Here is a 57,024-nt window from a genome sequence, read left to right as displayed (position 1 = left end):
AAGCAGCCCCATTCAGTGAGCATGCGGTGTATCAGGTACTCCTCTGAGGCTGGTTTTGGGGCTGCTGCGCAGCCCAACGCGGGGCAAGCCCGCTCGCCACAATAAACCCGCTCGCCACAACAACCCGGTTCACCACACTAAACAGGCTTGCCGCAGTAGCCACTCCACCGCCAATTTTTCAGCGCCCGGTACGAATGGTGTTCCACACCCGCGTCCGAATCCGGTCGATGTTCAGCGGCATGGCTTCCAGCGCGAACAGCTTGCCCATCATCTCGGGGCTCGGGTAGACCTTGGTGTCGGCCTTGATCGCCGGGTCCACCAGGCTGTCGGCCGCCTGGTTGCCGTTGGCGTAGTGCACGTAGTTGGTGATGCTGGCCATCACTTCCGGGCGCAACAGGTAGTTCATGAACGCATAGCCGGCTTTTTCGTCGGGTGCATCGGCGGGCATCGCGACCATGTCGAACCAGATGGCGGCGCCTTCCTTGGGAATGTTGTAGCCGATGTTCACGCCGTTCTTGGCTTCCTTGGCGCGGCTTTCGGCTTGCAGGATGTCGCCGGAGAAACCGACGGCCACGCAGATATCGCCATTGGCCAGGTCAGCGGTGTATTTCGAGGAGTGGAAGTACGCCACGTAAGGCCGCACTTTCATCAGCAGGTCTTCGGCCTTCTTGTAGTCTTCGGCCTTCTTGCTATGGTGCGGCAAGCCCAGGTAATTCAGCGCGGCGGGCAACAATTCCGGGCCGTTATCGAGGATCGCCACTCCGCACTTCTGCAACTTGGCCATGTTCTCGGGCTTGAAGATCAAGTCCCAGGAATCCACTGGCGCGTTATCGCCCAGCACCGCCTTGACCTTGTCGATGTTGTAGCCGATGCCGGTACTGCCCCACAGGTACGGGAAGCCGTGGGCATTGCCCGGGTCGTTGTTTTCCAGAGCCTTGAGCAGCACCGGGTTGAGGTTCTTCCAGTTCGGCAACTGGCTCTTGTCGAGCTTCTTCAGCGCGCCGCCCTGGATCTGGCGGGCCATGAAGTGGTTGGACGGAAACACCACGTCGTAGCCGGATTTACCGGTCATCAACTTGCCATCCAGGGTCTCGTTGCTGTCGTAGACGTCGTAGGTAAAACCGATGCCGGTTTCTTTCTGGAAGTTCTTGGTGGTGTCCGGCGCGATGTAGTCCGACCAGTTGTAGATTTTCACCGTCTCGGCGGCCTGGCTGATAGAGGCCACCAACATCAAGGGCAACAGGGCAATGGCTTTCATGGTTCGATTTCCTGGCGGTTTTAGGGCTGTTTTTATGGCAGGCGATCAAGGATCAAAGCGTTACAGAATCAATACGTAGGTCTTGCGCACGGTTTCCTGGATATCCCAGATACCGGTGCTGTTGGCTGGCAACATCAGTGCGTCGCCGGCTTCTATGTGAATGATTTCTCCGTCGTCCGGGGTGAAGGTGCAGCGGCCCTGGATAAAGTGGCAAAACTCCTGGGATTTGATCTGCCGACGCCAGCGGCCCGGCGTACACGCCCAGATGCCGGTTTCGACGCCGTCGTTGCGCTCCACGCTCAGGGTCGAGGCCACGGCGATGGGCTCGCCCAACGGCACGGCCACCGGTGAGGCGTCGGGCAAGTGGGCATTCAGCGTGTCTTTGAATTGAGTGATGCTCATGGGTTTTCCCGTGTGAGTGAAACGACTTAGTGCATGAAACCTTCCATGAACTCGGCCATGCCGGTCGCCAGCTTGCGGCGCCAGGGCGCGGTGTTGGGATTGGCCAACACCTGGTCTTCATGGACAAAACTGCGAATGATCGCGTTGTACCCCAGCCAGCGGCAGGGTTCCGGTTCCCAGGCCTTGAGCGCGTCCAGGCCGCGCTCGCGGATCACCCAGGGTTGCTGGACCAGCGGTGTGTCGCGGCCCAGGATCAAGTCGGCCAAGGTGCGGCCGCCCAGGTTCGTCGCACCGACGCCCTCCCCGCCATAGCCGCCGGACAGCGCGATGCCGGTCTTGTGATCACAGAGCATGTGCGGGCGGAACCGGCGCGACATGCCGAGGTTGCCGCCCCAGGAGTGTGTGATCCGCACGTTCTTGAGCTGTGGGAAGAGTTCGCCGAACAGGTAGCGACGCAGCTCGACCTCGCTGTCGGTCAAATCGAAGTTGTGCCGCAACTTGCCGGCGAACTGATAACCGCCACGGGCGCCGAACACCAGGCGGTTGTCCGCCGAACGCTGGCCATAAGTGACCTGGCGGCTGCTCTCACCAAATGCCTGGCCATGGTTCAGGCCGATTTGATCCCAGGTGCTGGCAGGCAGCGGCTCGGTGGCAACGATCAGGCTCTGTACCGGCAATTGGTACTGGCCCAGAGGCGGCAACGTCGTGGCGTACCCCTCGACAGCCGGCACCACCCAGGCGGCGCGCACACTGGCCTTGGCGGTGCGCAGGCTGCCGGACTGCCAGTGGGTGACCGGGCTGTTTTCGTAGATCGCGACGCCCATGCCCTCCACTACCCGCGCAAGGCCGCGCACCAGCTTGGCCGGGTTGATCGTGGCGACATGCGGTGCATAAATACCGCCATAGGGCTTGGCGATGCGAATCTGCTCGGCCAATTGCTGAGGGCCGAGCCAGCGATAGTCGGCCTCCGTCAGGCCCTGGGCATGCAATTTATCCAGGTAGCGGCGCAGGCTGCCTTCCTGCTCGGGGTAGCGCGCGGCACAGTACAACGCACCGCCCTTGCGGTAGTCGCAGTCGATGCCTTCATGGGCCAGCACCTGGGCCACTTCGTCGGGAATGGCGTGCAACAGGTCAAACGAGGCGCGCCGTTGTTCGGGCGCCAGGCCTGCCAGCAGGCGGTCTTCACCCAGCAGGTTGCCCATCAGCCAGCCGCCATTGCGGCCGGAGGCACCGAAGCCGGCGGTTTGCGCCTCGATGATCGCGATTTTCAGTTCAGGCGCCTGGCGTTTCAGGTAATAGGCGGTCCACAGGCCGGTGTAACCGGCGCCGATAATGGCGACATTGACGTCCAGGTCATGCTCAAGGGAGGGCCGCGCGGTCAGCGGGTCGTCCAGCTGGTCCATCCATAAACTGATATTGCGCCATGCCGGCATGCCAAGCTCCCCTACCTCGTTTCGATAGGCTGGATCCTAGAGCGCGGCGTTATTGGCTGTCTTGCGCGCGTGCACGCAGGGAAATTTGTTTGACGTAGGCCTTGGGCGATTGGCCGGTGTGCTGGCGAAACGCGCTGTAGAACGCCGACAGCGAATTGAAACCGGCCGCAAACGCCAGGTCATCGACCTTGATCGGCGGCACCGCGCTGTCCAGGGCTGCGAGCAAATGCTGGAGCCGCGCCTGGTTGACGTAGCGGTAGAAGCTTTGCCCCAGCACCTGGTTCAGCAGGTAGGAAATCTGATTGCGGCTGTAGCCACACTCCTTGGCAACCCGCTGCAGGTCCAGCTCCGGGTCCAGGTAGGGTTGCTTGCGCTCGAAGTATTGCTGCAGGTCATTGGCCATGTGCCCCAATTGCTGGGGCGACAGGCCCAGGCGGCTGACCGTGGGTCGCGTCGCCTGCGTCGGCTGTTCATGCACCAGCGACGCGTATTCATTGACCCGCCAGATCAACCCGTCCCGCACCGTGATGGCCTCGCTGGTCCGAAACGACACCAGCCCCTGGCTGCCCCGCAGCGTGATGCGATACTGGATAAACGCGGTGTCGCCATCGGCGCGAATGCGATCGGAGTGTTCAATCGCCTCGTCCGCTTCGCGGGGCATGCTGGCCTGCAGGTACTCACGCAACTCGGCATAGCCGACCACCCGGTTCTGGAAGAAGTCGTGGTACTGGATATCCGCGTGGTAATAGGACATCACCCCGTCCAGGTCCCGATGTCGCCAGCACAGGTGGTGGCGCAGCACCAGTTCACGCGTGGCGTGGGAACACTGGCTGTCATCGTCGGGGCTGAGGTCGGGCATGAAGGGCTCTGCGGCGGGTAAACCCTGGAGATTGCCGAATTTTGGCGGCGCGTTCAATGGACGGTGGCAACTTCTGACTAATGGCCTTTTGCCTAATTTCCTGTAAGCCGTGATCCATATCAAACGAATCGAAAACAACCGCCGAACGGGGCTAAAAAAGTCTCCTTGGGCTTACGAACGAATGCTATTTTGAAGTTCTCCGACGCCACGACCAGTGAAGGTCATGGCTCCCTGCCGCGAGCTAAAGGAAGCGCTCAATGTACAAGGTGGGCAATATGAACAAAGTGACGTTCCCGAACGCCTGCCAGTTGATGCGCTGGCATTTTCATCCGATGGGCTTCGAGGCGAGCATGGACGCGCCCGGCAGCATGATCGCCCGCCTGTTCGACCGTGTCAGCGGCGAAACCTTGATCGCCATTGCCGGCATCCCGTGTGCCACGGTGATGAACGCCGCGGACGTGGAGCGCATCATCGAGGCGGTGGAGGATGAACTCGAGTCATTCGTGCCGCCGCTGTCGTTGCGGGCCTGACAGCCCATCCATCAATCAGTGGGTCAATAATCTGGGTAGGCATCGCCGGCAAGCCGGCCCCTACACAAGGGTTCGTTGGTCGTCGAAGAAGGCTTTCCTGCCATCCACCCGCTCCGAGGCCTTCGGCACATTCACTGCCGGACCTTCCGGTTTCTCCACATACCAATAGCAGTGGCTCACCGCTCGGGTAATACCGACATAAGCCAGGCGCAGCACTTCGTCCTTTTGCGCGGTGTCATAGGGCTCGCTGTCACCGTCCTTGCCCAGGCCCGCCATCCGATAGACCTGGTTCTTGTAGGGCGAGCTGGTCACGTGCTGGCAATCCCCAAGCAGGAATACCGCATCCGCCTGCAGGCCCTTGGCGCTGTGATAGGTCAGCTGTTTCAACCGGCGCGCCTGGATTGGCAAACTAGAATCCACATTAACTACAGACTGAATATGCTCTTGAATCAATAGCTTATCGCTACTTTTTCGATACAACATCAATACTGAATCGCCCTGCTGATAGTGCTCCAGCAGCTTGCGACCCAAGGCGGCGTCGTCACGTTCGAGTACGGTGACCGGCACCAACGCCTTGGGTGTGCCAGCCGCCTTGGCTTTCTTGCCAGGGATCGCCGGTGCGGCCCGCACAATGTGTTCGGCAGCATCAATGATGTGCTGATGGCTGCGGTAGTTCTCACCCAGCATCACCCGCGTGGTACTCGGCGACGGGAACTCCTGGTTGAATGCCATGAAGTACTTCGGCGAACTGCCGCGCCAGCCGTAGATCGACTGCCAGTCATCGCCCACGCACAACAACGACGAGCGTTGCGCCCCCCGCCCGACATGCATTGCCGGGCCGCGACTGCGGATCTCGCGCAGGCTGGCGCGGAGCCACGAGACGATCTGCGGCGACACATCCTGGAACTCGTCGATCATCAGGTGCGACATCGGGCGCAACAGCGGATCACTGAGCAGCTTGAGGTTTTCCGGGGTATTTTCGCCGAACAGCGAAAACATCCGGTTGTAGGTCATGATCGGCGGGGATTGATCGAGCAGATGGTCTTCCAGGGCTTTCCAGAAAATGCTCAGGGCCTCGAAGAAGAAGCGATCGGGATCGTCCTTGGCAAACGTCATGTTGCCGACGGCGGTCGGCACGTCGAGTCCCAGGTTCTCGATAAACCCCGCGGCCATGACAAAGCTGTCCAGCAACGGTGCCGAGGCCAGCTCACCCTTGACCTTGTAATCAAAGCCGGGCCCGGCACTGGCGTCACCGGCGAGACTACTCAAAAGACGCTTGGATGAGTCGTAACTATCCAACCATATCAATGGCTTATGACAGAAAGCTTGAAATAGGGTGCGCTTTACCGCCCACTCTGCACGCACCGACAGCTTTGCATTCGGCCGGCTGATCTGCGCGTTCTCCCGCGCGTCGAAGCCCAGCACTACCCAGGCATCCAGCTCCGGGATATAGCCATGGCAGTGAAACTGCGCACCATTGATTTCGAAGGTCTGGCGGCTGGGCTCAATGCCCTTGATCGGCCACGCGCCGGCACGGAACCACAGGTCCTCGATCACATCACAGAGCTCTTCATCACGCTTGGCGGCCAGTTCGGTCACCGCCATGCGCTTCTGCACATCCGGATGGTCACGCTCCAATTCCTTGAGTTGCAGGCCTTGTCGGGCCAGCGGCGTTATCAGCTCGCGAAATCGCGCGTGGCGGCCATGCAACTGGTGATAGCAGGCATTCATCTGCTGGCGCTGGGCATCACCGATACGCAGGTCGAACGGGTTGCTGTCAGCCTCTTCGAAACCCGCGCTGAGGTTCTCGAACGCCTGCAGGCGTTCAAAACCCGGCAGGCTGCGCACCATCGGCAGGATGCGCGAATGAAAGGTGCGCACCACGGCCTGGGCTTCTTTAAAACCAAGGGGTTGGCCCCAGAGGTTGAGGATTTCCATGAGCTTGTTGATGAAGTCTTTGCGCGACTCGCGGGTGAACGTCACGACGGTCATCGAGCTGAGTTCAAAGCCCAGGTAATGGGTGAGCAGCAGAATCCGCAGCACCAGCGAGGTCGATTTGCCCGCGCCGGCGCCGGCAATCACCGAGGTTGACGGCGTATCGCTGAAGATCATCTTCCATTGCGCCACGCTCGGCTGGGCATGGGCCGGCAGGAGTCGGGCAACGTCGGCCTTGATACGCTTCTTGATATCGGCCGTGAGCGGCAGGCGCCAATCGTCGAACAGGCTGTCATCCACGCCCGGCGCGCGGTGCTCGTCCGGGCGGAAGTCGCGGATCAGCAGGACTTGGCGGCCTTCCTCAAGGCCGTCCGCCTTGCCCTCGCGATAGCCGTACTCCACCCCTGCTTCATGGCCGCTGCGAAAACCGTCGGCCTGGCCGTGCAACCAGGAAAACCGGTGCTGGGCACGCAATCGGGTCAGGCCATGGCCAAACAGGCGAGCGGCGAGGCGTTTCAACAGGGGCATTTCTGCCAGGGGGCGCAGTTCAGGGGGCAGATCAGGCTTGTGTTGCGGCACGCGGACTCCTGCGATGAGCTGAGTTTCAACAAGTTCGCCATGGTCGCCGGAATTGCCGTTCAGTTCCACCAATTGCTTTGCCGTCATGCAGTTAGGCGATGAACTGAAAGTACAAGCGCCGGCTACCAATCTAATCGACTGATAGGAATCAGGCATTTTTTACGCTTTTTATCGATTATGCCCTGCTGGATCATAGGCGCCATCAACAGGAGACGATCATGCTTGAACTTCGACCTTTTACCACCTTGGGCGGCGCCCACCACGGCTGGCTCGATGCCCATCATCATTTTTCATTTGCTGAATACCATGATCCAAAACGCATGCACTGGGGCAACCTGCGGGTGTGGAACGACGACATCATCGCCCCGGGCACCGGCTTCCCGCAGCACCCGCACCGTGACATGGAAATCATCACTTATGTGCGCGAAGGTGCCATCAGCCACGCCGACAACCTGGGCAACAAAGGCCGCACCGAGGCCGGTGACGTTCAGGTGATGAGTGCCGGCACCGGGATCGCCCACAGTGAATACAACCTGGAAGCGACACCCACCAAGATCTTCCAGATCTGGATTATCCCGAACGAGGCCGGTTTGCCGCCGTCGTGGGGCGCCAAGCCGTTCCCCAAGGGTGATCGAGAAGGATTTGTCACGCTGGCCAGCGGCAAGGCCGGAGACAGCGAAAGCCTGCGCATTCGCGCCGATGCACGCCTGGTAGCGGCCAATCTGAAGGCTGGGGAAACTGCGCAATACCGCCTGGACCACGGGCGTCGGGCGTATCTGGTGCCGGCGACGGGCGTGATTGAAGTCAATGGCTTGCGTGCGCAAGCGCGAGACGGGGTTGCCGTGGAAGATGAGCAGATGTTGCACGTGACGGCAATTGAAGACAGCGAGATCGTGTTAGTCGACCTCGCTTGAGCCGTGGCTTGCCGGCGATGGCGGTCTTGCGAGCGCTATCACCGGCGAGCCGGCGCCTATAGCGGGTTATTCGCTGATGGCGCCGTCAACCAACACTTGTGCCTCTTCTACCAGCTGCTTGAGGTGATCTTCGCCGATAAAGCTCTCGGCGTAGATCTTGTAGATGTCCTCGGTGCCGGACGGACGCGCGGCGAACCAGCCGTTTTCGGTCATCACTTTCAAGCCGCCAATCGCCTGGTTGTTGCCCGGCGCATGGCTGAGGATCTGCTGGATGCTTTCGCCGGCCAGTTCGGTGGAGGTCACCTGCTCCGGCGACAGCTTGCCCAACAGGGCCTTTTGCGCCGGCGTCGCCTTGGCGTCGACGCGAATGGCGAAGGGTTCGCCCAGCGCATCCGTCAAGCCACGGTAGATCTGGCTCGGGTCCTGGCCTTTGCGCGAGGTCATTTCTGCCGCCAGCAGCGCCGGGATCAAACCGTCCTTGTCGGTGCTCCACACCGTGCCGTCCTTGCGCAGGAACGAGGCACCAGCGCTTTCTTCACCGCCAAAGCCCAGCGAACCCTCGAACAGCCCATCGGCAAACCACTTGAAGCCCACCGGCACTTCGTACAGGCGCCGACCGATGCGGGCCGCCACGCGGTCAATCAGGCCGCTGCTGACCACGGTCTTGCCCACGGCCGCGTCGGCACGCCAGTCGGGACGGTTCTGGAACAGGTAGTCGATCGACACCGCGAGGTAGTTGTTGGGCGCCAACAAGCCGCCGGACGGGGTCACGATGCCGTGGCGGTCGTGGTCCGGGTCGCAGGCGAAGGCAACGTCGAAGCGCTCCTTGAGGCCGATCAGGCCTTGCATGGCGTAGCTGGAGGACGGGTCCATGCGGATCTGGCCATCCCAGTCGACGCTCATGAAGCGGAACGTCGAATCGACTTCGGTGTTCACCACGTCCAGGTTCAGGCGGTAATGCTCGGCAATCGCCGACCAGTAGCGCACCCCTGCTCCGCCCAGCGGGTCTACGCCCAGGCGCAGGCCGGCGCTGCGGATGGCGTCCATGTCGATCACATTGACCAGGTCCGCCACGTAGCTATTGAGGTAATCATGGCGATGGGTGGTGTCCGCCTTGAGGGCCTGCGCGTGGGTGATGCGCTTGACGCCAGCCAGCTTGTTCGCCAGCAGTTCGTTGGCCTTGGCTTCGATCCACTTGGTGACGTGGGTATCAGCCGGGCCACCATTGGGCGGGTTGTACTTGTAGCCGCCACTTTGCGGCGGGTTGTGTGACGGCGTGATCACGATGCCGTCGGCCAGGCCGCTGGTACGACCGCGGTTGTAGCAGATGATGGCGTGGGAAATCGCCGGCGTTGGTGTGTATTCATCACCTTCGGCCAGCATCACGTGCACGCCATTGGCGGCCAGCACTTCCAGGGCACTGGCGCCGGCTGGCGTCGACAGTGCATGAGTATCCAGGCCGACAAACAGCGGGCCGTTGATGCCCTGGGCTTCGCGATACAGGCAGATGGCCTGGCTGATGGCGAGCACGTGCCATTCGTTGAAGCTCAAGTCGAACGAGCAGCCCCGGTGCCCGGAGGTACCAAAGGCCACGCGCTGGGTGGAGATTGCTGCATCAGGCTGGCCGGTGTAATAGGCCGTGACCAGTCGCGGGATATCCACCAGCAACTGGGCTGGCGCCGGCTTGCCCGCAAAAGGACTGATTGTCATGCATGAACCTCGGAAAGAAGGAATCGGAAAAGTCGCAGTTTACTGAGTGTTCGACTGCTGCGCGACGGTATCGATCCTACAGCATCAAGAGAAAATTCACGTATTCACCCCATCTGTGCCTGCCGCAGCGCGTCGCTCAATGCAGCCAGGGCAATATCCAAGTTGGTTTGCCCCTCAAAGGTATGGCTGATGCGCAGGTGCTGGCGATGCAGGCCGCTGACACTGAACAGTTCACCCGGGGCCATCACCACGTGTTCAGTCAGCAGGCGCTGGAACACCTGGCGCATGTCGACCGGCCGGGTGCAGCCCAGCCAGAACGTCGCCCCGGCGGCGGGCGCGCGGTAAGTCACCTGGTCTCCCAGGTGCTGGTCCAGGCGCTGGCCCATTTCGGCCGCCTGCTCGCGCAATTGCTGGCGCAGTGCGCGCAAGTGCTGGTCGATCCGGCCGCTCTGGTACAGGCGCGCAATGGCACGCTGGCGGATCGACGACAAGCGAAATGAACGCAGCAGAAACTGACGCTGCAATTCACTGCTCATGCGCCGGGACAGCAGATAGCCAAAGGGGGCTTCCGCGCCCAGGACCTTCTCGAACGAAGAAAACACGATCAACCGTTCGGGGTTCACCAACTCCCGCAGGGGCGCTTGCGCCCCCTTGAAACCCAGCTCGCCGAAGGTGTCGTTCTCCAGCAGCCAGCAGCCGTATTGCTCCAGCAACTGCGCCACGCCCAGGCGTTCGCTGATCGACATCGCCACCCCCGAGGGCAAGCTGACCGCCGAGGACAGCAACACCAGGTGCACGGGCTCATCACGTAACAGTTGATCGAGGGTCGCCATGTCCAGGTGTCCGTCGGGCGTCCAGGGCAGCTCGATGAGGTGCACCCCGGCATCCTGGAATAGACGCAGGATCAGCCAATCACACGGGGACTCCACAATCACCGTGGTGCCCCGCAGGCCCAGCACCTCGATCAGAATGTCCAACACCCCGCGCAAATCGGCACCGATATATACCTCGTCGGCGTGCCAGCAGCGCGTGGGCGACGTGGTGTAGCGCGCCGCCAACGCCGCGCGCAACTCCCACACGCCGCACGGCTGCGACCACGGCTGCAGCGGGTGCGGATAGTGACGCACCAACTCGCGCTCCAATCGCAACAAGCTGCTATCCAGGGATGCCAGCAACGCCGGCTCGTCGCCGCTGAGCACCAGCATGCCGGGGCGACGGGCCGCCGCGTAGAGCCGATCGAGCAAATCGCCGCCCGCCCAGGCCGACGGGCTCACCGACAGCGGCCAGGCGTAATAGCCCGATTTCGCCACCGAATAGACCCTGCCCTCCTTCTCCAACAGCGAATACGCGTATTGGATCGTCGAGATCGATACGTTCAGGCGCCCGGCCAGTTGGCGCAAGGACGGCAGTTTTACCCGGGCATCGGTACTGACCTGGTTGATCAGGCTGATCATGTAGCGATAGACCGCCTGATACGCGAAGTCAGCCTGCCGCTCGCCGCGCAGGCTCATTGACCGGACAATTGCAGGGCCTGCGCAGGGTTGCGGGCCGTTGCGCGGGCGCCGCGCGGTTTACTGCCCGTAATGACCATCGGCCGTTTCTGGTACAGGTGCAGCAACAGCGGCAGCGGCAAGCCACTGGTGTCCACCACCCACTGCTGCAGCATGTCGGCGCAGGGCTTGCCCTGCAGCAGTTTGTGCAGCTCAGGCAGGGCCACCAACATGCCGGGATGGCACTGGCGCAAATAGCTTTCGAGCCTTTCGCCATGATGGACAAACGGCGAGAACAACAGGCAAGTCAGCTGGGTTTCATCCAGGCCGAAAAACTGGTTGGCCTGGGTGGCCGACAAGGTGCGGCCATCACCGGTGCAAGCCTCGGCGAACATCGCCTCGCTCAGGTGCAGGCGGCGCATGAACGGCGCCACCTGCTGGATAAAGCCTTCGACGCCCATTTCGTAGTCCAGCGTGCGCAGGCACTCGGCCTGCAACCCACGCAGGTGAGCCATCAGCAAGGGATGGGAAAAGGCCGGATGGCTGAAATGAAAGCCCAGGGCGTCAGGGGTGTGGGCCATGAACTCGGTGAGCAAGGACGACGACCGGGGGTCGACGTCATCGAGCAGGTCGGCAATGCCGATGTACGCCAAGTGGCGGTGGCCGGCGAGACTGGGCGTGATGCGCGGCGCATGTTCTTCGCCGTACAGGTCGTCGTAGTAAGCGGTGCTCCATTCTTCCATGCGCGCGAACAAGCCGTTGAGCGACTGCGGCCAGGCTTTGGGGGCGGCGACACCGGTGCCCAGCGCGGTTTTCTTCAGCCAGGCAAGCAAGTGGCTCTGTTTGCGTGGCGAATCGCCACTGACCAGCGCATGCACACCGCCGCGCCAGGTGCTGGCCCGCTGGTAGAAATCCCCCAAGGCCAGGTAGGTGTCATTGCTCAGCGCCGCGCGACAGTCTCCGGCGGTCATGTGCCCCACCATCACCCGATTGCGCTGGCTGATTTCGCGCCCGGCGGCATTGGCCGGGCGAAGGTGGTTGAAGGGGTGAACGTCGTGGTTTTCCACCATCAACAACTCCACGCGCGGGTCGTCGTGGAGAAACAGGCGGCTGTAGCCTCGATTGAGGGTGTCGAGCCTGCTCTCGGTCATGCCGGGGTAGCGCAGGGTCGCGACCCGCAAGTGAAAGGTACGCGGGGCCCGGCCGGCAATACTCAGTTGCGCAGCGCGCAGCAGCGCCAGGGTGTAGCTGCTGACCTCGCCGCCGCCGTGGGCGATCAGCACCTTGTAATCCCCCACCTGTTCCATGCCACCCGCCGCGACCACGATGCGCTGGATCAACAATTGAAGTGCAGTACGTTCAGCGCGATTAAAGTGTCCGATCAAGCGTTGCAGAACTTGCTGGTAAACATACGTCATGGCTTGTTCGTGAATAGTGCTCATCATTCTACTACCTGAGTTGAAATATCAGTTTCAAGCAACTGCTGACAGTGTTTGCTTGAGCTATTGCGCAGATAAGAAGTTCGCCCGCCGCCAGGTGCACCGATGAATAGACACTAGCACCGCGCAACAATACGACACGGATCTCCTCGGGCATGGCTCACGCCTGGAAAACGCACAGACAGCCTTTATTACTGGGCCGAAGCGCGCCGAGGCGGCCATCCTAGGACTATTCCGACGCCCTCCTACGCACCTTTATCCAACAACTTGAAGAAACATCCGACAAATTGATTCAAGCAACTTCTGGCTGTCCACACTGTGAACTTGCCCTGCAAGTAAGTGCTCGCCCTGCACCACGTCTCGGCTGCGCGATGAGTTCGAAGCCCTCGCGGATGACGCATCAAATAGTCAATCATTGCTCAGTCCTTGAGATGAAAGTGAAGGGCAATTATCAGCGCTGGAATAATGATTAATAGATACAGAAGCTGGCCGAAAACCAGTGCAGATAGACAACGCCGCAGGCGTTAATGACGCGCACACAACAACGCCGCGCTGGAATTCAACGCGGCGTCAGGGGGAAAGCCAGGAATCAGGGGCTCAAATGCAGGGAGGTCAACTTGAAGCCTGCGCGGCTTCAGCCCTGTCAAATGGCGCATTTGCCCCATGCGCCAGTGGTCAGGAACACTCGTTTGCGAATATTCCTACGCCTTAAACAGCTTCAACCTGCAGTGCCACACGCTCGCGGCACGGGCATTCGTCCATGTAGCGGTGTGCTTCCACGAACTGATTGAATGGAAACACCGTGGTTTTCAGCGGTACCAGCACGCGGTCAGCAGTCAGCTGGTTGATATCCCGCAAGGCGCGCTGCAAGGCGACCTGGTCCTGGATGATGCCCAGCTCAGGCTTGCCGGTGAAGTTACCGATGCAGTGCACAAAGAACTGAATGTTCTTCTGGAACGCCGCGCAGGCCGGGAATGGCGTCTGGTTGCCACCTTGCAGGCCATAGAGCACCAGGCTGCCACGTGGCGCCAGCACATCACCGAGCAGCGACATCTGCGGGCCGCCCAAGCCATCGAACACCACGTCCACGCCGCGGTTGTCGGTGAACTTGTTGATCTGCATCAGCAGGTCCTGTTCTTCAGTGACGATGACCTTCTCCGCACCGAGGGACAGCAGGTATTCGCGCTCTTCGCTGTCCTTGGTGGCGGCAATCACCCGCACACCCAGGGCTTTACCCAGTTGCACAAAGGAAGGGCCAGCGCAGTGGCTGGCGTCCGTCACCAGGGCAAACTGCCCGGGCTTGACGCGTGCCAGGTCCACATACGCAAAGTAGGCGATCAGCAGCGGCGTGTAGTGCACGCTGGCTTCTATGGGGCTCAAGACATCCGGGTAGCGGGTCAGGGCCGAACGGGGCAGGACGATCTGTTCGCCATACACCGGGTAATCATTGGGGCTCTCGGCCGGAAAACTGGCGACTTTATCGCCGACGGCCAAGTCATCCACGCCATCGCCTACGGCAACCACGACACCGGCCATCTCATGACCAAGGCCGGACGGCAGGCGTGCATGGGAAGACGCCAGGTTCTGGCGCCACAGAATGTCATACCAGCTGATGCCAATCGCTTCGACACGCACCTGCACTTCGCCCGGTGCGGGCTGCGCGGCTGCATGCTCTTCGCATTTGAGCACCTCGGCCGGACCAAACTTGTGAAAACGGATCGTGCGGGACATCGCAAACCTCGTCAAAGTAACCTCTAATGCCATGAACTCTATCTGGGCTTTCCAGGTAAGACCACCGGTCGCCGTTAATAGTCGACATGTCTGTTATTGATTCCGCAACTGAGGAATTGACCTCAAGTATCGTAGGAAAACTCAATTATCCTGTGCAGAGTACCAGCCTTTCCCCGTAAGATTCATGCCGGTCATTGTTCCTATGTGGCCGCTCTCGTCAAGTTTGCTGACTCTTCCAGGACACAAGATGAACCGTAACGACCTGCGTCGTGTCGACCTTAACCTCTTGATCGTATTCGAAACCTTGATGCATGAGCGCAGTGTGACCCGCGCTGCCGAGAAATTGTTCCTGGGCCAGCCCGCGATCAGCGCGGCATTGTCGCGCCTGCGTGGGCTGTTCGATGACCCGCTGTTCGTACGCACTGGCCGCAGCATGGAACCGTCGGCCCGCGCGGTCGAAATCTTCGCCCTGCTCTCCCCGGCCCTGGACTCGATTTCCACCGCCGTCAGCCGCGCCGCCGAGTTCGACCCGGCGACCAGCACCGCCGTTTTCCGTATTGGCCTGTCCGATGACGTCGAATTCGCACTGCTGCCCCAACTGCTCAAGCGCCTGCGCGCCGAAGCCCCCGGCATCGTGCTGGTGGTGCGCCGCGTCAACTATATTCTGATGCCCGGCCTGCTCGCTTCCGGCGAAATCTCGATTGGCGTCAGCTACACCGCCGACCTGCCGGCCAACGCCAAGCGCAAAGTCCTGCGCCGCAGCCTGCCGAAACTGTTGCGCGCCGACAGTGTGCCGGGCTCCCTGAGCCTGGACGACTTCTGCGCCCGCCCCCACGCGCTGGTGTCGTTTGCCGGCGACTTGAGCGGGTTCATCGACGAAGAACTGGAAAAGCTCGACCGCAAGCGCCACGTAGTGCTCGCCGTGCCGCAGTTCAACGGCCTGGGCACCTTGCTCTCGGGCACCGACATCGTCGCCATCGTCCCCGATTACGCCGCCGAAGCCCTGACCGCCGCCGGCGGCCTGCGCGCCGAAGAGCCGCCGTTGCCGGTGCGCTCGTTTGAACTGCACATGGCGTGGCGAGGGTCGCAGGATAATGATCCGGGGGAGCGGTGGTTGCGGTCGCGGATTCAGATGTTCTTTGGCGACCCTGAGAGTCTTTAGGCGTCGTCTGGCAGGCTGTTCGACTGATCATTTCTGCCTTTCCACCAACCATGGAGCTCCATTCACTTCCAGTGTATTGCTACATTGAGGGCATATTTGAGGGCATGCTATGGATGGTTTGAAAAGGATGCCCCCAGCCTGAGGCCATGTGGGCTATTGATGAGGATGAATGGACTGAAGGAGATATGAGCCCTCAGCCCTACCCCGTATTAATGACCGAGTCGTGTCGGCATTGAAGCCGATCAGATAAGCCTCATGGCCCACCCCCACCAAAGCAAGGTTAATGCTTTCCCCGGAACAGTCTTACTCGTAGATCCTTCAGCGAAAGCCGCATCGCCGAACCGAGCATTCAGGACATGACGCAACTGACGCGCCAGTTCATGGACGCGATCCGGCCCTACACCGGCAAACCCTGGGCATTACTGGGTTGCAGCCTGGGGTGCAAGATCGCCCTCGAAGTGACGCGGACCTTGGCCAGCGAGGGTCGCCACGCGCAGTTGCTGTTCCTGATGGCATTCCCGGCGCCGAGTTTGCCGATCCAGCGCAAAGTGTCCGACTACAGCGAGGAAGATTTCGCCCTCGAAGTCCGACACCTGGGCGGCACGCGACAGTGCCTTGTCGGAAGGCTACCGCGTATTAACCGATACGACCCTGGCGGTGCCGATGGTGATGATTGCCGCCAGCGATGATCACCTGGTCACGGTGGAAGCCGCGCGCCGCTGGAAACGGCACGCAGCAGCCGGTTTCGACTGGCGCCTGGTGGACGGCGGGCACTTTTTCCTGCATCAGCAACGCACGCGGCTATTGGGCTGGCTTTGTGAAGCCCTGCAACACCCGCTGCGCTGTATAGTGCGCAACGACGTGGTCGTACCGGGCTACGGTGCACAGTGGCAAGCCGAAATCGAGGCCGTCATGGCCCATGGCGTACCCTTTGTATTGATCTACCTGGAACCTGGGGACGACGAAGCCCACGCCGACCGCAAGCTGCGCAGCCGATGGTTGAAGACGCACAAGCAGGCCTTTGGCCATTTGCGTATCAGCTTGATCAGCGTGCTTGCCGATGAGGCGCGTCGTGCGCATTTCGATGCCATGGGCAAGATTGGCGAACAAGCCTCTGGCATTCGTTATGAAACCGCGGCGACGCAGGCCGAGGGCGAGGCGCTGGCACAACGGCGTATCTCCCAATACGGCGCTGCCTAGCTCAACGCGACCGGGTTCCGGCGACGGAACCCTCAATCGCTAAAGCGTTGAAAAATCCAAGGCAATTGCTCGGGTTGGTAGCCGTTGATCTTTTCTCCCACTGATATAAGCGCATTGTTGACGCTGCGTGGGTTAGTGCCCATTCCAGGTAGTTTTTCCGCCGTAACTCGGCAGGCCTGCGCTTTGCTGAGTCCCTGGTCATGGTGAAGATCCCAGGCGAATAGCCCTCGAATCAACGGCGCAACGCTGGTGAGTGTCTTAAACAATTTATGCGCCTGTACAGGCTCGAATAAGTCGACAAAATCCGTGGTCGGGGACGGTTCGTCGAGCAAGCGTTGCAGTCTGGCGTAATCGCCTTTTGCACGGGCATCCGCTAAACGCCGTGCCCGAATCATTCCTCTGCCGGAATAAGCGGCGTTCACGATTTCCCTTCTGGATGGCGCTGGAGTTTCGGAGTCAAACACCACAATTACACTATCGGTGACCCGTTTGCCGTTGATGATCACTTCATCCACGTCAGTGGTGAAGCTCCTGACACTGCGATTGGAAATGGGGATTGGAGACTGCCCGGGCCGGTTATAGAATGTATGGACCTCAATAATCCGTGGCGGCTCATGGTCCTCGCCCATTCGAGCCTGTATGCCATGGTGCGAGAACTTTCCGCTGTTGATCCCCAGCTTTGCGCGCCCGGCAGAAGAATTGACGAACACCCACCACTGCCACATGTCTTCAAGGTCGTTCTCCACGGCTAGGTCGGCAAGTCGGAAGCCCCGGGTGAACTGCAACCTTGACCACGCTTCATCAATCTGGCTTTCGAAGCGATTCATCGTGTCCCGCAACAACTGAGCCTGGTGTTCGTCATCAGCCTCATCAGCCGGGTCGTACTGCCACTGAAACGCGTCCAAAAGGACCGCAGCCCCCCTTATGCCTTCGATGGGCTCATCCATCACTTGGCCGGGTATATCGATGGCCTGGGCTATTTGATCATGCAATTGAACAAGCATCAGGTGTGCATCCCCGGTTACCAAGCGCTCTTTGCGCTTAGCGAGCTCAATCCAGAACAGTTTGTCCCACCTGTCCTTTGTCTCGACTTCGTCATCCGTGTATTCGTCTGTTCGCATAAATCACACCATGCTGGGTGCTACCCAGGTTGGGATGGCCGATAAGCAGCAGAGTGAATAACCTGCAACCGGCTAGCTCACTCAGACTTCAAATCCGGGGTTTACAAGGGGCTTGCATACAGAAGGAGCGGCCCAAGCCACGCCTTCTCCTCCCACCATCAACATGACGCGAGTCGAATACAGAGGTCCCTATGTTTGGTTTTTTCTCAGGCATCCAGAAAGAAATAAATCGCGGCTTTTACGGCCAGCTTGCCCGGCGTGACCAAGACGCTTTCTTGCAACATCTCTATGACAAAGGCTACTCAGTCCCGGAGATCAGCAAAGAAATGGCGGTCACGGCACCCAACATTTACAACCGCATCACCGCGCATCGCGGGCGCGGCCCACAAACCAATTGAGCCTGCCTGGCCGACCAGGTGAAACCACGGGCTTGCGCCTCGAAAGCAAGCCCGTATCCCCGCGCACTTGCGCCTTAACGCCTCAATCAGGCCCGGCAAATGATTGGGCGCAGCCAAGCATCGCGGTTTCTGGTGCGCAACCACAGGTGGACCTGCGCGTGATCCGCTTGTTGTGGCTCGGCATCGACGGCAATCAGGCAGTTCGCGGCATCAATCGATTTACCCATCAAAATATCGCGTTTGATCAGGACCGTGTCACCATCCCCCGGTAGTTCGTAGCAACCGTCGAGGGTCGACACGAACCACTGGCGCTGGAACCGGGTGATGCCCAGAGGCTCACCGGGTACTTGTGCAATGGTGCGGGTCACATCACCCGCAACGCTGACGACCGAACCGCCCGCCGCAATCGCCCACAATTCCCCTCGCGGACCTTCGACACCGGCAATCATATTGATGAACGCGCCGGCCTCCGTCGGCCAGGGTCCATCAATTCGCTGCCAGGTCCCGTCCACCGACCGACGCAGGATCAGGCCCGCATACCCCAGCGCGTATATTGCGTCTTGCGTCTGGACAATGTTGTTGACACCACCCAGCGTTCCGACAACGTGATCGTCGTGTTCAAGGCGAGCAACATCGCCCGATGTCCAACGATACAACCGGCGGCTGAACGTACCGATCAACAAGCCATCGTTCGCCCAACACAGGCATTCAGCAAGCTCGACGTTCTGGCCACCCGTGGCCACATAACCCAGTGTGCGGGAGTACCACTCATCGCGCGCGTTGAGCTGTGGATGAGGCGTAACCTGCCGCCATCCAGCCACCTGTCCAAGGTCGGTGTTGGTGATCAGCTCATCTTCGCTAGTGATCGCCCAGACTTGGCCGTCGCTATCACTGACGATGGCCTGGATGGCATCTGGCACCCAAACCTGTGGTTGCAGGCGTAAATGCTCACCGTCCAGTTCCCCCCTGATAATCCAGGACGATGTATGACCGCTTTCGTCCGACACGTGCACGGCAAACCAGGGCACCCCGGCGGCCATTGTCAGGTCGGCAAGCTGGTAGCGCCGGACGCCATGGGCGGGTGTTGATGGGTTTATGTTGTCGCTCATGTCACAGGCACCGGTTGTTGGGTCACTGTAGAAGGTACGTCGTAGAACAAAGGCAACTCCCTGTCCATGGGCCAGCCGGCCGCCGTGTAGAACTCACGCGCCTCAATCAGGAGCACCATGGCGACAGCGCGGCCGACACTTTTGCGTTCATTCCACGTCATGAACCCTGCCTGCGCCAAGGCAAAACCTTTGACGTTGAAACGTTTGAATTCATCCGAGTTGGCAAGGCCACTGTTCCTGACGGCCACATCCACACCCAGATCCGCGGTGGCATAGACATGGGTCATCCACTCAAGCACATGCTCCAGGTACTCGCCAGTCGTTGGGTTTTTCGCGGGCAGTGTCGGATCGCCGCGCAGCCGTTTGCGTGTGTGTTTCTGGGCGTCCGTCACAAATTTATGCTGCGATCCTCTGTTCTGTGAATCCTGCATAAACGTCGCGTAGCTCTGGTCAAGGCTGAAAGACTGCCCCCTGTGCAGTGACCCTCGCAGTGCCTTGTCGGGGATCAAGTGATCGGCATCGTAGCCACGGTAGATATTCAACACCTGGGCGTTGGCTGCGGACTTGACCTGGGAAATGATTTTGTAGCCGCCCGCCAAGGTGGGCATGCGTAGCAGTTCACGCATCGCTTGCTTGGTGCTGGCATCGAGCGCGTCGGTGCGCCAGTCGAGCCCATTGATTTTATTGGCCAACGCGACCGTGGCTTCGATTTCCGCACGCAGCACGTCTGCCTGTAGCGGGTAGGCCGCTTCAATGACGCTGGGCCGCAGGTCCGATACGCTGTACGCCGGGTTGGACAGGATTCTGGAAATCACCTCGCGCGCTTCACGCTCACTCAGTGTGTGCCCATCAGTACGCGGGTAGGTAATGCCCGCGACGTCGAATGAGTCAACGAACGTGTGCTGTTGCGCTTGGTGCGCAGCGACGAACGCTGCCTGGGCAACTGCGTCCGAGGGGTCGCGCAATGCGGCCTCATAGGCGTTTCGCATCAGGGTCATGGCGGCAAAACTGCTATTCATCGGCAGTGCCCTCCGCGCGCGGGTTCGACGTATTGCCACGTACCAGATCATCGATGTGCTTGCCGAATGTCGAGGGCCTACCGTGTCCACGCGCTTGCATCCACGCCAATAAATGATCGACTGTCGGCTCAAGCAGCGAGCGGGTGCGTATGCCGTGGTCTTGCACTATCACTTGCAAGCGAGGGCTTTGCTCATCGAGCACTGCCTCCATCTCTGCCGACGCCCAATTGCGCGTGTGCTGGTGCAGGCCATCGGGGTCCAGCGCAAACCAACCTGGGTAGCTGCCCGGCTTGCCTGTTATCACCTCGACACCAATTTCAACCTGCCGGACAGCCGGTTTACCCGGCCAAGTCAGGGGGTAAATCCGGCGTACAGTCTGAAACTGTCCATCTCGCAGTGAAGAGGCCAACATCAGTTTGGACATCAGGTCGTAAAGTTGCCGCTGCCTCGGGGTAAGCGCGGCCAACTTGGGGCTGTCGCCCTCCAGGCTGATGTCCAGAGGCACCAGTGCTCCGTGGGCACCGCTGCGGCCGCCGTCCGAAACCGGGCGGGCTTGCGCGCCAGGCGCGGGATCATCGTCGTGCTGCTCGGCCTCAGCGGGTGAAGGCAAACCGGCAGGCGCGCCCCACGTATTCAGCTCGACGGCGGGCTGCAGGGAAAACAGCGCGACCTCAGCGCCTTGCGCATCGACCGTTGGTGCATGGGGGCCCGCAACCGGCTGCGCGCCGCACTGATCATCAAACTGCGCCGCCCAGGTGTGCACGAACGCAAGGTAGTCCGCCTCCCCTGCATCCGGCAATTGGGACAGGTGGGTCAGCGCATCGTCGAAGGCCATCAACAACGCATTGGCGCTGATTGTGTTCAGCCAAGGGTTGTTCAGCACCTTATCTGCCTGGCGCCGTCCGGACTCGGTCAGGAACAGGCGCCCCTGCGCATCCAATGCAGCCCAACCATTGTCGTTCGGTGCTGACTCGGGCTCGTCCTGCCCCTCGCGCATCTCATACAGTTTTTGCAACGTGCTCATGGTGCTCGACGGCATCCAGCCAAATCGCCTGAACGCCTCTTGCAGGACCAGGTTAGTGCCCAGGCTTTGAGCAGGTGCCAGCAGCAAGTCCTCATGCTCGAGCAGGCAAGGTGTCGGTGAAACCACCGCGTCGCTCAGTTGGTCGATCAAGGTGTGAACGCTCTCTGTGCGGTCACTGCCCCACGCGCGCCAGGCTTCGCTGCCGCGCCGCACCATCAAGCGAGCCGGCACGAGGGTATCGTTCACTTTCAGGTTTATCGCGACACCCAACCGTTTACCGGGTAACCCCGGGGAGTCACCATGGCCCGCCAGTACCCTGAGCAAGGGCCCCTTGACCCGTCCGCCCCCGACAATACCGTGACGCATGTAGACCGAGCCGATGAGGTTGTCCAGCACCCGCTGGGCAATGGCTCCATATGCCAAGCCCATATTCAAGGCCCGGCAAGCGCTGCCAGCTCGCTCGTCGGCGGTAGCGCCCTCGACCTGTACACACTGACCCTCCTCAAATGATCGGGCCATTTCGGGGGTGGTCAATGCATGAAACCTTACCCGACGCACCCTCTGGATATGCATGAACCACGGTGCTTCCTTGAGTACCTGGATCATGTGCCAGGCGATCGCTTCGCCTTGGGCATCATCGTCCGTCCCCAACACCAGCTCAGTGCATTGCAGTAAACGGCTGCCGGTATTGCGTAGGGACGCCGCCAGGTCACTGCCCTCGCGCTCGCTCAATTGCCAGTGCGGTTTGAGCCCATCACGCCAACTGATCGCACCGGGGCCCGGGAGGTCACGAATATGACCGCCACAGCCGAACACCTGAGTACCGCCAGGTACCAGTTCTTGAATGATTTTCGCCTTGTGCAAGGATTCGACAACCATCAGCGTGGCGGGACCGAGCTTGCACGCTGGCACCCGCGGGGCGCAGGTGAGCCGCTCATGCTCTGGCTCACGCACACCGGCCAAGCATCGTCCTACCACAGCCGAAGGCAAATCATTGTTCGGGTCCATCGCCTGCTGGGAAAAAAACAGATCGGAATGGCCAAACATAATGAAGCTTTTCTGCGCACGACTGATCGCTACGTTGAGCAGGCGCCCATCGTCACGATCGATAAACACCCGCTCACGATGATTGGTATCGGTTCGACGGCTGGCGCGGCTTTCCCGATTCACGGCACTGAACAACACCACAGGTTTCTCCGCCCCTTGAAGGGTATGAACCGTGCCGATGGTCAAACGCTCACTCAGGTCAGCGTCATCAGGGTCGAGTTCTTCGCGCACCCGACGCTTTATCGCTTCGACCTGGCCTCGAAATGGCGTGACGACCGCGACAAGTTTTTCCAACCCTATCGGCTGCTCCGGGTGGCCTTCGACCCTGGCGGCCCACTTCGCCAGGCGCGGTCCGTGCTCTTTAAGCCAGTCCACGATGGCCTTGGCTTCTCCAGGGTTGGACCATGAGTCGCCTTTGCAGGGCTCATCGTTCGGGCCACCCGTCTGATAGAACCCGAGCGGCGGTAGCGGGAACGTTGCCTTCATGCGTTTGCGCAACTGCATTTCAGCTTCGCCCTCGAGCAAGGGTAACTCGGCATCCGCGAACAGCCCTGCCAGCGGGTTGGGCACTTTGGGTTCCAACTCTTTGCCGAGCAACCCGCCCTCGGCATCACGGTCGTGATCGTGGTACAGCAAATCGATACACACATTGATGATCGACTCTGCACAACGGTAGTGCTCCCGCAGGAGCAGCCCGTCCCGTAGCCATCCGTCCGGCATGGCCTCGGCAAACGATGCCCCGGTTGCGGCAAGCTTCATGATTGAACCCGTGGCGGAGTCCGCGCCACGCACGAGCAAGGCGCCCAAAGACGACGGATCGGCCCAACGGTCCTGCACCTGGCGCGCATCGACCTCGGGTGTTACCGAAGACACGGGGGAGAGCTGCTTCATATCGCCGACCACCACGGATTTTTTAGCCAGGCTAAGCACCGGCACACCCAGCTCCGGCGCAGCTTGCCCCGCCTCATCGATAATCAGTAAATCCAGGAACGCGAACAGCGGCCTACGGCCCTCTCCCAGTAACCGTGGGGCGCTGTGCAAGGTGGCGACAATGCACGGAAACAGCATGGCTGCGTGCCTGAGTGCGTTCTTTCGGCTGCCAGGCTCGGGGGTTGCGATAGCACTGGCCAGCCAACGCGTCTCCCAGTAACGCGCGGCCAACTGGAAAATAATCGGCCGCCACACCACATCCAGCAATTTCTGCTGCTGCGCCTGGCGCGCCTCGGGGGTTGCGGCCACACGCAAATCCGCGAGGATGTCGATGGCCCAGGAAGATGCCCATGCCTCACTGGGAAAGCGCGCAGCCAGTTCACCGGGCTCGATCAACGCGTCGATGTCAGCCTGGCGCTCGATTGCTGAGGCCAACCCACTGCGCAATACCTGGGTCAGCGTGTTCAAGTGCTCGCAGATGGTCGACGCCGTAGGCGTTGTCGAAGCACTCTTCTGCATGAGATAGATAAAACGCGTGGCATCACTGACCTGATGTTTCTGCTCAACGCTAAACAACGCATTGAACAACTCTGGCAGCTCGCGGAAGGCATCTTCAAAGTGCCGCGCCAAAGCAAGGGCTGCCGCAACACCGTCTTCGTACGATTGCTTGAGGCTGGAGGACCCGACTCCCAAGATGCGCAACTGCTTTTGCCGGATCTCAAGCGTGGTGAACTTGCTGCGATGGGTTTTCCCCTTGGCCTTGGACGGTGCGCTGGCGGTGAAACCCAATAGTGGCTTGCCCGTAGGGTCCAACCAACGACGTGCCAGGGCATGCTTCCTGCCTACGGCACCATTGAACGTGCCCATCACATTCTCGACACTCTGGTTGGTCGCCCCGCACACAAACGTGACGGGGCAATGTTCGCGGTTATCGTAAGCCGCCAACACCCATTGGTTGGCGATCATCGCACGCAGCATGGCCGTCTTCCCGGTGCCCGGCGGCCCACTGACCGCAACCACCCCGACCTGCTCACCCAACCGGCCGAGGGCGTGCAATGCGCGGCGCTGCGATTCGTTCAAGGGGTCTGCGCCGCGATTGACGTCTGGCTTGTCGAGGTGTGTGGCCTTATCGACCATGGCCACGTGCCGGATCGTCACCTGCGGCGCTGCCATGCCGCCTGCCTGGACAGCCGAACGGTGTCGTCCGGCGCCTATGAGCTGCTCCAGTGCGCCGATGGACGGCGCATTGGGGATCGCTTCATACACGTTGGCGAGCGCACGTGTTGCATAGCCAGGCTGTCGCGGCACCGCAACCCATTGCCCCGTGATCGGCGCCATTCCCGTCTCAACCCCATCCGCTTGAACGCGGGCGAACAAGGCAAAACAAGCGTCGACATAACCGCTCAAATTGGCGCTTTGGCTCAACGTCGCGAGAAATAGCTTAAGCTCGTCGCGATAGCAATCGAAGTGGCCAATGGCCGGCGGCAGGTCGTTGGCCGCCATCAATGGCTGCGGTTCAAGCCATTGGCGGACCACACGCGGCCGGCAATCGTTGGGGTCGCGTGGCAGGCATATTTGGTTTTTGTCGTTCAGGTCGAAAGGAAACCAGAACGCGATATTCAGCCGGTCGGGCTTGAGGCGGACTTTTTTCGCGCCCGGCGCAGGCTTTTTATCCGGGTCGGGCCACGTGACCTGGACCTCATCGTTTGATGAAGTGGTTTGATGAAACACCAGCGCCATGGGAATGCGCGGATCGTCATCCGGCTCGTCCGCCTCCTGCTCACCCTCTGCGTCGCTATCTGACGCCTCAAGCGCCTGCGCTTGCTGTTTACGCCGAGCCTCTGCGGCACGCTCGGTGAGAATGCCCAGCGCCAGCGCCGGGCGCGTGCCGAAACCAAGATTGAAGTCGGGCCAGGCCAGTCTCGCGTAATTTTTCAACGGAATGCGAACATCGGTGGCTTGCAGGCCACCCAAGTCATCGGCGATCAGCGCTCTGTGCCAGTAGTCCAACACATTCGCGGGCAGACTCGCGACGAGTCCTGCCTGAGGGTGCACCTCCAGCGGGCGCAGAACCTGTTCCTTGGAAACCGGTACAGCAGCAAAATCCTTCCGCAACCGCTTGCTCAAGTCCATGAGACGCCTAAACATTTATTACACCCTATAAATCCGAACGGCATACGAAGAATGGCTCGTAGCGGCCAACAATGATGGCCCATCGCCTTGGTCGCTGCAATTCAAGCCGGGCACGTATAGTTAACGAGTGACCTGTTCAATTCTATACAACTGGCGTTTAGGTCAAACGCACCGTCAACCACCCGAGACTTTCCCCATCATGCACGGACGCCCCCTCCTCATAGTCCTATTCCTCACCGGTACTGCCATGGCCGCAGAACCCTCCCGCTACACCTACGACGAAGCCCCCACCGATGGCTTCATGTACGCCGTGCGCTATCAGCAAGCCAAACTGGCCTGTGGTTCGCTGCCCGAAGATCTCGAGGCGGACTATGCTAAAGCGATGCGGCTGACTGGCGAGGCCAGCCCTGCGTTTAAAGCTAGCTATGCACAGCGCTTGGCAATCCGGCCAAAGTGGAGCAAACCGGCGTCGCCTGAAGAACAGGCGCTTGCGTGCGAACAAAGCCAGCACACCTTGCGCGTAACGGTGCAGCTCGCCCGGCAATGGTTTCCCGGTGGCTGGTAGCCACGTGTTTTAACCCATTGATCGGCCCATTGAACGGCATAGGTATCTACACAACGATTGGACCTGACCAATCCAGCGGCGCAGAGCCGTAGGCCCAACGTCCATAGATGCACAGACGTCGGGACCTGAGCAGCTATCATCAAGAACCATGCTTGCAGCACGTTGCTTGAACTCGCGGGTGTAGGTCTATCGCTCTTGCATGGAACCTCCTGATTGGGCGAATCATATTGCCCTTAAGAGGTGTCCGGGATCATTAGGCCAGTTCAAGCACAGAACCGATACGAATTCCTGTGGTACTACGCGCTCAAGCCACCGTGTTACACCACCTGCTGGACCTGATCCGCTTCAGGCTCTAGCGCATCCACAGTAGCGACATGGTTGGTGATGCCGAAAGGAATGTGCACGGATGGAGCAACTGCGCTAGTCGATTTAAGGTGCCCTGATTGGTCATCGAAAAAGATGTGTGGTTTCAATACACCTAAAATTTTTCCTTTCTCGATACCACCTAAGAAGAATGCGTCATTGGCCATGACCCCCCAACTCTTGAGTGTATTCATCGCTCGCTCATGAGACGGAGCATTGCGGGCTGTGACGATCGAGACGCGTATGCGGTTTTCGTATTCAGGATTGAGCTTTTTGTGCTTCTCCTCGACCGACTGGATTTTGGATATCCGCACCATGAATTCCTTCAGCGGCCCAGGGTTATGGGGCTGCATGACATTCTTCACTTCGTGCGCATGGAATTCAGACAATCCAGAGGCCTGCATGATTGTTTCGGACTCATCGCCAGCGAGCACGCCGTCAAAGTCGAATGCGATGCGTAGGGCTTTATCAGTCTCGTCGTCTTCAAATTTTGAATCGAGAACCTGGCCAGCCGGGTACCCGGCCCTGATAGCCGCTTCCACGTCTTTTTTGTCACCCGACAAAAATAAAGCGATATTCAGTGCTGGTATGTATTCATAAGGAGATTTTCCCTGCATAAAAATCGCCCTTGTCATCCCAAGCCCATAGTGCTCGATAGTCTTCAGTACGCGCAGCCCAGTGTCGGGATCATTGCGCGAAAGAAGTATCACCTCGACGAGCGGATCCGTAGGATCGACGCTCAGGTCATTCACTGACAGTAAACGCTTGATGAAGGGGAACGCTATCCCCTTAGGAAGCGGGACGTGCAGATTGTTTTGCTGAAACTTGCGGTATTCCTCCTCCCCCTGACTCTGAAACACTGCGTCCGATGCCAGCAAATCAAACACAGCGCTGGAAGCGACGCCGATCACTAGGCGATTTTCTAACTCGTAGGGCATTGGAACCTCTCTTGATGCCTCTAAACGCAAATATTGATGGGCATCGAACATGCCGATCGATTTCAGGGCGCATCGAGAAGCACACATCGCGCGCCTCCTCCCACGCACAGTCAGGCATATCAATCTTCAAATCAATCTGCCGGTTGCTTTCATTATGGGAGGATGACTTTGAACCTTGCTGATTGGCGCCAAGTCAGCCGTCACCTGATCGCCGGATGTCGGCCCCAAGCTATTCTCCAGAGCGAAATTGGCATAATATGCCAACATCAAAAGTATCTGTTTGCATAGAACTGGAGCTAGTTATGGCGACGCGAAACGTAGTGCTCACCCCTCACCAGGACCAGGTTATCCATGACTTGGTGCAGTCCGGCCGTTATCAGAATGCCAGCGAAGTGATGCGAGAAGGTTTACGTTTATTGGAGCAGCGCGTTGCCGAAGACACCGCCAAAATTGAGGCACTGCGTCAGGCGACCTCGATCGGCATCATGGATCTTGAGCACGGGCGCTTTACTCAGGTGAACGAGGGTGATCTGGAGCACTACCTCGAGAGCTTGAGCCTGGAGGCAACCCTCCCTGCGAGAGAGAAACACTGAGCATGCCGCAGTATCGGATCTCCAACCCGGCTCGTGCCGACATTGTCGACATCCTTAGGCTCTCCCAGACGCAGTTCGGCGATCAAGCACGCCAGCGCTACCAGGCGCTGATCCTCGCGGCGCTGCAAGCGCTTGCCCACACGCCTTATCGCATTGGCAGCCACGACCGCGATGAACTTGCACCGGGCCTTCGCAGCTATCACCTCATCTATTCACGCCAGCAGGCCAAACAAACCCATGGAACGGTCAAAAGCCCACGCCATATCGTGTTCTATCGTGTGACAAACGACGACGTGATCGAGGTCGTCAGACTCCTTCATGACGCCATGGAAGTGCAGTTGCACTTGCCTAACGACTGATGAGCGACCTGGCCCAACGGCTTAACTGGCCAGGAATAGCGAAGTCCGTCGGAGATCGCCATTCGCGATCACTCGCACACTCGGTGCGAATGGGGGCAAAAATGGAGGCAAACAAAAGCTTTATCGACCTGAAAACACTATTCTAGAGCCAAGTCAAAATGTTTTTGGGGGATTCTGATAGCTTGTAATGGAGGGTTTAGCGGAGCGCTGAACAACCACATATTGCCTGCCATTGGTAGAAGGCAAAGACTGGGTGTTCGTCTCGCCGGTCTATCCGGGACCTCCCATAAACCCGACCTCCATGCTCACGTCCTTTCAGCGTATCTGGCCAGAGTACGACATCACTGCCCACGGCTTTCGCGCCACCTACCGGACCTCTACCTCGACGAGCATTTGCATAGATCCGTCGTTTCACCAAATGCCAGGTGCGATCGAGGCAGTTTATGCGCGCAACTCCTAGTGCAGAGCCAGAAGGCGGCTCGACAATGGGCTGATTAGACCCATTGCGGCAAAATAATGGTGGACGCCCCAACCGCCCCGCATAACGGCGTAGACCCTCAGTTATAAATATCGATAGAACCCAGCACGACAGCGGCTACAAACATCACCAGGCAGGTACCGATGCACCAGAAAATGGAGGCGCGCTGGTTGTCGCCGTAGTCCACATCCAGGAGGCCGCACAGCAGATAAGTAGAGGCTACCAGTGGGCTGAGAAGGTGCACCGGCTGACCGATCAGGCTCGCAATCGCCATCTCCTGAGCTCCGATGCCGTAATGGCTGGCGGTCTCGGCCAGGATCGGCAGAATGCCGAAGTAGAAGGCGTCGTTGGTCAGGACATAGGTGAAGGGCATGCTGATGAAGGCGGTGAACACCGACATGAAATGCCCGGCGGAATCCGGGATGACCATGATCAGGCTTTCGGAGATAGCTTTGACCATGCCGGTACCGGACATGATGCCGACAAAAATACCTGCCGCAAAAATCAGCGAGGTGACGGCCATGACGTTGTCGGCGTGCTTGCCGATCACCGCTTTCTGCGCCTTGAGCGTGGGAAAGTTGACCATCAGGCCCAGGGCAAAGGCGATGGTGAACAGCACCGGCAGTGGCATCAGGTTAAGCATCATCAGCGCGATCAGGGTGATGGTCAGCGCGGCGTTGAACAGAAAGCGCCAGTCACCCAGGCGAAACTCTGTGAACTTATCCATGAGCTCATCGTTGTCGAGTGTCAAGATCCCGAGGCGGCGTCGCTCTTTCAAGCCAAGCCAGAATGCACTGAAGATCACCCAGCCAAGCCCCGCGATCATGATTGGGATCATCTCGATAAACAGGTCGGTAATGTCGACGTGCATAGCACTGGCCGCGCGGGAGAACGGGCCGGCCCACGGCAGGATGTTCATCACACCAATGGTCAGGATCAGCACTGTCGCCATGACTTGCAGACTTATACCCGTACGGCGGTAGAGCGGGAGCATCGCTGCTGTGGTGATGATGTACATCGTTGCACCATCCCCGTCGAGGCCGACGCAAATGCCCAGGATCGCGGTGCCCACCACGATTTTCAGCGGGTCGCCCTTGACCAGCTTCAGGATCAACTTGATCAGCGGGTTGAACAGACCTGCGTCCGTCATCATGCAGAAATACAGGATGGCGAAGGTGAGCATGATCCCCGTCGGGGCGAGCATTTTCATGCCGTCGAGCATCATCGGGCCCAGGGCGGTGGAAAACCCGGCGAGGCAGCCGAACACGATAGGCACCAGCACGAGTGCAACCAGTGGTGACAGTCGCTTGCTCATGATCAGGTACATGAAGCAGGCGATCATTGTGTAGCTGAGGATCGTAAGCATGTGTCCCTCTTCTTATTGGTTTTGTTTGGGCAAAGCGCAGCCATTAGCGCGGTTCGAGGCGAATCGAATCCACGCGCCTTTGGCTTGCGTATCTGTAGTTACGTAGTGGCGTGCGAGAACATCGGCTTGCCAGGATGCTCCATGGCTATCTTGAGGATGTGGCCGGTTGAAGAGTCGGTGACGAACAGGTGCCGGTTGCCTTCACCGCCAAACGCCAGGTTGGTCAAGGTCCGTCCTTCGGTGCAGGACCGCAGGCGATAGAGAGGCACCGCATGGCGATCGAAGACCCATACGCAGCCATTACCCGCATCGCAAACGAACAGGTTGCCCTGGTCATCCAGTGCAATGCCGTCCGCGCCGCTCACCCCGCCTGCCATGGCCGTGAACACTCCGACCTTGGACGTCGTGCCGTCCGATTGAATGGGCAGGCGCCAGATCGAATTGCCCCGGGTCATGGCCACAAGCAATGCTTGCTCGTGCAGGTCCATGACCAGGCCATTGGGGCTCGGTCCGTTATCCAACAGACAATCCAGACGTTGGCTTTCCAGGTCATAGCGAAACACACGGCCACTGGGGTCGTGCATGCCGGTCTGGCCCTGGTCGGTGAAGTAGAGACGCCCTTCATGATCGAAAAACAGGTCATTGACGCCCTTGAAGCCCTCGCTGCGGCGGTGGGTAAGGAACGGCTCAATGCGCTTGCTTAGCGGGTCCAGGACCAGGATGCCGCGCTTGTAGTCGGCAATGAAAATTCTGCCATCACCATGAATTTTCAGGCCATTGGGCCAGCCGTCGTACTCCACGACCAACTCCCACTCCCCCTGCGGTGAAATGCGAAAGATGCGGCCGTAGGGGATATCGGTCACGTAAAGATTGCCGGCCCGGTCGAAGGAGGGTCCTTCCAGAAAACTGGCAACCTTCTGGCCCGGTTTGTTGGCACGAACCCAATCCGAGTCGCCGTTGCGCCAGAACTTCTCGGGCAGCCGGGTGAAGACCTCGGTGGTCCTCTCCTGAGGTGGGGGATACAGGCTCATGGCAGCACTCCGCGTATCAACTGGCATCGTGACAAGGAAGGCGAACCTAATTGCTTCAGGTAACGCCTTGCCGTCCAGATGCACAGAGGTTTTTGTTTTTATTTGTTCTATCTGATAGAACAACATTCCTTCTAGCGGAATAACTTTCCAAGCATTTTGATTGCCTGTCAAGCGCGAGATTTCGCTGGGGCGTTGCGCGCGCAGAGCAAAAATTATTCCGCGGGATAACCAGAAACCCTTTGAAAGCGCCGGAGGCATGGGGGTGTGAGTGCATCAAGACAGCCGTTGACAGCAGGTATTTTCAAGGCCAATACTAGGAATAGAACAATATTCTGCCTGACAGAACACGCATGACAATACGTGCTTTTCCTAACCGCCGCATTGCGTGAATGTTCAACAGGCTGTCCCGCAGATGAGGAGAACCTACTGTGAAAGACGCCACTGAAATCGACATCCTGGTAAGTGAAGTGGGGCCGCGTGATGGCCTGCAAAGCGTCGACGCCATCATGTCTACCGAGCTCAAACTGGAATGGATAACGGCACTGGCAACAGCAGGCCTACGCGAGATCGAAGTGGGTTCGTTTGTGCCTCCCAAGCTGCTGCCGCAAATGGCGGACTGTGTGCTCGTCGTGGCCCATGCGCTGACACTGCCGAACCTGCACGTGACCGCCCTGGTGCCTAATCTTCGTGGGGCTGAAGCGGCCTTTCACGCCGGTGTACACAAGATCACCCTGCCCATCTCTGTCAGTGAGCAGCACTCGATCTCCAACATCCGCAAGACTCACGCGCAGGTGTTCGAAGAGGTGAAAGCCGTGGTTGCGTTGCGCAACGAACACTTCCCCGGCATCCAGATAGAAGCAGGCGTCTCCACGGCTTTTGGCTGCACGCTTCAAGGCGTGGTCACGGATGACGCGACCCTCGCCATTGCCGTGAAAATGGCCGAACTCGGTGTAGATGAGGTCGGCCTGTCCGACACCGTCGGCTATGCCAACCCCACTCAAGTGCGCCGCCTATTCATCCGGCTACGCAACGAAATAGGCGCACTCAGCGGCAGTGCGCATTTTCACAATACCCGCGGGCAGGGCCTGGCCAATGTCGTGGCGGCACTGGAAGCTGGCGTCACTACGTTCGATGGTTCCCAAGGCGGTATTGGCGGCTGCCCCTACGCGCCTGGCGCCTCGGGAAATATCGTTACCGAAGACCTCGTTTACCTGCTCGAATCGATGGGCCTGCGCACCGGCGTTGACCTTGACCGCCTGGTTCATGCACGGGATTGGCTGGTTAAAGGGCTGCCAGGTGAACCGCTGTATGGCTTCATCCCCGATGCCGGCGTGGGCAAGAACTTCACCTATGCCAAGGAGCGCGTATGAACCAGCCAGAAGAAAAACAGCTGCCACTGGCCGGGATCCGCGTGATCGAGTTCGTCCACATGGTGATGGGTCCAACCTGCGGCCTGCTGCTCGCCGATCTTGGTGCCGAGGTGATCAAGGTTGAGCCCGTGCCAGAGGGCGACAACACCCGCCGCCTGATGGGCTCCGGCGCGGGCTACTGGATGACCTACAACCGCAACAAGAAGAGTTTCGCGGTGGATATCAAATCCGACGAAGGCAAGGAAGCGGTGCGAAAACTCATCGCCACCGCCGATGTGGTCATCGAGAACTTCCGCCTCGGAGCCATGGAAAAACTGGAACTGGGCTATGAACAGGTCAAAGCCATCAAGCCGGACATCATCTACAGCTCGATGAAAGGCTTCTTGCCGGGCCCCTACGAAAACCGTACCGCCCTCGACGAAGTCGTGCAGATGATGACCGGGTTAGCCTACATGACAGGCCCTGTCGGGCGCCCACTGCGTGCCGGTGCGTCGGTCAACGATGTGATGGGCGGCATGTTCAGCGCCGTCTCCATCCTGGCGGCCCTGCTCCAGCGCAAGGAAACCGGACGCGGTCAATTCGTCCAGACCGGGCTCTTCGAGAACTCGGCGTTCCTGGTAGCCCAGCACATGATGCAGAAAGTGGTCACGGGCGCCTCCGCCGCCCCCATGCCCAGCCGCATTTCTGCCTGGGCGATCTATGACGTGTTTGATACGGATCAAGAAAACGAACAGGTCTTTATCGGCGTGGTGAGCGATAGCCAATGGCAAGCGTTCTGCACCGCCTTCGACTTCCAGGAACTGGGCAACGACCCGGCTCTTGCGCGCAATAACCAGCGTGTGATTGCTCGCGAGCAGATTATGCCATTGGTACGTGAACGCGTTGCCGGCATGAGCAAGCAGGCGGTGATGAAGCTGTGTGAACAGGCCGGCCTGCCCTTCTCCCCGATTCAACGCCCGGATGACCTGTTCGACGATCACCACCTCAACGAATCCGGCGGCATGACAGAACTGGCGCTGCCCAACGGCGAGTCCGTGAAAGTGCCGATGCTCCCTTTCGAGATGGACGGCCAGCGTTTTGGCGCACGCCTGAATGTTCCGCAAATGGGTAGCCACTCTCGGGAACTGTTGGAACAACTCGGTTATACGGCCGAGGCGATCGACGCCCTTGAGGCCACAGGCACGATCAAGAGCGCCTGACCGGCGCTACGGCGGGCCAACCTGGGCCCGTTGCGGCTGCCGATAAATCTGACGCGCCGAGGGAGGCTCGGCGTGAACCGCAGAACGGAGTGCCGGAACCGCACGAAATCCTGCCAGAACCGTCGGCGTATCCCGCCACGGTATCCATAACAACAATACCGAGGATACAGTCATGGCTAACGTCACGACCACGACTTCCCACTTGCCCCAGTCCCAGCCTGAAGTGCATTCGGGACTTCAACGCCGAGCGATGAAAAAAGCCGCCTGGCGCTTGATTCCACTGCTTGCACTGGCCTATTTCTTCAACTATCTGGACCGCACCAGTGTGGGTTATGCCGCGCTGCAGATGACCGATCAGCTCGGTCTTACTGCGGCCCAGTTCGGACTGGGCGCCGGCATTATGTTCGTCGGCTACTGCCTCTGCGAAGTGCCCAGCAACCTGGCGATGTACCGTTTCGGGGCCCGGGTGTGGATGGCCCGCATCATGATTAGCTGGGGCCTGGCCGCAGCGGCCACAGCCTGGGTTATCGGCCCTTATAGTTTCTATGCCGTGCGCTTCATCCTGGGTGTGGCGGAAGCGGGCTTTTTTCCTGGCGTGATTTTCTTCCTGACCCTGTGGTTCCCCGCGCAATACCGTACACGGGTATTGGCGTGGTTCACCGTGGCTACCCCTATTTCCTTTCTGGTCGGCGGCCCGCTGTCAATCTGGTTGCTACAGATGCACGGCATCTGGGGCCTGGCCGGCTGGCAATGGATGTTCCTGATCGAGGGCATTCCGGCGTGTGTGCTGGGGTTGATCACATTGAAGGTCCTGGCAAACCGCCCCAGCGAAGCAAAATGGCTGACGCAGGAAGAACGTGACGCCCTGAACGACATGCTGGAAAAGGAAGCCGGCAAGGATCAGAAACGCCATGACTTCGGTGTTGTACTCAAGGATCCACGCGTGTGGATCCTCAGCTCGATCACCTTCAGCTTCACTATCGGCACGTACGGCATTGGCATCTGGCTTCCACAGATGCTCAAGGCGCATGGCGTGGAAATCAGCATGATCGGCTGGGTCGCGGCCATTTCGTACTTCTTCTCCACCCTAGGCCTGCTGTTCTGGGCCAAGTATGTCGACCGCACAGGCAGAGGCATCCTCAACCTGGTGATTGCGCTGGTGCTGGCGGGCCTGGCGTTGATGTTCGCACTGAACATGAACGCACTGGCCCCGGCGCTGATAGGCATCACCCTGGCCCTGGTCGGGACGATTTCTGCGAAAACCATCTTCTATACCTTGCCGGCCAAGTTCCTTTCGGGCCGGGCCGCCGCGGGAGGGATTGCGCTGATCAATACCTTTGGCGCGTTCGGAGGCTTCGTCGGCCCCTACCTGATGGGCTATCTGAAAGACGCCACGCAGTCGTTCACCGCGGGCCTGATGGTCATGGGTTGCGTACTGTTGTTTGCCGCGCTGATGGCCGTGTCACTGCGTTTCTTCATGCGTGACGCTTGAGCAGCGAATGCTAAGGGCCAGAATGATGTGCTGCCAGACAGACTAGTCGGCGAGTAGGCGCTGCGGGTAAGGTATCGTCAAATTGCTCACCCGTCGCAGGGGTGAGCTTACTCACGATGATGGATTTGCAGCCCAATCACTGGCCGAAATGACCATGAACAGTAACGAAAAACCTGAGAAAGATCCCGCTGACGGCGGCGTTGCCGCGGTGGACCGCGCCTTTGCCATACTCGGCGCCTTCGACACGCAGTGCAGCGTGTTGCCACTGGCGGAATTGGCGCGCCGCACCGGTCTCTACAAAAGTACCATCCTGCGCTTAATGATCTCCCTGGAAAGAGCCGGTTACATTCGTCGATTGCCGGACGGACAATTCGCTATCGGCCACGAACCCCTTCGGCTGGCACCGCTTTATCAAAGTTCATTTCGCCTGCGCGACATCATCTACCCAATACTCGAAACGCTCTCGCAAGAGAGCGGGGAAACTTCTTCGTTCTACGTCATCGAAAACGACAGTCGGGTGGTGCTTTTCCGCGTAGAACCCAAGCGTTCCGTGCGGGTTTCCATTCACGAGGGTGATCGTTTTCCACTTAACGCCGGGGCTTCGGGAAAGATTCTGCGGACTTTCGGCCCGTCTGTTGCTGATGCGCTTGCCAATGTTCGCGAGCAACTCTGGGCGAGTTCTTTTGGCGAACGCGATCCCGATACCGCAGCGGTGTCGGTACCTGTGTTCGGCATGAATAACGAACTCAAAGGCGCCCTGACCCTCTCGGGGCCCTCCGAGCGTTTCAACGAAGACGCCATTACGAGTGCGCGCAAGATGCTGTTGAAACTGGCAGCCCAAGCCACCGGTGCGCTGGGGGGGGACGCTCGGGAGTTACAGCAGGCCAGTGCAAAGATCGAGGGGTGAACCGTTCCACCGAGGCTGACGCGACCATTGAGCCGTCAGCGTATCGCAGCACCCTCCACAGGCCCGCCCGAGCGCAGGTTAGGTGCTGCTATCTGCACTGGCAGTTGGGCTCTGGGCAAGGCTGCCGGGAGTCACCCGCTCTGCTATGACTACCTTCCTCCTGCGCTGCAGCGTGAACCATGGCAGCTCAAATCTTGGCGGGGTCCGGTTACATCGTACAGATCTGCCCGGAGTGGCGACCAGCAGCGTATGCCAACCCTCAACGTCATATGACAGCGCGTGCCACACCAGCCACAGGTGGCCGAGTTGAAACACCGCCCAGGTCAATCCTGGCGACCACGGCGGTCAGTCAGCGCGATTATCTGCGGCCCGGGACGGCGCAGTGACCAACCGAAGTTCATGCCCGCCGCCGCCAGCAGAATGGCGCTCGCGCCAATCACTTGCAGGCTGCTGAGCGGATGCGCGAAGGCCACCCAGTCGACCAGGATGGCGGCGATCGGGTAGATGAATGACAGAGCCCCGACCAGGGCCGTGGGGATTTTCTGGATGGCGCTGTAGAGCAGCGTCGACATCAGCCCGGTATGAACCACGCCGATAATGATCAGGTAAATCCAGGCATCCCCGACCGTGTCGACCCTGTCGAAGTCCACGAATGGGGCCAGCACCAGCAAGCCGACCACCATCTGGATCAGCACGATCAGGTGCGCGGGCACCTCCTTGAGGCGCTTGGTGATCGCTGCCGCCACCGCGTAGAAGAAGGCGGAAGACAGCGCCAGGTAGACGCCCAGCAGGTAGTCGGCGCCGCTGGCCTGCCCGCCGCCCTTGGCGAACACGATCAGCATCAGGCCGACGAAGGCCACCAGCAGCCAGCCGAGCTTGGCGATGCTGAGGCGTTCGGCGTAAAACAGCGCACCCAGACCGACCAGCATGAACGGCTGGACATGGTAGACCACCGTGGCAATGGCGATTGAGGCGTGTCGGTAGGCACTGAACAGCAGCACCCAATTGAGCATCAGCGCCACCCCGCCCAGGCACACCCAAATGAACTGCCGGGCAGTGATCAGCGGGCGACGCAGCACCCCCAGCATCAGGCACGCGACCAACATCGCCAACGCGCCGAACCCGCAACGCCAGAACACCACGGCCTGCGGGCTCTGCCCCGACATGATGACGAACCAGCCCACCGTGCCGGAGATCAGCATGGCCGAAATCATTTCGAAGGTCCCACGGGTTTGCGCCTTCATCACTCTTGGCTTCCTTGCTGTCGACATTGCCGTGACCCAGGCCGCCGCTCGCGGGATGGCTCCACAAATAGAACTTTATAATGAACTAATGACCACTATAATGAACACGCCAACCCAGAGCGGCAATTCGAAATCGGATGATTTGAAGAACAAATGACTGACATAACGAACAGCCCCATGAGCCATAATCCCAACCGAATCGATCTGTTGGCGCTTTCAATCAAGCGCGAACGCCTGGCCGCCGGGCTGTCCTTGACCGAATTGGCGAAGCGCGCCGGGGTGGCGAAATCGACCTTGTCTCAATTGGAGTCGGGAATCGGTAACCCCAGCATCGAAACCTTGTGGTCGCTGGCGATGGCGATGGGCTTGCAAGTCACTCGCTTCTTCGAGCAACCCCAGCAAACCCTGCGGGTGATCCGCGCCAACGAGGGCATGACGACGTATGCCGAGACGGCCAATTATGCCGCGACACTGCTTGCCGACTGCCCGGCCGGAGTGCGGCGCGACCTCTACCGGTTGAAGGTACAGCCTGGCGAAGTTCGCCTGTCCCAGCCTCACCCGGCAGGCACCGTAGAGCACGTGGTGCTGTGCAGTGGCAGTGCCCGCATCGGCCCGGCGGACGGACCGGTGTTGCTGAACGCGGGCGACTACATAAGCTACCTGGCGAATGCGCCTCACGTGTTCGAAGCGCTTGAGGCCGACACGACTGCGGTGATGGTGATCGAGCATCTCTGAGGTGGCGGCCATGGACACGGCACGAACAACCAGCCACGCGCCGAAGTCACCGGCAAAGTGCCCATACTCAGCGAACACGCAGAGGCTGCTTTCCCGACACGTATCCGTCAGCCGTCATAGGCCAGTTCGGCGGATCGGTTGATCTTTCGCTGCACTGATCCCTGCACCTGTGGGCTTTCAAGCGTGATCCCGAACCGGCCAGACAGCGCTTCCCGCCCCTTGGCTGTCAATCCAAGTGCGCGACTGTCGAGGTCTTGAATAACCCACTGGCGGCTCAGGAGCATCTGCAGGAAAGCCGCGCCGAGCGCCCCCGCCAGATGAGGGCGGCGCATGCTCCAGTCCAGGCATGAACACGCGAAACGACGTCGCTGGGCCCTGGCCTTTTCCACCTCGATACCCAACCCCGTCATGGCGGTTTCGCCGCTCGCCGTGAGCTGATACAGGACGTCCCCGGCAACCGCCACGGTCAGCCAGCCTGACGCGATGAAGTGGTCGTGCAGCTGCACGGCCAATGATCCTGCCATGTGGTCATAACAGGTACGCGCGAACTGCAATCGGCTCGGGGTCGTGGAAACGTAGCGCGTGTCCGCGTTTTGGCTGATCACCATGAGGGCCTCGATCGCCTGGGCCACCTGCACGTCCGCCAGGCTGTAGTAGCGATGCCGACCCTGCGTATGCAGCCTTACCAAGCCGGCGTCTTTGAGCCGTACCAGATGCGCACTCGCCGTGGATGCACTCACGTCGGCGATCACGGCCATTTCGGTACTGGTACGTGCGTGGCCATCCATCAGCGCACACAGCATTTTAGTCCTCGCAGGCTCGGCAATGGCACCGGCTACCCGAGAAATCGCGCTGTCATTGCCTTGGGCATCCATATTTCGTTCCTGAGCGAATCGTCGGCATGAAAGGTGTTCGATAGTAGCCGTTCTTTGTGAACAGGACTCCAGGAATGACGCCTTTTGAAGCCGCGACCCATGCCGACCCCTACCCTTATTACGCCTACCTCAGGCGACAAGGTGGGCTGTACTTCGATACCGATCTTCGGTTATGGATTGCAAGTAGTGCCAACGCGGTCGACGCCCTCCTGGGGCACCCCGACTGTCGGGTGCGTCCGCCGGACGAGCCGGTTCCCGCGGCCATTGCGCAAGGCGCCGCGGGGATGATTTTCGCTGGCTTGATGCGCATGAACGAGGGCCCGCAGCACATGTGCCCGAGGATGGCCATCGAACCGGCGTTGGCCGCTGTCGAGACAGAACGCATCGCAGGCCTCGTGGCACGCCTGGTCGAGACCCTCCCCGTCGAGCACCTGGATGAATTGATGTTCACCGTACCGGTGTGCGTCATTGCAGCGCTCATAGGCTTCCCACCCTGCCAGCTACAGGACGTCGCAAGGCTGACGCGGGATTTTGTTGCCTGCCTGTCGCCCCTGAGCGACGAAATTCAACTCGACAGCGCCCATGGCGCGGCGACTCGACTCAGGCAATTATTCAGCGCGCTGCTGAGCGACGCCAATGACAGTAGCCGCTTCTTGAGCCACGTCCAAAGCGCTTGCGCAGCCACCGCCTGGAGAGACCGCGAGGCATTGATCGCCAACCTGATCGGCTTGTTGTCGCAGACCTGCGAAGCCAGCGCAGGCTTGATCGGCAACAGCCTCGTGGCGCTGCATCGTGAGCCTGGACTGCTTGAAGGCGGGCAGCAGGTTGCAGACCTGGTGGCAGAAGTGGCGCGCTATGACTCACCGGTGCAAAACACCCGGCGATTCGTCGCCCAGCAATGCAATATCGAGGGCAACGTACTGGCGCCAGGCGATACCGTTCTCCTATTGCTCGCCTCAGCCAACCGGGATCCCGGCGCGAACCCGGACCCCGATCGCTGCTTGCTCGAACGAACCCAGCGACGAACCTTCAGCTTTGGCGCGGGAAGACATCAATGTCCAGGCCAGTCGCTTGCCTTGGCGATCGCCGCCGAGGCGGTCTCGGCATGGCTGCGCCGACAGCCAGCCGCGTCCGTGGGTGCCTTTCGCTGGAGGTATCTGCCCTCCCTCAATGGTCGCATTCCCAGGTTCTGTGGTGATCGGGACACCCAGCGATGATCGCAGGGTTTGCTCAGCCCGCGACATCAACGCTGTGCCCAATGCCCCGGTTGTTCCACCACCCCGACGTACTCGGCCAACAACGCCGGCAGGCTGGCCTGCAAAAACGTCACCCACGTGCGCACCTTGGCGTCCAGAAAGCGCCGCGAGGGGTACACCGCGAAGATAGTGCGCTCACGCAGCCGATATTCCGGCAGCAGGCGTAGCAGCGAGCCGTCCTGCAAGGCCGGGGCAGCGCTGAAGAACGGCAACAGGCTGATGCCCATGCCCTCTTGCGTCGCCTTGACCATGGCGTCGGCCACGTTGGTCCGGAAGGCGGTGCCGGGGGGAACGCTGAGGTCTCCCGCCTCGCCCTGGAAGCGCCACTCATCTTCCTGAAAATCCTGCAGGTGCAGGCGCCGGTGTTGCAGCAGTTGCCCGGGATGGTCAGGCACGCCATGGTTTGCCAGGTAACGGGGCGCCGCGCACGTCACGCTGAACAGCTGGCCGATGGTCTGGCTGACGAGGGCCGAATCCGGCAGCGCATGGGCGATGGAGATCACCACATCATGCCCCTCCTCGAGCGGATCAGGGGTGTGCTGGGACAAGCTCAGCTCCATCGACACCTGCGGGTGAAGCTCGCTGTAGCGTGCGATCAGCGGGGTGATCAACACGCCCAGCCCGCTCATGCAGTGCACGCGCAGGCGTCCGCGCGGGTTGAGGTGGGCGCCGCTGGCTTCGGCGCTGGCGTCCCGGATGTCGTCGAGGATGCCGCGACAGCGCAGCAGGAAACGCTCGCCCGACTCGGTCAGGCTCAGGCGTCGGGTGGTGCGCTGCAGCAGGCGCGTCTGCAGGTGCTGCTCCAGGTCGGCGATCAACCGTGAGACGTGCGCGCCGGAGAGGCTCAACACCTCTGCCGCCGCCGCGAAGCTGCCGCTGTCGACCACCTGCACAAACACCCGCATGCCATTGAACACGTCCATCAGCGTCGGGCCTTGATTGCTACGCAATACGTACGGGTCATTTACCGGTTCCTGTCTTTAATACGGCGCTGCAGCCACTACACTGGAGCCTGTTGATAGAGGACGACACCATGAAAATTCGATTGCTCGGCGTTGCTTTGCTGCTCACCGCCACCGGCGCTTTCGCCGCCGGCGGCAATGACAGCCAGGGGCTGGATATCCAGCAGATTGTTTCCGTCACGGCGGTGCCCGGCAGTTGCCAGGTCGAGCCCGCGACCCTGGTGTATGTCGACAGCCAGGGCGTCAGCCACACGCTCAACTACAGCGTGATGGGCACCTGCCAGGGCGGCGTCTAGAGCAGCTTCCAGGTGTAACTGAGGATCAGCCGGTTCTCATCGATGTCGCTGCGGTAGTTGGAGCGCGCCATCACATTGCGGATGCGGATGCCCAGGCCGCTCAGCACGCCACTTTGCACGGCGTACCCGATGTCGAGGTCGCGCTCGCGGTCCTTGCCCTCGTAGCCGGCACCGGTCTTCACGTTGTCGCCGGTGATGTAGCGCACGGTGGTGGTCAGTCCCGGCAGGCCCAGCGCGGCAAAATCGTAGTCATAGCGCACTTGCCACGAGCGCTCGTCGGTGTAGGCGAACTCATAGGTGGGCACCTCGTTGCCCAGCGGGCTGATGTTGGCGAAGACGCGCGGAAAAGCGCTGTCGCCGTACATCGCTTGGTAACCCACATAGACCGTGTGCGCGCCACGCTTGGCCGACAACAGCGAGAAAAACGCCTGGTTGTCGATCTTGCCGAGCAACCGGTCGCCGTCTTCGCGTGCGGTGTAGTAGCCAAGATTGGCGCCCAGTACCCAGGTGCCAAGCGGCTGGCTGTGCTTGAGGCCGATGAAATCCTGGGCGTAGATGTCCTTCAACTGCCCGTGCCAATAACTGACGCTGGTGCGCTTGCTGTTGAAGGCATAGTCGCCGCCCACGTAGTTGAAGGCATCACTCTCGGCCCCGCGCTGCGGTACATGGCCGAGCATGGCGATCATCTTTTCGTCACCCGCCTCGTTGCGCAGGCTTGTGGTGCTCAAGTGCCCGGCCTGCAACACCAGGCCGTTGATCTCGCTGGAGCTGATGCCCACACCCTGGTAACTCGGGGGCAGCAGGCGGATGTCGCTGAAGGCCAGCACTGGCAGGTTGGGCTGCAGCTCGCCGACCTTCAATTCGGTGTTGGACAGCCGCGCCTTGAAGGTCAGCCCCAGGCGGCTGTACTCGTCGGCGGCGCGGCCATCGTCCTTGACCGGCAGCAAGCCGGTATTGACCCGGTCCGGGCTGCTGTCGAGCTTGAGGCCCAGGGTGCCCAGCGCATCCAGGCCGAAGCCCACGGGGCCTGGGGTGTAGCCGGACTTGTAAGTGAGGATGAAGCCCTGGCCCCACTCCTCGGCCCGCGATTGCCGATTGGCCCCGACGATGTCGGAGAAGTCGCGGCTGAAGTAATAGTTGCGGGCCTGCAGGGTGGCCGTCGAGTCCTTGAGAAAACCACCCTCGTCAGCCGTCGCCGCAAGGGGCACGCCCAACAGGGCGAGCCAGATACGTTGTGTGTGCATGTCGTTGCTCTTCGTTATTGTTGTTATCGACGGTTCGGCAGGTCACAGCGCCTGGGCGGTCGGCAAGACGACACGGGTGCGCCGCTCATTCAGGGCAAACACGGTCATCGCCAATGCGGCGATGGCACCGGGAATCGCAAAGGCCATGAAGTTCAGCTGCAGCGGCAGTTCAATCGCCATCAGCGCACCGCCCAGCAGCGGGCCGACGATGGCACCATTGCGGCCGATGCCGGACGCCCAGCCCAGGCCGGTCGCGCGGATAGACAAGCCATACAATTGCGCCGCCCCGGCATACAGCAGGATTTGCGTGCCGATGGTGGTCGCGCCCGCGATGAAGATCAGCAGGTAGAGCACCGGCATCGGGCTGTTGATGCCCAGCAGGCTGATCGAGAAGACCCCGGCGATAAAGAAGCCGATGGTCACGGTCACCAGGTTGAGGCGATCACCCAGGCGCCCGCCGATCAACGCGCCCGCCATGCCGCCCAGGTTCAGCGCCACCAGGAACGACAGGCTCGACCCGAGGCTGTAGCCGGCGCCGGCCATCAGTTTGGGCAGCCATGAACTCAGCGCATAGACCATCAGCAGGCAGCAGAAAAACGCGGTCCAGATCATTGCCGTGCGCACCGCCAGGCCGTGGCGGAACAACTCCACCACCGAGGCGCCCTTGCCCTTGATGTCCGCGATGACCAACTCGTCGTCGGCATTGATCGGCGTGCCCGGCGACAGCCGCGCGAGCAGTGCCCGTGCCTGGTCCGTGCGGCCCTGGCGGATCAGGAAACCAATCGATTCCGGCAGCCAGTACACCACCAACGGCAGCAACAGCAGCGGGATGACGGCGACAAAAAACATCGACGACCAGCCATAGGCCGGCAGCATGAAAATCCCCACGCTCGCCGCGAGCATGCCGCCCAGGGAGTAGCCGCTGAACATGAAGGCCATCAAGGTACTGCGGACTTTTTTCGGTGCATATTCGTTGATCAGCGCGGCGGCATTGGGCATCAACCCGCCACAACCGAGCCCGGCGATAAACCGGCAGATCCCGAACTCGGTCGGGCTGCTGGCGAAGCCGTTGATCACAGTGGCGATGCTGAACAACGCAAAGCAGAACACGATGCCTTTCTTGCGGCCGAAGCGGTCCGCCAGGGTGCCGAAGATCAACGCGCCGAACATCATGCCGAACAGCGCATAGCTGCCCAGGGCGCCGGCCTGCAAGGGGGTGAGCCCCCACTCACGCATGATCGACGGCAGGACCACACCGTAGATAAACAGGTCATAGCCGTCAAAGATCAACAGCACCGCACACAGGCTCACGATCAGCCAGTGAAAGCGGTTGAACGGGGCATTATCAATTATCGAATGGACATCATGGGTACGCATGGCAGTGCTCTCTTTATTGTTGTTGTGAGTCAATGTCTGCAGGTGGAACACGCAGGTGAAAGCGGGCAGTCAGCCGAGGTCGCCACCCCCTACCGGCAGGGTTACGCCGGTGATGTAGGACGCCTCGTCGGAGGCCAGGAACAGAATCGCGCCAGCCTGTTCGTCGATGCTGCCGTAGCGCTTCATCGGGCTGCTGTCGAGGGTCTGGTCGACGATCTGCTGATACCACAGGCGTTCCTGCTCGCTCTGTGGCTGGCTGTTGCGCGGGATACGCCGTGGTGGCGCCTCGGTGCCGCCGGGCGCGGTGGCATTGACGCGGATGCCGCTGCCGGCGGTTTCCAGGGCCAGGCAGGCAGTCAGTGCATTCACGCCGCCCTTGGCCGCGCCGTACGGCACGCGATTGAGCCCACGGGTGGCCACCGAAGACACATTGACGATGGCGCCGCTGCCCTGCGCCAACATGTAGGGCAGCACGCAATGGCAGCACCACAGCGTCGGGAACAATGAACGGCGCACTTCGGCTTCGATTTCGCTCTCGGCGTAGTGCTCGAACGGCTTGGCCCAAATGGTCCCGCCGACGTTGTTGACGAGAATGTCGAGGCGCCCGAACCGTGCATTGGCGGCGGCCATCACCCGCGCGCATTCGGCGTGCTGTTCGAGGTCGGCGGTGAGCAGCAGCGCGCGCTCATGTTGCAACTCATGCACGAGTTCCGAGCGATCCACCGCCACCAGCCAGGCGCCCTCCTCCAGCAACCGCTCGGCAACACGGCGGCCAATGCCCTGGGCCGCGCCGGTGACCAGCGCGACTTTGTCAGTGAAACGTGAAGTCATGCGTATGTCCTCAGGCGGCATCGCAGCTGGCGCTGACGTTGGGGGTGAATTTTTCGTAGTGGAAGCTCGCAGGGCTCACGCCCTGCGTCTTGAAGTGCTGGCGCACGGCATCAACCATCGGCGGCGGCCCGCACAGGTACACGTCGACATCACCGTCGTTGAGCACTTCACTGGCCATGTGCTGGGTGACATAACCCTGGCGTGGATGCGCGGTCTGCGGGTCGGCCACGCAGGTGATGAAGTTGAAGCTCGGCAGCCGTGCGGCAAACGCCTGCAGTGCCTCGACCATGACGAGATCCTGGTCGCGTGTGACCCCGTAGATCAGTGTGATCGGGCGGGTTTCCTGGCGCTGCGCAAGCACTTCGAGCATCGACAGGAACGGCGCCAGGCCGGTGCCGCCGGCCAGCAACAGCAACGGCCGCGCCACTTCGCGCAGGTAGAAACTGCCCAGCGGGCCGGTCATGGTCACGCTGTCGCCCGGTTGCGCGCGCTGCAGCCAGCCGCTCATCAAGCCGCCCGGGACGTGCTTGATCAGAAAACTCGCGCCGGTCTCACCGGGGCGGCTGCTGAACGAATACGCACGCGTCTGGCCGCTGTCGGGCACGCCGATGTTCACGTACTGGCCGGGCAGGAACACCGGGGCCTGGTCCAGTTCGAAACGCACCTCCAGCGCCGCATCGGCGTGGCGGGTAATGCCGGTCAGCGTCGCGGCAAATGCGGTGGTGCCGGTCTTGCAGGCGCTGGACGGCAGCGGCACGGCAATCACGCAATCGGACTGCGGCACCATCTGGCAGGTCAGCACCTGGCGCTGTTGCGCCTCGTCTTCGCTCAGGGCGTCGTCGATGTAGTCGTCGCCCAAGTCATAGGCACCGGTTTCGCAGTGGCATTTACAGGTGCCGCACACGCCGTCCGAGCAGTCCATGGGCAGGTTGATGCGTTGGCGGAAGGCAGCATCGAGCACCTTCTCACCCGCCTTGCAGTCGATGAAACGCGTGACCCCATCTTCGAAGTTCAGGGCAATGGCATACGTCATGGCGGTGTCCTCAGATGTGGTAGATGTCGATGACCTGGTGGATGTAATCGTTTTTCAGCACGACTTTCTTGCGTGTGATCAACGGCTGCTCGGCGCGGGTATCGAGGTGGTAGAACGAGGTGCCGAAGTAACTGTCGGTGGTCTTGTAGCGATGGCTGAGGGTGTGCCAGTTGAAGCGCAGTTCGACCTGCGCGCCGTCGTCGGCCAGCACTTCGAGGTTGCTGAGCAGGTGCACGGTGCGCGGTTCCGGTGTACTGGCGCTGGAGCGCTCGGTCTTGATCCGGAAGATGCGGTCTTCGAGGCCGTCACGGCTGGGGTAGTAGATCAGCGAGATCTCGCGCTGCGGGTCTTCGACGAGGGTGTCGTGGTCGTCCCAGGCCGGCATCCAGAACTCCGCCTTGGGTGAATAGCACGCCAGCCATTCATCCCACTGGCGGTCATCGAGCAAGCGCGCTTCGCGGTAGAGAAAGTCGAGCAGGCGGTCACGGGACAGGCTCATCACACCGCCTCCCGGTCGCTGGCAATCAGGCCTTGCTGCTCACGTTCGATCGCGCGCTGCAGGCTCGCGGCCCAATGCGCGTGCTGGCGCACGAACAGCCCTTCGTCTTCGGTTTTGACCCCGCTGAGTTGCGGGTGGATGCCCATGGCCCTGGCGTTTTCATCGGCGCCTTCGACCCATTGCTTGGCGCCACGGCTGAGGTCGTTCCACAAGGTGCTCGCGCCCTGGTAGCCGGTCTGGCAGGCGCGGAATTCCTCCAGGTCGTCCGGTGTGCCCATGCCGCTGACGTTGAAGAAATCTTCGTACTGGCGGATACGCGTGGCGCGCTCCTGGGCACTTTCGCCGATGGGCGCCATGCAATAAATCGTCACTTCGGTCTTGTCCACCGCGAGCGGCCGCACCACCCGGATCTGCGTCGAGAACTGGTCCATCAGGTACACATTCGGGTAGAGGCACAGGTTGCGGGTCTGGTCGACGATAAAGTCGGCACGCGCCTGGCCGAGGCGTTCGGCCAGCGCCTCGCGATGGGCATGCACCGGGCGCACGTCCGGGTTGAGCAGGCGTGTCCACAGCAGGATATGCCCGTGATCGAAGGCGTAGACGCCGCCGAGGCTTTTCGACCAGCCATTGGCGTCGACGGTGCGTGTGCCCTCGGCCTCGTAGTTGCGCCGGCCCATGGTCGCCGAGTAATTCCAGTGCACCGAACTGACGTGGTAACCGTCGGCGCCGTTCTCGATCTGCAGTTTCCAGTTGCCGTCATAGACATACGTCGAACTGCCGCGCAGCACCTCCAGGCCCAAGGGCGCCTGGTCGACCATCTGGTCGATGATCACGCGGGTTTCGCCGAGGTAGTCGCTCAGTTCAGGCACGTCCTCGCCGAGGCTGCCGAACAGAAAGCCGCGATAGTTTTCAAACCGCGCCAGGCGCTTGAGGTCATGCGAGCCGTCACAGTCAAAGCTGTCGGGGTAGGCCCCGGTCTTGGCGTCCTTGACCTTGAGCAGCTTGCCCGCATTGCTGAATGTCCAGCCGTGGAACGGGCACGTGAACGAGCCCTTGTTGCCTTGCTTGCGCCGGCACAACATGGCGCCGCGATGCGCACAAGCGTTGACCAGGCCATGCAGGCTGCCGTGCTTGTCGCGGGTGATGACCACCGGCTGGCGCCCGATCCAGGTGGTGAAATAGTCGTTGATCTCGGGCACCTGGCTCTCATGGGCCAAGTAGAGCCAACCGCCTTCGAAGATGTGCTTCATCTCCAGGGCGAACAGGTCAGGGTCGGTAAAAATGTCGCGGCGGCAGCGGAACACGCCGTTGGCGGGATCTTCCTGCACGGACTCGCGCAGTTGTCGGGCGAGTCGGTCGAGTGTACTGGTCATGGGGCAAGCCCTCCGTTGTTCTTGTATCAGGCGCCCTCACCGTACGTGTCCGACATGTTGTCCAATATCCCTTTTCTGCAGATCACTATCCGCCGAGCGCACGCCGCTCAGCGGTGGCGCTTCCAGGTCTGCGAGGGCAGCTCGCCAAAGCGTTGGCGATAAGCCTCGGAGAACCGTCCCAGGTGCGTGAAACCGTGGTCCAGTGCCACCTCGGTCACGCTGCGCGCGCTGCTCAGCTGCAGGCGGGCATGCACCCGTTCAAGCTTGCGCCGCCGTACGTAGTCACGCGGGGACAGGCCGACCTGGCGCTCGAACAGGCTGTACAGCGAGCGCTCGCTGACCTTGGCCACTGCCATCAGTTGTTCGAGGCTGATGTCGTCGGTGAGGTGTTGCTCGACAAACTCACGCACCGCCTCGAAGCCGCCACCCTGTGCAGGCTGGGGGATCACTCGCAGTACATTGCTGCCCAGCAGGGCCAGCAACTTGGTCGCCACGATGCGCTCGTACAGGCTCTGCATATGCGGTTCGGCAGCGTTTTCCGCCTCGTGGCAGATCAGCCCCAGCAGCGGCAGGAACCCACCCATTTCGCTGAGCGCATGGCGCGCGGTCGCAAAGCGGATACCCGGCTGCGGCAGCGCCCATTGCTGCTCCAGGCAAGCGTTTTCGAGCAGGCGTACGGGTAATTTGATGATGAATTTTTCGCAGTCGGCGGAATACGTCAGGTCCACCGGATCATCCGGGTTGATCAGCAGGATCTCGCCAGGCCCGTACACATGCTCCACGCCTCGCGAATGCGAGCGGCAATGCCCGCTCAGCAGGATCTGCAAGTGGTAGATGGTTTCCAGCGCCACCGACGTGACCCGCACCGGCGCGCCGTAACTGATGCGGCACAGGTCCAGGCTGGAAAAAGTGCGGTGGCTGATGCTCGCCTGCGGCCGGCCCTTGGGGGGCAGGCGAATGCAGTGGCTGCCGACATGCTGGTTGACGTAGTCCGACACCGCATAGGCGTCGGCACCCTGGAAAATCTGGCTGCGCTCACTCAATAGCACGGTCATGGTTGCGCCTCTTTTATAGTTATTGGCCTCAGGCTGACGCCTGGTGTTGCGACCGTCCAATATGGATAAGGTCTGAATGAATACCCTGCAGGTATGGTCGACGGATAATACGCATAAGCCCGCGCACCGGCGCACGGGCGGCGAAACGTCTTGATACCTATTGGCCGACTCATGAGATCAGCTCATGAGACCTCGCGGTTTTGCACGACTAATCATCAGGTGCTGCTGCCTCTAAAGTGGGCACCCCCGCTTTGAGGAAATCCCATGAAGGAAGTCACCGTAGTCATAGGCGCCGGCTCGATCGGCCAGGCCATCGCGCGGCGCGTCAGTGCCGGCCAGCACGTCGTGCTTGCCGACCTGCGCCAGGACACCGCCGAGGCGGCAGCAAAAGTCTTGAGTGATGCCGGTTTCGAGGTGACCACCGCCCAGGTGGATGTCGCGTCGCGAGAGTCGGTCGTAGCGCTCGTCGCACTGGCTGCCGGCCTTGGCGAGATCACCAAGGTGATCCATGCCGCCGGTGTGTCACCGTCCCAGGCATCGCCGGCGACCATCCTGCGGGTCGACCTGTACGGCACGGCGCTGGTGCTGGAGCTGTTTGGCGAAGTGATTGCCAAGGGCGGTTCGGCCATCGTCATCGCCTCGCAGTCCGGGCACCGTCTGCCCGCGCTGAGTGCCGAGCAGAACAAGGCGTTGGCGCTGACCGCGACTGAAGCGTTGCTGGCCCTGCCGATGTTGCAGCCTGCGCAAGTGACCGACTCGCTGCACGCCTACCAGCTGTCCAAGCGTGGCAACGCGCTGCGCGTCGCAGCGCAGGCCGTGCGCTGGGGCAAGCGCGGTGCGCGTGTGAACACGATCAGCCCGGGCATTATCTTCACCCCGTTGGCCCGCGATGAGCTAAACGGCCCACGCGGGGATGGTTACCGTCGCATGATCGAATCCAGCGCCGCCAAGCGCGGCGGAACACCCGATGAAGTCGCGGCCGTCGCGGCCTTGTTGATGGGCCCGGAAGGCACCTTCATCACGGGCAGCGACTTCCTCATGGACGGCGGCGTCACCGCGCACTACTGGTACGGCGATGACCAGTGATACCGCGCGGTCTAGCTGACCTTGCGCCCTTCCACCGGGTAACCCGGGTCAGTAAAACCATGGGTCGAGGCATGGCCGGGCACGACCAGGCTGTCGACCAGCGCTTCGTCCTCTGGCCCCAGTTCCAGGCCCAGCGCCTCCAGGTAGCTGTCCCACTGCGCTTCGGTGCGCGGGCCGGCGATCGCTGCGCTGATCAAGCGGTTCTTCAAGACCCAGGCAATTGCGAAGGCCACCGAAGTGGTACCCCGCGCCGCCGCATGCTCGGCAATGGCCTTGGCGATCTTCAACGACTCGGGGCGCCATTCGGTCTGCTGGATCCGTCTGTCACCGCGCCCGGCGCGGGTGTCCGCCGGTGGCGGCGCGTCCACCGCGTATTTGCCGCTGAGCACGCCACGGGCCAGTGGGCTGTAAGGCACGACGCCAATGCCGTAGTGGCCCGCCACCGGCAACTGCTCGACCTCGGCGACACGGTTGACGATGTTGTACAGCGGCTGGCTGACGGTCGGGCGCTGGATGCCCAGCGCGTCGGCGATGCGCACCATCTCGGCGATTTTCCAGCCGTGAAAATTCGACACCCCGTAATAGCGGATCTTGCCTTGGCGAATCAGGTCGTCGATGGCGCGCAGGCCCTCTTCCAGCGGCGCATCGCTCAAGGTGCGGTGGAAATACACGATGTCGATGTAGTCGCTGCCCAGGCGTTTTAGGCTGGCGTCGACCGCCTGCATGATCCACTTGCGCGACTGGCCCTGCTGGTTCGGGCCGGCCTCGGCCGACGCCGGATAACCGAACTTGGTTGCCACCACCCATTGGTCACGCTGGGCGGCAATGGCGCGGCCGACCACGGCTTCGGAGCGCCCGGCGTGATAGGCATCGGCGGTATCGATAAAGTTGACGCCAGCGGCGCCGGCTTTGTCGATGATGCGTTTGGCGCTGGCTTCATCGGCCTCGCCGCCGAACATCATGGCCCCCAGGCACAGGGGCGACACTTTCAAGGCACTGCGGCCCAGGTAACGGTAATTCATGGCTCACCCTCAACGGCGTTGGAAACGTAGACGGATCCTAGGCCAATGCGCATTGATGATTAAGGCGCTAAAGAAGGATACGGCCATGAGCCTGCCTCATGAGTGATCAAGTGATATAGCGCAGCGCCTCCACCACCAGGCTCAACGCCCGCGAAGATTGGCGTCGACTCGGGTAGTAGATGTGCAGGCCGGGAAAAGTCGGAAACCATTCTTCAAGCACCCAGCACAGGCGACCCGCCGCCACGTGCTCTTTGGCCAGGTCTTCGGGCAGGTACGCCACGCCGCAGCCGTCCAGCGCCGCCGCCAGCATCGGGTAGGTGCCGTTGAACGTCAGTTGGCCCTGCACCCGCACCTGCACTTCGCGGTCGCCGCTGGCCAATTCCCATGCATAGCAGCCGCCGTGGGTCGGCAGGCGCAGGTTGATGCAGTTGTGCGCGGCCAGTTCGTCCGGGGTCTGCGGCGCCGGGTGGGCTTGCAGGTAGGCCGGCGACGCGACCATGGCCATGCGCAAGTCGGGGCCGATGCGCACGGCGATCATGTCCTGGGCCACCTGGTTGCCCAGGCGCACGCCGATGTCATAGCGCTCGGCGACGATATCGGTCAGGCCATAGTCGGTGATGATTTCGACCTTGATGTCGGGATAGCGCGGCATGAACGCTGACAGGCGCGGCCACAGCAGCGCATTCGCAGCGTAGTCGGTGGCCGAGATACGCACCGTGCCGCGCGGCGAATCGCGCAGTTCGAGGACTTCGGCCAGGTCCGACTCGATCTCGTCAAAGCGTGGCGCCAACTTGTTGTACAGCTGCTCGCCGGCCTCGGTCGGCGCCACGCTGCGGGTCGTTCGCGTCAGCAGGCGCACGCCCAGTCGGGCTTCGAGCGCCCGCACGGTATGGCTCAGGGCTGATTGCGAAACGCCCAGCTGAGCGGCCGCACGGGTGAAGCTGCGTTCACGCGCGACCGCCACAAAAGCCAACAGGTCGCCGTAGCCTTCGCGTGCCATTGATGAACCTCATTCATAGGGTGATGACGGTGCAGCGTATCGCAGATCAATCCGACCTCGCGATGAATTGATGAGCCGGACTCATAAGCGCATGCCGGTTATGCGGCTTAATCAATGCAAGCCAGCTGCCTACCATGGGGCTCACCTGCTTAAGGAGCGCCCGATGAAACTGTTGACCGCCACCACCTTCGCCACCCTGCTCTGCGCGGCTGTCGTAGATGCCGATCAAGCCCAGCCGCGTCCGGACCCAAAGCCCTCCTCTGCGGTGCTGGAAGTCACGCCGCAACTGTATGCCTACACCACCGAGCTGTTATTCGGTGAGGTGTGGAAACGTACCGAGCTGGCCCCGCGTGATCGCAGCCTGATCACCGTGTCGGCGCTGATCGCCAACGGGCAGGTGTCGGCACTCGCGGACCACCTCAAGCTGGGCCTCGACAATGGCCTCACCCCCAGCGAGATCAGCGCGCTGATCACGCACCTGGCGTTCTATTCAGGCTGGCCGAACGCGATGTCCGCTGCCGCAGTCGCCAAGCAGGTGTTCATTGAACGAAACATCCCGGACGAGCAGATCTCCCCACCGGCAGGCGCCGCCCTGACGCTGGACCCCGACAGTGAAGCCAAGCGCCGCGCCGCTGTCGACGCCGGTGTCGGCGGTGTGGCCCCGCAGCTCGCGCGCTACACCAATGAAGTGTTGTTCGCGGACCTGTGGCGCCAAAGCACTCTCAGCGCCCGCGACCGCAGCCTGGTCACCGTCGCCGCGTTGATCGCCCAGGGCCAGGCGGCGCAACTGCCCTTCCACCTCAACCGCGCGCTGGACAACGGCCTGAGCCAGGCCCAGGCCGCCGAGGGGGTGACGCACCTGGCGTTCTACGTGGGCTGGCCGAAGGCGATGTCGGCGGTGCCGGTACTCAAGGAGGTCTTCGCCGCCCGGGGGCAAGGTTGACGCACACGACATAATAAAAATAGATGATCTTATTAATTCATAAGATAACAATGTCTAATAATTAGCTTATTCCAAAAAAGACTTTCACTCAGGTTTTTTATAGGAATATCTTCGTATCACAGACCGACCCCATGCCTGGCGGAGGACGTACCCCGACCACCAGGAGCCTCCCGCAGGCTGAATGGATCCTTCTCGATATGCCAGATATTCAATTCCCTAAACCGCTGAAAAAACTCCATTGGTCATTGGTGACCAGCTCCCTGCTGCTGGCCACCGCGCCCTCCTTCGCCGACACCACCAAGGAGGATGCCAAGCTCGGCACCGTCACGGTGATCTCCACCGGCCTGCGTGGCCAGGAGCGCACCGTGGCCGACAGCCCGGCGCCGATTGATGTGATCAACAGCGACCAGTTGCTCAAGACCGGTCGCGCCGAGTTGTCCGAGGCCATCGCCAAGCTGCTGCCGTCGTTCAACTTCGGCACCAATATCGCCGGCTACAACTCGGTGACGCGCCCCCTGAGCAACCGCAGCCTCGGCCCGGCCTACACGCTGGTGCTGGTCAACGGCAAACGTCGGCACAACGGTGCCACCGGCCAGCGCGGTTCGATCGACAACAGCGGCGCGAATGCGGTGGACATCGACCTGATCCCGGTCAGCGCGGTGGACCATATCGAGGTACTCAAAGACAGCGCTGCCGCGCAGTACGGCTCGGACGCGGTAGCCGGCGTGATCAATATCATCCTCAAGTCCACCAACAACGGCGGGCACCTGGAAACCAGTTACGGGCAGCTGTATTCGGGCCAGGGCGAAACCATCAAGGTCGCCGGCGACCAGGGCTTCAAGCTCGGTGATGGCGGGTTTTTCCACTTCTCGGCAGATGCGCGCAAACGCGGTGAAGCCTCATGGAACGACAAGGCCGACAACAGCGTGCGCGCATTTGCCGACCCGGCAAAAGAAGCGGCGTGGGATCGCGTGGCGATCAAGAACGGCGACCCCGATCTCAAGGCCTTCAACCTCGCCTACAACGCCGAGTTGCCACTCGAAGACCTGACCCTGTATTCGTTCTCCACCTACGGCGAGCGCGATGCCGAGGCTGCCAACTATTTCCGCCTGCCAACCGGCACGGCCGCCGTGCCCGAGGTGTTCCCCGACGGTTATTTCCCACTCAACAACATCAAGGACCGTGACTACCAGCTGCTGTTCGGCGGCAAGGGCCAGGTGGCCGACTGGAACTGGGACCTGAGCACCACCTACGGGCGCAACAACGTCCACCATTCCAGCGACCTCAATATCAACCCGTCGCTGGGCACCGCCTCGCCGACCAAATTCGACAACCTTGCCACCTTCCGCTTCGAGCAATGGGTCAACAACCTCGACTTCACGCGCCGCTATGACAGCCTGTTCAACCTGACGTCGCCGGTGCAAGTCTCGGCCGGCCTGGAACACCGCTGGGAGCATTTCAGTACCTTTGCCGGCGACCGCGAAGCCTACATCACCGGGACTTACCCGGCGGCCTCTGGCGCGCAAGCGGCGGTGACGATCCGTCCTGAAGATGAAGTCAGCCTGATCCGCAACAACTACGCCGGCTACCTGGACCTGGGTTTTGACCTGACCGAGCGCTGGTTCCTCGACCTCGCCGGTCGGGTCGAGCACTACGACGATGACTCGGGCAACACCTTCGGCCTGAAGCTCAACTCACGCTACGAACTGACCGACACCGTGGCGGTACGCGGCACGGTTGGCACCGGTTTCCGCGCGCCGTCGCTGACGCAGATCGGCTATACCGTGGCCGACAACCGCGTGGCGACCGATGTGAACGGCAACGTGGTGCCCGCCGTGACGCGCCTGACGCCGTCCGGCAGCAACCTGGCCAAGGCGCTGGGGGGCGATGATCTCAAGCCGGAAAAATCGCGCAACCTCGGCCTCGGCCTGACCTGGCAACCGGCGCCGCGCACCAGCATTACCGCCGACGCCTACCTGATCGACATCGATGACCGCATCGCACTGACCAGCAACATCTACGACCGTGGCAACGGCGCGATCAACGCGATCCTCGCCGCACAAGGTGTGCCCACCGGCACCTGGGTCAACTACTACACCAACGCGTTCGACACCCGTACCAAAGGCCTGGATGTGGTGGCTGACCACACCACACCGCTGGATGCCTGGGGCGACGTGCGCTGGAGCCTGGGCTTCAACTGGAACAAGACCACCATCGAAGGCACCCCGGACACGCCGGCGGCGCTGGCCAATTCCGGCGTGACCCTGGTCGGCCGTGATCGCCAGGGCGACCTCACCGATGCCACGCCCAAGACCAAGTGGATCCTGGGCGCCAACTGGAAGGTCGATGACCTCGCGGTCAACCTGCAAACCGCCCGCTATGGCGCGGTCAAGACCCTGGCAGTCAACCCCACCGGCGACCGCAGCTTCGGCGCCAAATGGATCACCGACCTGGACGTCAGCTACACCTTCGTCGACAGCATCACCGTCAGCATCGGCGGCACCAATATCTTCGACGTGCGCCCGGACAAGCATGCCGTCTACAGCAACCTGGGCCTGGCGCCCTACGGCAACCCGCCGTTCTACCCCGGCGGTGGCTACTGGTACACCAAGCTCGCCTACGACTTCTGATCCACACCTTGCATGCACACGCATCGCCACATGAGGGCAACCCATTGAATACCTCCAACTTGATGAGCCGTCTGCTGGCCCCGTGCGCCCTGGCGCTGAGCCTCGCCGCCTGCTCGCCCGGGAATGACACCCAGGCGGGCAAAACCCTGAACATTGCGTTCTTCGGCGATAACACCACCCTGGTCAGCGTCGATCCATTCCAGGTCTACTGGCTGGAACACCGCGTGCTGCTGCGCAATGTCGCCGAGTCCCTCACCGACCAGGAACCGGAAACCGGCAAGATCATCCCCTGGCTGGCCAAAAGCTGGGAGATCAGTGACGACGCGCTGACCTACACCTTCCACCTGCGCAATGACGTGACCTTCAGCAACGGCGAGCGCTTCGATGCCAAGGCGGTGAAAACCGCATTCGACAGCGACAAGGCGCTGGCCACCGAGCTGCCGGCCACCTTCGGCGCCACCTACCTCGCCGGGTTCGATCACGCCGAAGTGGTCGATGACTTCACTGTCAAGCTGGTGCTCGCCAAACCCAACGCAGGGTTCCTGCAAGCGACGTCCACCACTAACCTGGCGATCCTCGCGCCCGCCTCCTACGCGCTGACGGCCAAGGAGCGCTCCCTGGGCAAAATCATCGGCACCGGGCCGTTCGTGCTCGCCAGCTACACGCCGGAAGTCGGCGCGCACCTGACCAAACGCAAGGGCTACGCGTGGCCGTCGGCCAATATGAAAAACCCCGGCGAGGCGCACCTGGAGACCGTGGACATCAGCTACATCCCCGAAGAGAGCGTGCGCAACGGCCTGTTCCTGCAGGGCAAGGCCGATATTCTGTGGCCGCGTAATCCGTTCTCGGAAGTCGACCTGAAGCTGTTCCAGTCCAAGGGCGCGACCATCCAGAGCCGTTCGCTGCCGGGCCCGGCACTGAACCTGTACCCCAACACCCGTGGCGAACGCATCCTCGCGGACCAGCACGTGCGCCTGGCCGTGCAGAAGTCCCTGGACCGCAAGAGCTACGCGAGCACGGTCTACAACGCCGAATTCCCGGTGGTCGACGGCATTTTCGATGTGACCACGCCCTACTTCAAAAGCCAGGGCAACAAGCTGGCCTACGACCCGCAGGGCGCCGAGCAACTGCTGGACCAGGCCGGCTGGGCCAAAGGCGCCGATGGCTACCGGCAGAAAAACGGCAAGCGCCTGACCCTGAGCTACAACATCAGCCCGGCCGAAACCGCCGGTGACGTGCTGATCCAGGATCAACTGCGCAAGGTCGGCATCGAGTTGAAACTCAGCGTGGTCACCCGCGCCGAATGGGTCGCCAACAACTCCGCAGGCAACTATGACCTGACGATCAACTACATGACCCGCGCCGACCCGATCATCCTGCAAACCATCCTCGACCCGCGCAGCGCCAACAGCTCGACCGTGGCCACCAACACCTATGAACCGGCAGTCCTGGAAAAGGCCAAGGGCCTGTTCGATGCCG

48 protein-coding genes and 2 pseudogenes (1 of these 50 running past the window's edge) are annotated in these 57,024 nt (G+C 61.0%); 21 read left to right on the top strand and 29 right to left on the bottom strand.

The genetic code is table 11. The features are described from left to right. Positions 1-178: 178 nt before the first annotated feature. Genes QMX97_RS02885 through QMX97_RS02870 form a run of 4 tightly spaced genes read right to left on the bottom strand, consistent with a single transcriptional unit; the run spans position 179 to position 3,952 of the window. Positions 179-1,258: a polyamine ABC transporter substrate-binding protein gene (locus QMX97_RS02885; protein ID WP_065905109.1), complete on the bottom strand. Its 1,080-nt coding sequence runs from the start codon at positions 1,256-1,258 to the stop codon at positions 179-181. A 60-nt stretch (positions 1,259-1,318) separates the two neighbouring features. Next, a complete protein-coding gene (locus QMX97_RS02880; RefSeq protein ID WP_213553417.1) occupies positions 1,319-1,660 on the bottom strand; it encodes a cupin domain-containing protein in 342 nt (113 codons plus the stop codon). A gap of 26 nt (positions 1,661-1,686) precedes the next feature. Further along, positions 1,687-3,093, bottom strand: coding sequence for an FAD-binding oxidoreductase (locus QMX97_RS02875; RefSeq protein ID WP_106803914.1), 1,407 nt, complete (start codon positions 3,091-3,093; stop codon positions 1,687-1,689). Positions 3,094-3,142: 49 nt separating this feature from the next. Continuing rightward, complete coding sequence (locus tag QMX97_RS02870) at positions 3,143-3,952, bottom strand: helix-turn-helix domain-containing protein (protein WP_065905104.1); 810 nt, start codon at positions 3,950-3,952, stop codon at positions 3,143-3,145. Between the two features lie 257 nt (positions 3,953-4,209). Between QMX97_RS02870 and QMX97_RS02865 the strand changes: the two genes are divergently transcribed. Beyond that, the gene (locus QMX97_RS02865) at positions 4,210-4,482 is read left to right on the top strand and encodes a DUF1652 domain-containing protein (RefSeq protein ID WP_065905103.1); all 273 of its coding nucleotides are present in this window, start codon (positions 4,210-4,212) and stop codon (positions 4,480-4,482) included. A gap of 60 nt (positions 4,483-4,542) precedes the next feature. On the opposite strand, the gene QMX97_RS02860 is transcribed toward QMX97_RS02865, so the two are convergent. Further along, positions 4,543-6,996 carry a UvrD-helicase domain-containing protein gene (locus QMX97_RS02860; protein WP_282395913.1) on the bottom strand — a complete coding sequence of 818 codons (2,454 nt, stop codon included), beginning with the start codon at positions 6,994-6,996 and terminating at the stop codon, positions 4,543-4,545. Positions 6,997-7,214: 218 nt separating this feature from the next. Between QMX97_RS02860 and QMX97_RS02855 the strand changes: the two genes are divergently transcribed. Beyond that, a complete protein-coding gene (locus tag QMX97_RS02855) occupies positions 7,215-7,910 on the top strand; it encodes a pirin family protein (RefSeq protein ID WP_106803916.1) in 696 nt (231 codons plus the stop codon). A gap of 66 nt (positions 7,911-7,976) precedes the next feature. Here QMX97_RS02855 and pgm read toward each other — a convergent pair whose 3' ends face one another. The 4 genes from pgm to QMX97_RS02835 all read right to left on the bottom strand — a co-directional run bounded on the left by pgm (position 7,977) and on the right by QMX97_RS02835 (position 14,280). Next, entirely contained in the window at positions 7,977-9,620 is a 1,644-nt protein-coding gene (pgm, locus tag QMX97_RS02850) for a phosphoglucomutase (alpha-D-glucose-1,6-bisphosphate-dependent) (protein WP_120448547.1), read from the bottom strand. A gap of 104 nt (positions 9,621-9,724) precedes the next feature. After that, complete coding sequence (locus tag QMX97_RS02845; RefSeq protein WP_065905098.1) at positions 9,725-11,131, bottom strand: PLP-dependent aminotransferase family protein; 1,407 nt, start codon at positions 11,129-11,131, stop codon at positions 9,725-9,727. Further along, complete coding sequence (locus QMX97_RS02840) at positions 11,128-12,552, bottom strand: hypothetical protein (RefSeq protein WP_282395907.1); 1,425 nt, start codon at positions 12,550-12,552, stop codon at positions 11,128-11,130. The genes QMX97_RS02845 and QMX97_RS02840 overlap by 4 nt, the downstream gene beginning before the upstream one ends. A gap of 705 nt (positions 12,553-13,257) precedes the next feature. Next, a complete protein-coding gene (locus QMX97_RS02835) occupies positions 13,258-14,280 on the bottom strand; it encodes a zinc-dependent alcohol dehydrogenase family protein (RefSeq protein ID WP_016975808.1) in 1,023 nt (340 codons plus the stop codon). Between the two features lie 247 nt (positions 14,281-14,527). Between QMX97_RS02835 and QMX97_RS02830 the strand changes: the two genes are divergently transcribed. From QMX97_RS02830 to QMX97_RS02820, 3 genes are all read left to right on the top strand, one after another. Continuing rightward, positions 14,528-15,442: a LysR substrate-binding domain-containing protein gene (locus QMX97_RS02830; protein WP_120448544.1), complete on the top strand. Its 915-nt coding sequence runs from the start codon at positions 14,528-14,530 to the stop codon at positions 15,440-15,442. A gap of 332 nt (positions 15,443-15,774) precedes the next feature. Then, a complete protein-coding gene (locus QMX97_RS02825; RefSeq protein ID WP_348775362.1) occupies positions 15,775-16,131 on the top strand; it encodes a thioesterase domain-containing protein in 357 nt (118 codons plus the stop codon). Next, positions 16,058-16,642 carry a hypothetical protein gene (locus QMX97_RS02820; RefSeq protein WP_282395903.1) on the top strand — a complete coding sequence of 195 codons (585 nt, stop codon included), beginning with the start codon at positions 16,058-16,060 and terminating at the stop codon, positions 16,640-16,642. The genes QMX97_RS02825 and QMX97_RS02820 overlap by 74 nt, the downstream gene beginning before the upstream one ends. Before the next feature lie 32 nt (positions 16,643-16,674). Here the strand turns inward: QMX97_RS02820 and QMX97_RS02815 are convergent, their stop codons facing one another. Beyond that, positions 16,675-17,763 carry a hypothetical protein gene (locus QMX97_RS02815; protein WP_282395902.1) on the bottom strand — a complete coding sequence of 363 codons (1,089 nt, stop codon included), beginning with the start codon at positions 17,761-17,763 and terminating at the stop codon, positions 16,675-16,677. Positions 17,764-17,954: 191 nt separating this feature from the next. Here QMX97_RS02815 and QMX97_RS02810 point away from each other — a divergent pair, with 191 nt between their 5' ends. Next, positions 17,955-18,161: a sigma-70 region 4 domain-containing protein gene (locus QMX97_RS02810; RefSeq protein ID WP_057010985.1), complete on the top strand. Its 207-nt coding sequence runs from the start codon at positions 17,955-17,957 to the stop codon at positions 18,159-18,161. Positions 18,162-18,247: 86 nt separating this feature from the next. On the opposite strand, the gene QMX97_RS02805 is transcribed toward QMX97_RS02810, so the two are convergent. From QMX97_RS02805 to QMX97_RS02795, 3 genes are read right to left on the bottom strand one after another with little or no spacing between them, the layout of a single operon-like run. Continuing rightward, complete coding sequence (locus tag QMX97_RS02805) at positions 18,248-19,270, bottom strand: hypothetical protein (RefSeq protein WP_282395900.1); 1,023 nt, start codon at positions 19,268-19,270, stop codon at positions 18,248-18,250. Next, positions 19,267-20,289: a hypothetical protein gene (locus tag QMX97_RS02800; RefSeq protein ID WP_282395899.1), complete on the bottom strand. Its 1,023-nt coding sequence runs from the start codon at positions 20,287-20,289 to the stop codon at positions 19,267-19,269. Before QMX97_RS02800 ends, QMX97_RS02805 begins: the two co-directional genes overlap by 4 nt. Beyond that, positions 20,282-25,423: an AAA domain-containing protein gene (locus tag QMX97_RS02795; RefSeq protein WP_282395898.1), complete on the bottom strand. Its 5,142-nt coding sequence runs from the start codon at positions 25,421-25,423 to the stop codon at positions 20,282-20,284. Before QMX97_RS02795 ends, QMX97_RS02800 begins: the two co-directional genes overlap by 8 nt. A 247-nt stretch (positions 25,424-25,670) precedes the next feature. On the opposite strand from QMX97_RS02795, the gene QMX97_RS02790 reads away from it, so the two are divergent. Continuing rightward, positions 25,671-25,988 (top strand): hypothetical protein, encoded by a 318-nt coding sequence (locus tag QMX97_RS02790; protein ID WP_282395896.1) that lies wholly within the window; start codon positions 25,671-25,673, stop codon positions 25,986-25,988. Between the two features lie 9 nt (positions 25,989-25,997). Here QMX97_RS02790 and QMX97_RS02785 read toward each other — a convergent pair. Further along, positions 25,998-26,159: pseudogene (locus tag QMX97_RS02785) on the bottom strand (hypothetical protein); the annotation flags it as partial. 146 nt (positions 26,160-26,305) lie between these two features. Further along, positions 26,306-27,289, bottom strand: coding sequence for a 5'-nucleotidase (locus tag QMX97_RS02780; RefSeq protein ID WP_282395922.1), 984 nt, complete (start codon positions 27,287-27,289; stop codon positions 26,306-26,308). Positions 27,290-27,591: 302 nt separating this feature from the next. Here QMX97_RS02780 and QMX97_RS02775 point away from each other — a divergent pair, with 302 nt between their 5' ends. The 3 genes and pseudogenes from QMX97_RS02775 to QMX97_RS02765 all read left to right on the top strand — a co-directional run. Next, on the top strand, positions 27,592-27,882 hold the full coding sequence (locus QMX97_RS02775) for a type II toxin-antitoxin system ParD family antitoxin (protein ID WP_057010991.1): 291 nt from the start codon (positions 27,592-27,594) through the stop codon (positions 27,880-27,882). A 2-nt stretch (positions 27,883-27,884) separates the two neighbouring features. Further along, the gene (locus tag QMX97_RS02770) at positions 27,885-28,241 is read left to right on the top strand and encodes a type II toxin-antitoxin system RelE/ParE family toxin (protein ID WP_102624531.1); all 357 of its coding nucleotides are present in this window, start codon (positions 27,885-27,887) and stop codon (positions 28,239-28,241) included. A gap of 238 nt (positions 28,242-28,479) precedes the next feature. Further along, positions 28,480-28,739 (top strand): annotated as a pseudogene (locus QMX97_RS02765) (integrase); the annotation flags it as partial. A gap of 59 nt (positions 28,740-28,798) precedes the next feature. Here the strand turns inward: QMX97_RS02765 and QMX97_RS02760 are convergent. Next, positions 28,799-30,085 carry a citrate:proton symporter gene (locus QMX97_RS02760; protein WP_282395891.1) on the bottom strand — a complete coding sequence of 429 codons (1,287 nt, stop codon included), beginning with the start codon at positions 30,083-30,085 and terminating at the stop codon, positions 28,799-28,801. 98 nt (positions 30,086-30,183) lie between these two features. After that, positions 30,184-31,116 (bottom strand): SMP-30/gluconolactonase/LRE family protein, encoded by a 933-nt coding sequence (locus QMX97_RS02755; protein ID WP_106803971.1) that lies wholly within the window; start codon positions 31,114-31,116, stop codon positions 30,184-30,186. 428 nt (positions 31,117-31,544) lie between these two features. Between QMX97_RS02755 and QMX97_RS02750 the strand changes: the two genes are divergently transcribed. From QMX97_RS02750 to QMX97_RS02735, 4 genes are all read left to right on the top strand, one after another. Then, complete coding sequence (locus QMX97_RS02750) at positions 31,545-32,486, top strand: hydroxymethylglutaryl-CoA lyase (RefSeq protein ID WP_282395889.1); 942 nt, start codon at positions 31,545-31,547, stop codon at positions 32,484-32,486. Next, a complete protein-coding gene (locus QMX97_RS02745) occupies positions 32,483-33,685 on the top strand; it encodes a CaiB/BaiF CoA-transferase family protein (protein ID WP_282395888.1) in 1,203 nt (400 codons plus the stop codon). The genes QMX97_RS02750 and QMX97_RS02745 overlap by 4 nt, the downstream gene beginning before the upstream one ends. A gap of 172 nt (positions 33,686-33,857) precedes the next feature. After that, the gene (locus QMX97_RS02740) at positions 33,858-35,177 is read left to right on the top strand and encodes an MFS transporter (RefSeq protein ID WP_282395887.1); all 1,320 of its coding nucleotides are present in this window, start codon (positions 33,858-33,860) and stop codon (positions 35,175-35,177) included. A gap of 154 nt (positions 35,178-35,331) precedes the next feature. Continuing rightward, positions 35,332-36,084 (top strand): IclR family transcriptional regulator, encoded by a 753-nt coding sequence (locus QMX97_RS02735; protein ID WP_106805673.1) that lies wholly within the window; start codon positions 35,332-35,334, stop codon positions 36,082-36,084. Between the two features lie 323 nt (positions 36,085-36,407). Here the strand turns inward: QMX97_RS02735 and QMX97_RS02730 are convergent, their stop codons facing one another. After that, entirely contained in the window at positions 36,408-37,328 is a 921-nt protein-coding gene (locus QMX97_RS02730) for a DMT family transporter (protein ID WP_282395886.1), read from the bottom strand. Between the two features lie 153 nt (positions 37,329-37,481). On the opposite strand from QMX97_RS02730, the gene QMX97_RS02725 reads away from it, so the two are divergent. Beyond that, entirely contained in the window at positions 37,482-38,063 is a 582-nt protein-coding gene (locus QMX97_RS02725) for an XRE family transcriptional regulator (protein WP_348775361.1), read from the top strand. A gap of 107 nt (positions 38,064-38,170) precedes the next feature. Here the strand turns inward: QMX97_RS02725 and QMX97_RS02720 are convergent, their stop codons facing one another. Continuing rightward, positions 38,171-38,938 (bottom strand): helix-turn-helix transcriptional regulator, encoded by a 768-nt coding sequence (locus tag QMX97_RS02720; protein WP_065905077.1) that lies wholly within the window; start codon positions 38,936-38,938, stop codon positions 38,171-38,173. A 74-nt stretch (positions 38,939-39,012) separates the two neighbouring features. On the opposite strand from QMX97_RS02720, the gene QMX97_RS02715 reads away from it, so the two are divergent. Next, positions 39,013-40,155 (top strand): cytochrome P450, encoded by a 1,143-nt coding sequence (locus QMX97_RS02715; RefSeq protein ID WP_282395884.1) that lies wholly within the window; start codon positions 39,013-39,015, stop codon positions 40,153-40,155. Between the two features lie 26 nt (positions 40,156-40,181). On the opposite strand, the gene QMX97_RS02710 is transcribed toward QMX97_RS02715, so the two are convergent. Next, positions 40,182-41,117 (bottom strand): LysR family transcriptional regulator, encoded by a 936-nt coding sequence (locus QMX97_RS02710; RefSeq protein WP_282395921.1) that lies wholly within the window; start codon positions 41,115-41,117, stop codon positions 40,182-40,184. Between the two features lie 110 nt (positions 41,118-41,227). Between QMX97_RS02710 and QMX97_RS02705 the strand changes: the two genes are divergently transcribed. Continuing rightward, positions 41,228-41,452, top strand: coding sequence for a DUF2790 domain-containing protein (locus QMX97_RS02705; protein WP_213551460.1), 225 nt, complete (start codon positions 41,228-41,230; stop codon positions 41,450-41,452). On the opposite strand, the gene QMX97_RS02700 is transcribed toward QMX97_RS02705, so the two are convergent. The 7 genes from QMX97_RS02700 to QMX97_RS02670 form a co-directional block, all read right to left on the bottom strand. Further along, a complete protein-coding gene (locus QMX97_RS02700) occupies positions 41,449-42,696 on the bottom strand; it encodes an OprD family porin (RefSeq protein ID WP_213551461.1) in 1,248 nt (415 codons plus the stop codon). The two genes, QMX97_RS02705 and QMX97_RS02700, sit on opposite strands and share 4 nt — an antisense overlap. A gap of 42 nt (positions 42,697-42,738) precedes the next feature. Beyond that, positions 42,739-44,073, bottom strand: coding sequence for an MFS transporter (locus QMX97_RS02695; RefSeq protein WP_065905069.1), 1,335 nt, complete (start codon positions 44,071-44,073; stop codon positions 42,739-42,741). 69 nt (positions 44,074-44,142) lie between these two features. Beyond that, the gene (locus QMX97_RS02690) at positions 44,143-44,904 is read right to left on the bottom strand and encodes a 1,6-dihydroxycyclohexa-2,4-diene-1-carboxylate dehydrogenase (protein ID WP_213551463.1); all 762 of its coding nucleotides are present in this window, start codon (positions 44,902-44,904) and stop codon (positions 44,143-44,145) included. Between the two features lie 10 nt (positions 44,905-44,914). Beyond that, positions 44,915-45,937, bottom strand: coding sequence for a benzoate 1,2-dioxygenase electron transfer component BenC (benC, locus tag QMX97_RS02685; protein WP_282395878.1), 1,023 nt, complete (start codon positions 45,935-45,937; stop codon positions 44,915-44,917). 10 nt (positions 45,938-45,947) lie between these two features. Continuing rightward, complete coding sequence (benB, locus tag QMX97_RS02680; RefSeq protein ID WP_065905066.1) at positions 45,948-46,436, bottom strand: benzoate 1,2-dioxygenase small subunit; 489 nt, start codon at positions 46,434-46,436, stop codon at positions 45,948-45,950. After that, positions 46,436-47,809 (bottom strand): Rieske 2Fe-2S domain-containing protein, encoded by a 1,374-nt coding sequence (locus QMX97_RS02675; protein ID WP_282395874.1) that lies wholly within the window; start codon positions 47,807-47,809, stop codon positions 46,436-46,438. The genes benB and QMX97_RS02675 overlap by 1 nt, the downstream gene beginning before the upstream one ends. A gap of 107 nt (positions 47,810-47,916) precedes the next feature. Then, on the bottom strand, positions 47,917-48,864 hold the full coding sequence (locus QMX97_RS02670; RefSeq protein WP_282395873.1) for an AraC family transcriptional regulator: 948 nt from the start codon (positions 48,862-48,864) through the stop codon (positions 47,917-47,919). 264 nt (positions 48,865-49,128) lie between these two features. Here QMX97_RS02670 and QMX97_RS02665 point away from each other — a divergent pair, with 264 nt between their 5' ends. Further along, a complete protein-coding gene (locus QMX97_RS02665) occupies positions 49,129-49,950 on the top strand; it encodes an SDR family oxidoreductase (protein ID WP_201144334.1) in 822 nt (273 codons plus the stop codon). An 11-nt stretch (positions 49,951-49,961) separates the two neighbouring features. Here QMX97_RS02665 and QMX97_RS02660 read toward each other — a convergent pair whose 3' ends face one another. Next, the gene (locus QMX97_RS02660; protein WP_282395871.1) at positions 49,962-50,972 is read right to left on the bottom strand and encodes an aldo/keto reductase; all 1,011 of its coding nucleotides are present in this window, start codon (positions 50,970-50,972) and stop codon (positions 49,962-49,964) included. Positions 50,973-51,078: 106 nt separating this feature from the next. After that, positions 51,079-51,972, bottom strand: a complete 894-nt coding sequence (locus tag QMX97_RS02655) for a LysR family transcriptional regulator (protein WP_282395869.1) — start codon at positions 51,970-51,972, stop codon at positions 51,079-51,081. A 163-nt stretch (positions 51,973-52,135) separates the two neighbouring features. Between QMX97_RS02655 and QMX97_RS02650 the strand changes: the two genes are divergently transcribed. The 3 genes from QMX97_RS02650 to QMX97_RS02640 form a co-directional block, all read left to right on the top strand. After that, entirely contained in the window at positions 52,136-52,915 is a 780-nt protein-coding gene (locus tag QMX97_RS02650) for a carboxymuconolactone decarboxylase family protein (protein WP_282395867.1), read from the top strand. Between the two features lie 197 nt (positions 52,916-53,112). Then, entirely contained in the window at positions 53,113-55,545 is a 2,433-nt protein-coding gene (locus QMX97_RS02645; RefSeq protein ID WP_282395866.1) for a TonB-dependent receptor, read from the top strand. Positions 55,546-55,607: 62 nt separating this feature from the next. Continuing rightward, positions 55,608-57,024, top strand: the 5' portion of a protein-coding gene (locus tag QMX97_RS02640) for an ABC transporter substrate-binding protein (protein ID WP_282395920.1). Its footprint extends 194 nt past the window's final position; 1,417 of the gene's 1,611 nt are visible here — the first part of the coding sequence; its start codon is at positions 55,608-55,610; its stop codon lies beyond the right edge, outside the window.

Origin of the sequence: Pseudomonas sp. PS01298, assembly GCF_029959745.1 — a bacterium.
Taxonomy (GTDB): domain Bacteria; phylum Pseudomonadota; class Gammaproteobacteria; order Pseudomonadales; family Pseudomonadaceae; genus Aquipseudomonas; species Aquipseudomonas aylmerensis.
Note: the sequence above shows the minus strand (reverse complement) of the source record. Positions and strands in the feature narration are given on the sequence as shown.

What these genes read in the sequence shown, in the direction of transcription:
- QMX97_RS02885 (WP_065905109.1), bottom strand. Translation starts at nt 1,258, where the DNA reads ATGAAAGCCATTGCCCTGTTGCCCTTGATGTTGGTGGCCTCTATCAGC.
- QMX97_RS02880 (WP_213553417.1), bottom strand. Translation starts at nt 1,660, where the DNA reads ATGAGCATCACTCAATTCAAAGACACGCTGAATGCCCACTTGCCCGAC.
- QMX97_RS02875 (WP_106803914.1), bottom strand. Translation starts at nt 3,093, where the DNA reads ATGCCGGCATGGCGCAATATCAGTTTATGGATGGACCAGCTGGACGAC.
- QMX97_RS02870 (WP_065905104.1), bottom strand. Translation starts at nt 3,952, where the DNA reads ATGCCCGACCTCAGCCCCGACGATGACAGCCAGTGTTCCCACGCCACG.
- QMX97_RS02865 (WP_065905103.1), top strand. Translation starts at nt 4,210, where the DNA reads ATGTACAAGGTGGGCAATATGAACAAAGTGACGTTCCCGAACGCCTGC.
- QMX97_RS02855 (WP_106803916.1), top strand. Translation starts at nt 7,215, where the DNA reads ATGCTTGAACTTCGACCTTTTACCACCTTGGGCGGCGCCCACCACGGC.
- pgm (WP_120448547.1), bottom strand. Translation starts at nt 9,620, where the DNA reads ATGACAATCAGTCCTTTTGCGGGCAAGCCGGCGCCAGCCCAGTTGCTG.
- QMX97_RS02845 (WP_065905098.1), bottom strand. Translation starts at nt 11,131, where the DNA reads ATGAGCCTGCGCGGCGAGCGGCAGGCTGACTTCGCGTATCAGGCGGTC.
- QMX97_RS02840 (WP_282395907.1), bottom strand. Translation starts at nt 12,552, where the DNA reads ATGAGCACTATTCACGAACAAGCCATGACGTATGTTTACCAGCAAGTT.
- QMX97_RS02835 (WP_016975808.1), bottom strand. Translation starts at nt 14,280, where the DNA reads ATGTCCCGCACGATCCGTTTTCACAAGTTTGGTCCGGCCGAGGTGCTC.
- QMX97_RS02830 (WP_120448544.1), top strand. Translation starts at nt 14,528, where the DNA reads ATGAACCGTAACGACCTGCGTCGTGTCGACCTTAACCTCTTGATCGTA.
- QMX97_RS02815 (WP_282395902.1), bottom strand. Translation starts at nt 17,763, where the DNA reads ATGCGAACAGACGAATACACGGATGACGAAGTCGAGACAAAGGACAGG.
- QMX97_RS02810 (WP_057010985.1), top strand. Translation starts at nt 17,955, where the DNA reads ATGTTTGGTTTTTTCTCAGGCATCCAGAAAGAAATAAATCGCGGCTTT.
- QMX97_RS02805 (WP_282395900.1), bottom strand. Translation starts at nt 19,270, where the DNA reads ATGAGCGACAACATAAACCCATCAACACCCGCCCATGGCGTCCGGCGC.
- QMX97_RS02800 (WP_282395899.1), bottom strand. Translation starts at nt 20,289, where the DNA reads ATGAATAGCAGTTTTGCCGCCATGACCCTGATGCGAAACGCCTATGAG.
- QMX97_RS02795 (WP_282395898.1), bottom strand. Translation starts at nt 25,423, where the DNA reads ATGGACTTGAGCAAGCGGTTGCGGAAGGATTTTGCTGCTGTACCGGTT.
- QMX97_RS02790 (WP_282395896.1), top strand. Translation starts at nt 25,671, where the DNA reads ATGGCCGCAGAACCCTCCCGCTACACCTACGACGAAGCCCCCACCGAT.
- QMX97_RS02780 (WP_282395922.1), bottom strand. Translation starts at nt 27,289, where the DNA reads ATGCCCTACGAGTTAGAAAATCGCCTAGTGATCGGCGTCGCTTCCAGC.
- QMX97_RS02775 (WP_057010991.1), top strand. Translation starts at nt 27,592, where the DNA reads ATGGCGACGCGAAACGTAGTGCTCACCCCTCACCAGGACCAGGTTATC.
- QMX97_RS02770 (WP_102624531.1), top strand. Translation starts at nt 27,885, where the DNA reads ATGCCGCAGTATCGGATCTCCAACCCGGCTCGTGCCGACATTGTCGAC.
- QMX97_RS02760 (WP_282395891.1), bottom strand. Translation starts at nt 30,085, where the DNA reads ATGCTTACGATCCTCAGCTACACAATGATCGCCTGCTTCATGTACCTG.
- QMX97_RS02755 (WP_106803971.1), bottom strand. Translation starts at nt 31,116, where the DNA reads ATGAGCCTGTATCCCCCACCTCAGGAGAGGACCACCGAGGTCTTCACC.
- QMX97_RS02745 (WP_282395888.1), top strand. Translation starts at nt 32,483, where the DNA reads ATGAACCAGCCAGAAGAAAAACAGCTGCCACTGGCCGGGATCCGCGTG.
- QMX97_RS02740 (WP_282395887.1), top strand. Translation starts at nt 33,858, where the DNA reads ATGGCTAACGTCACGACCACGACTTCCCACTTGCCCCAGTCCCAGCCT.
- QMX97_RS02735 (WP_106805673.1), top strand. Translation starts at nt 35,332, where the DNA reads ATGAACAGTAACGAAAAACCTGAGAAAGATCCCGCTGACGGCGGCGTT.
- QMX97_RS02730 (WP_282395886.1), bottom strand. Translation starts at nt 37,328, where the DNA reads ATGAAGGCGCAAACCCGTGGGACCTTCGAAATGATTTCGGCCATGCTG.
- QMX97_RS02725 (WP_348775361.1), top strand. Translation starts at nt 37,482, where the DNA reads ATGACTGACATAACGAACAGCCCCATGAGCCATAATCCCAACCGAATC.
- QMX97_RS02720 (WP_065905077.1), bottom strand. Translation starts at nt 38,938, where the DNA reads ATGGATGCCCAAGGCAATGACAGCGCGATTTCTCGGGTAGCCGGTGCC.
- QMX97_RS02715 (WP_282395884.1), top strand. Translation starts at nt 39,013, where the DNA reads ATGACGCCTTTTGAAGCCGCGACCCATGCCGACCCCTACCCTTATTAC.
- QMX97_RS02710 (WP_282395921.1), bottom strand. Translation starts at nt 41,117, where the DNA reads ATGGACGTGTTCAATGGCATGCGGGTGTTTGTGCAGGTGGTCGACAGC.
- QMX97_RS02705 (WP_213551460.1), top strand. Translation starts at nt 41,228, where the DNA reads ATGAAAATTCGATTGCTCGGCGTTGCTTTGCTGCTCACCGCCACCGGC.
- QMX97_RS02700 (WP_213551461.1), bottom strand. Translation starts at nt 42,696, where the DNA reads ATGCACACACAACGTATCTGGCTCGCCCTGTTGGGCGTGCCCCTTGCG.
- QMX97_RS02695 (WP_065905069.1), bottom strand. Translation starts at nt 44,073, where the DNA reads ATGCGTACCCATGATGTCCATTCGATAATTGATAATGCCCCGTTCAAC.
- QMX97_RS02690 (WP_213551463.1), bottom strand. Translation starts at nt 44,904, where the DNA reads ATGACTTCACGTTTCACTGACAAAGTCGCGCTGGTCACCGGCGCGGCC.
- benC (WP_282395878.1), bottom strand. Translation starts at nt 45,937, where the DNA reads ATGACGTATGCCATTGCCCTGAACTTCGAAGATGGGGTCACGCGTTTC.
- benB (WP_065905066.1), bottom strand. Translation starts at nt 46,436, where the DNA reads ATGAGCCTGTCCCGTGACCGCCTGCTCGACTTTCTCTACCGCGAAGCG.
- QMX97_RS02675 (WP_282395874.1), bottom strand. Translation starts at nt 47,809, where the DNA reads ATGACCAGTACACTCGACCGACTCGCCCGACAACTGCGCGAGTCCGTG.
- QMX97_RS02670 (WP_282395873.1), bottom strand. Translation starts at nt 48,864, where the DNA reads ATGACCGTGCTATTGAGTGAGCGCAGCCAGATTTTCCAGGGTGCCGAC.
- QMX97_RS02665 (WP_201144334.1), top strand. Translation starts at nt 49,129, where the DNA reads ATGAAGGAAGTCACCGTAGTCATAGGCGCCGGCTCGATCGGCCAGGCC.
- QMX97_RS02660 (WP_282395871.1), bottom strand. Translation starts at nt 50,972, where the DNA reads ATGAATTACCGTTACCTGGGCCGCAGTGCCTTGAAAGTGTCGCCCCTG.
- QMX97_RS02655 (WP_282395869.1), bottom strand. Translation starts at nt 51,972, where the DNA reads ATGGCACGCGAAGGCTACGGCGACCTGTTGGCTTTTGTGGCGGTCGCG.
- QMX97_RS02650 (WP_282395867.1), top strand. Translation starts at nt 52,136, where the DNA reads ATGAAACTGTTGACCGCCACCACCTTCGCCACCCTGCTCTGCGCGGCT.
- QMX97_RS02645 (WP_282395866.1), top strand. Translation starts at nt 53,113, where the DNA reads ATGCCAGATATTCAATTCCCTAAACCGCTGAAAAAACTCCATTGGTCA.